The organism is Massilia aquatica, from assembly GCF_011682045.1.
Lineage (GTDB): Bacteria > Pseudomonadota > Gammaproteobacteria > Burkholderiales > Burkholderiaceae_D > Telluria_A > Telluria_A aquatica.
Genome location: NZ_VVIW01000014.1, coordinates 57,172 through 111,986 on the forward strand (window position 1 = coordinate 57,172; position 54,815 = coordinate 111,986).

57 protein-coding genes and 1 tRNA gene (1 of these 58 running past the window's edge) are annotated in these 54,815 nt (G+C 65.1%); 27 read left to right on the plus strand and 31 right to left on the minus strand.

Annotated features, from left to right (window positions below; translation table 11 throughout):
• Positions 1 to 406: 406 nt before the first annotated feature.
• Complete coding sequence (locus F1609_RS21305; protein WP_167078668.1) at positions 407 to 796, minus strand: hypothetical protein; 390 nt, start codon at positions 794 to 796, stop codon at positions 407 to 409.
• 135 nt (positions 797 to 931) lie between these two features.
• On the opposite strand from F1609_RS21305, the gene F1609_RS21310 reads away from it, so the two are divergent.
• Positions 932 to 1,285 (plus strand): hypothetical protein, encoded by a 354-nt coding sequence (locus F1609_RS21310; protein WP_167078669.1) that lies wholly within the window; start codon positions 932 to 934, stop codon positions 1,283 to 1,285.
• Positions 1,286 to 1,309: 24 nt separating this feature from the next.
• Here the strand turns inward: F1609_RS21310 and F1609_RS21315 are convergent, their stop codons facing one another.
• Positions 1,310 to 1,897, minus strand: a complete 588-nt coding sequence (locus F1609_RS21315; protein WP_167078670.1) for a hypothetical protein — start codon at positions 1,895 to 1,897, stop codon at positions 1,310 to 1,312.
• 231 nt (positions 1,898 to 2,128) lie between these two features.
• On the opposite strand from F1609_RS21315, the gene F1609_RS21320 reads away from it, so the two are divergent.
• Together F1609_RS21320 and F1609_RS21325 are read left to right on the plus strand one after the other, a co-directional pair.
• Positions 2,129 to 2,656, plus strand: a complete 528-nt coding sequence (locus F1609_RS21320) for a porin family protein (RefSeq protein ID WP_167078671.1) — start codon at positions 2,129 to 2,131, stop codon at positions 2,654 to 2,656.
• Positions 2,657 to 2,681: 25 nt separating this feature from the next.
• A complete protein-coding gene (locus tag F1609_RS21325; RefSeq protein ID WP_167078672.1) occupies positions 2,682 to 3,053 on the plus strand; it encodes a nuclear transport factor 2 family protein in 372 nt (123 codons plus the stop codon).
• A gap of 13 nt (positions 3,054 to 3,066) precedes the next feature.
• On the opposite strand, the gene F1609_RS21330 is transcribed toward F1609_RS21325, so the two are convergent.
• The 7 genes from F1609_RS21330 to queE all read right to left on the minus strand — a co-directional run bounded on the left by F1609_RS21330 (position 3,067) and on the right by queE (position 9,200).
• Positions 3,067 to 4,248 carry a DUF418 domain-containing protein gene (locus tag F1609_RS21330; RefSeq protein ID WP_167078673.1) on the minus strand — a complete coding sequence of 394 codons (1,182 nt, stop codon included), beginning with the start codon at positions 4,246 to 4,248 and terminating at the stop codon, positions 3,067 to 3,069.
• Positions 4,245 to 5,522 (minus strand): NAD(P)/FAD-dependent oxidoreductase, encoded by a 1,278-nt coding sequence (locus F1609_RS21335; protein ID WP_167078674.1) that lies wholly within the window; start codon positions 5,520 to 5,522, stop codon positions 4,245 to 4,247. Before F1609_RS21335 ends, F1609_RS21330 begins: the two co-directional genes overlap by 4 nt.
• Positions 5,515 to 6,432 carry a muramoyltetrapeptide carboxypeptidase gene (ldcA, locus tag F1609_RS21340; RefSeq protein ID WP_167078675.1) on the minus strand — a complete coding sequence of 306 codons (918 nt, stop codon included), beginning with the start codon at positions 6,430 to 6,432 and terminating at the stop codon, positions 5,515 to 5,517. The genes F1609_RS21335 and ldcA overlap by 8 nt, the downstream gene beginning before the upstream one ends.
• The gene (locus tag F1609_RS21345; RefSeq protein WP_167078676.1) at positions 6,429 to 7,355 is read right to left on the minus strand and encodes an alpha/beta fold hydrolase; all 927 of its coding nucleotides are present in this window, start codon (positions 7,353 to 7,355) and stop codon (positions 6,429 to 6,431) included. Before F1609_RS21345 ends, ldcA begins: the two co-directional genes overlap by 4 nt.
• Positions 7,356 to 7,607: 252 nt before the next feature.
• Positions 7,608 to 8,117 (minus strand): tRNA adenosine(34) deaminase TadA, encoded by a 510-nt coding sequence (gene tadA / locus F1609_RS21350; RefSeq protein WP_167078677.1) that lies wholly within the window; start codon positions 8,115 to 8,117, stop codon positions 7,608 to 7,610.
• Positions 8,110 to 8,556, minus strand: coding sequence for a 6-carboxytetrahydropterin synthase QueD (gene queD / locus F1609_RS21355; protein ID WP_167078678.1), 447 nt, complete (start codon positions 8,554 to 8,556; stop codon positions 8,110 to 8,112). Before queD ends, tadA begins: the two co-directional genes overlap by 8 nt.
• An 8-nt stretch (positions 8,557 to 8,564) precedes the next feature.
• On the minus strand, positions 8,565 to 9,200 hold the full coding sequence (gene queE / locus F1609_RS21360; RefSeq protein ID WP_167078679.1) for a 7-carboxy-7-deazaguanine synthase: 636 nt from the start codon (positions 9,198 to 9,200) through the stop codon (positions 8,565 to 8,567).
• Positions 9,201 to 9,420: 220 nt separating this feature from the next.
• On the opposite strand from queE, the gene F1609_RS21365 reads away from it, so the two are divergent.
• From F1609_RS21365 to F1609_RS21380, 4 genes are all read left to right on the plus strand, one after another.
• A complete protein-coding gene (locus F1609_RS21365; RefSeq protein WP_167078680.1) occupies positions 9,421 to 10,263 on the plus strand; it encodes a sensor histidine kinase in 843 nt (280 codons plus the stop codon).
• 132 nt (positions 10,264 to 10,395) lie between these two features.
• A complete protein-coding gene (locus F1609_RS21370; RefSeq protein WP_229421994.1) occupies positions 10,396 to 11,436 on the plus strand; it encodes a sensor domain-containing diguanylate cyclase in 1,041 nt (346 codons plus the stop codon).
• A 213-nt stretch (positions 11,437 to 11,649) separates the two neighbouring features.
• Entirely contained in the window at positions 11,650 to 14,517 is a 2,868-nt protein-coding gene (locus F1609_RS21375) for a M16 family metallopeptidase (protein WP_167078784.1), read from the plus strand.
• A 467-nt stretch (positions 14,518 to 14,984) separates the two neighbouring features.
• Positions 14,985 to 15,623, plus strand: a complete 639-nt coding sequence (locus F1609_RS21380; protein ID WP_167078681.1) for a PEP-CTERM sorting domain-containing protein — start codon at positions 14,985 to 14,987, stop codon at positions 15,621 to 15,623.
• Positions 15,624 to 15,664: 41 nt separating this feature from the next.
• On the opposite strand, the gene F1609_RS21385 is transcribed toward F1609_RS21380, so the two are convergent.
• The 7 genes from F1609_RS21385 to F1609_RS21415 all read right to left on the minus strand — a co-directional run bounded on the left by F1609_RS21385 (position 15,665) and on the right by F1609_RS21415 (position 20,164).
• On the minus strand, positions 15,665 to 16,759 hold the full coding sequence (locus F1609_RS21385; protein ID WP_167078682.1) for a DUF2382 domain-containing protein: 1,095 nt from the start codon (positions 16,757 to 16,759) through the stop codon (positions 15,665 to 15,667).
• Between the two features lie 29 nt (positions 16,760 to 16,788).
• Positions 16,789 to 17,214, minus strand: coding sequence for a YsnF/AvaK domain-containing protein (locus F1609_RS21390; protein WP_229421988.1), 426 nt, complete (start codon positions 17,212 to 17,214; stop codon positions 16,789 to 16,791).
• 187 nt (positions 17,215 to 17,401) lie between these two features.
• Positions 17,402 to 17,587: a hypothetical protein gene (locus F1609_RS21395; protein ID WP_167078683.1), complete on the minus strand. Its 186-nt coding sequence runs from the start codon at positions 17,585 to 17,587 to the stop codon at positions 17,402 to 17,404.
• 57 nt (positions 17,588 to 17,644) lie between these two features.
• Entirely contained in the window at positions 17,645 to 17,998 is a 354-nt protein-coding gene (locus F1609_RS21400; RefSeq protein ID WP_167078684.1) for a beta propeller repeat protein, read from the minus strand.
• 110 nt (positions 17,999 to 18,108) lie between these two features.
• Positions 18,109 to 18,369 carry a hypothetical protein gene (locus F1609_RS21405; protein WP_167078685.1) on the minus strand — a complete coding sequence of 87 codons (261 nt, stop codon included), beginning with the start codon at positions 18,367 to 18,369 and terminating at the stop codon, positions 18,109 to 18,111.
• Positions 18,370 to 18,386: 17 nt separating this feature from the next.
• A complete protein-coding gene (locus F1609_RS21410; RefSeq protein WP_167078686.1) occupies positions 18,387 to 19,172 on the minus strand; it encodes a DNA/RNA non-specific endonuclease in 786 nt (261 codons plus the stop codon).
• 35 nt (positions 19,173 to 19,207) lie between these two features.
• Entirely contained in the window at positions 19,208 to 20,164 is a 957-nt protein-coding gene (locus tag F1609_RS21415) for a helix-turn-helix transcriptional regulator (protein WP_167078687.1), read from the minus strand.
• 149 nt (positions 20,165 to 20,313) lie between these two features.
• Here F1609_RS21415 and F1609_RS21420 point away from each other — a divergent pair, with 149 nt between their 5' ends.
• From F1609_RS21420 to F1609_RS21455, 8 genes are all read left to right on the plus strand, one after another.
• Complete coding sequence (locus tag F1609_RS21420) at positions 20,314 to 20,952, plus strand: LysE family translocator (RefSeq protein ID WP_167078688.1); 639 nt, start codon at positions 20,314 to 20,316, stop codon at positions 20,950 to 20,952.
• A gap of 137 nt (positions 20,953 to 21,089) precedes the next feature.
• A complete protein-coding gene (locus F1609_RS21425; protein ID WP_167078689.1) occupies positions 21,090 to 21,485 on the plus strand; it encodes a hypothetical protein in 396 nt (131 codons plus the stop codon).
• Positions 21,485 to 21,742, plus strand: coding sequence for a DUF5985 family protein (locus tag F1609_RS21430; RefSeq protein ID WP_167078690.1), 258 nt, complete (start codon positions 21,485 to 21,487; stop codon positions 21,740 to 21,742). The genes F1609_RS21425 and F1609_RS21430 overlap by 1 nt, the downstream gene beginning before the upstream one ends.
• Before the next feature lie 38 nt (positions 21,743 to 21,780).
• Positions 21,781 to 22,050 (plus strand): DUF5985 family protein, encoded by a 270-nt coding sequence (locus tag F1609_RS21435; protein WP_167078691.1) that lies wholly within the window; start codon positions 21,781 to 21,783, stop codon positions 22,048 to 22,050.
• Positions 22,051 to 22,119: 69 nt separating this feature from the next.
• Complete coding sequence (locus tag F1609_RS21440; protein ID WP_167078692.1) at positions 22,120 to 22,434, plus strand: hypothetical protein; 315 nt, start codon at positions 22,120 to 22,122, stop codon at positions 22,432 to 22,434.
• Between the two features lie 288 nt (positions 22,435 to 22,722).
• Positions 22,723 to 25,188, plus strand: coding sequence for an ATP-binding protein (locus F1609_RS21445; RefSeq protein ID WP_187363094.1), 2,466 nt, complete (start codon positions 22,723 to 22,725; stop codon positions 25,186 to 25,188).
• A complete protein-coding gene (locus tag F1609_RS21450) occupies positions 25,185 to 25,334 on the plus strand; it encodes a hypothetical protein (RefSeq protein WP_167078694.1) in 150 nt (49 codons plus the stop codon). Before F1609_RS21445 ends, F1609_RS21450 begins: the two co-directional genes overlap by 4 nt.
• Positions 25,335 to 25,385: 51 nt before the next feature.
• Complete coding sequence (locus F1609_RS21455) at positions 25,386 to 25,787, plus strand: response regulator (protein WP_167078695.1); 402 nt, start codon at positions 25,386 to 25,388, stop codon at positions 25,785 to 25,787.
• Here the strand turns inward: F1609_RS21455 and F1609_RS21460 are convergent.
• The 3 genes from F1609_RS21460 to F1609_RS21470 are packed head-to-tail and all read right to left on the minus strand — an operon-like array spanning position 25,771 to position 29,340.
• Positions 25,771 to 26,208, minus strand: coding sequence for an NUDIX hydrolase (locus F1609_RS21460; RefSeq protein WP_167078696.1), 438 nt, complete (start codon positions 26,206 to 26,208; stop codon positions 25,771 to 25,773). The genes F1609_RS21455 and F1609_RS21460 overlap by 17 nt on opposite strands.
• 4 nt (positions 26,209 to 26,212) lie before the next feature.
• Positions 26,213 to 26,875 carry a hypothetical protein gene (locus tag F1609_RS21465; RefSeq protein ID WP_167078697.1) on the minus strand — a complete coding sequence of 221 codons (663 nt, stop codon included), beginning with the start codon at positions 26,873 to 26,875 and terminating at the stop codon, positions 26,213 to 26,215.
• Positions 26,872 to 29,340, minus strand: coding sequence for a response regulator (locus F1609_RS21470; RefSeq protein ID WP_167078698.1), 2,469 nt, complete (start codon positions 29,338 to 29,340; stop codon positions 26,872 to 26,874). The genes F1609_RS21465 and F1609_RS21470 overlap by 4 nt, the downstream gene beginning before the upstream one ends.
• Positions 29,341 to 29,511: 171 nt before the next feature.
• On the opposite strand from F1609_RS21470, the gene F1609_RS21475 reads away from it, so the two are divergent.
• Both F1609_RS21475 and F1609_RS21480 read left to right on the plus strand, forming a co-directional pair.
• Positions 29,512 to 32,409, plus strand: coding sequence for a bifunctional diguanylate cyclase/phosphodiesterase (locus F1609_RS21475; RefSeq protein ID WP_167078699.1), 2,898 nt, complete (start codon positions 29,512 to 29,514; stop codon positions 32,407 to 32,409).
• A gap of 85 nt (positions 32,410 to 32,494) precedes the next feature.
• Complete coding sequence (locus tag F1609_RS21480) at positions 32,495 to 32,851, plus strand: hypothetical protein (RefSeq protein WP_167078700.1); 357 nt, start codon at positions 32,495 to 32,497, stop codon at positions 32,849 to 32,851.
• Positions 32,852 to 32,853: 2 nt separating this feature from the next.
• On the opposite strand, the gene F1609_RS21485 is transcribed toward F1609_RS21480, so the two are convergent.
• Together F1609_RS21485 and F1609_RS21490 are read right to left on the minus strand one after the other, a co-directional pair.
• Positions 32,854 to 34,050, minus strand: a complete 1,197-nt coding sequence (locus F1609_RS21485) for a hypothetical protein (RefSeq protein ID WP_167078701.1) — start codon at positions 34,048 to 34,050, stop codon at positions 32,854 to 32,856.
• Between the two features lie 57 nt (positions 34,051 to 34,107).
• On the minus strand, positions 34,108 to 36,357 hold the full coding sequence (locus F1609_RS21490) for an ATP-binding protein (protein ID WP_167078702.1): 2,250 nt from the start codon (positions 36,355 to 36,357) through the stop codon (positions 34,108 to 34,110).
• 229 nt (positions 36,358 to 36,586) lie between these two features.
• Here F1609_RS21490 and F1609_RS21495 point away from each other — a divergent pair, with 229 nt between their 5' ends.
• Together F1609_RS21495 and F1609_RS21500 are read left to right on the plus strand one after the other, a co-directional pair.
• Entirely contained in the window at positions 36,587 to 37,054 is a 468-nt protein-coding gene (locus F1609_RS21495; RefSeq protein WP_167078703.1) for a hypothetical protein, read from the plus strand.
• A 101-nt stretch (positions 37,055 to 37,155) separates the two neighbouring features.
• Entirely contained in the window at positions 37,156 to 37,893 is a 738-nt protein-coding gene (locus F1609_RS21500) for a DUF481 domain-containing protein (RefSeq protein WP_167078704.1), read from the plus strand.
• Here the strand turns inward: F1609_RS21500 and F1609_RS21505 are convergent.
• A complete protein-coding gene (locus F1609_RS21505; protein WP_167078705.1) occupies positions 37,881 to 38,285 on the minus strand; it encodes a GFA family protein in 405 nt (134 codons plus the stop codon). The genes F1609_RS21500 and F1609_RS21505 overlap by 13 nt on opposite strands.
• Before the next feature lie 116 nt (positions 38,286 to 38,401).
• Between F1609_RS21505 and F1609_RS21510 the strand changes: the two genes are divergently transcribed.
• Positions 38,402 to 39,589 (plus strand): MFS transporter, encoded by a 1,188-nt coding sequence (locus F1609_RS21510; RefSeq protein WP_167078706.1) that lies wholly within the window; start codon positions 38,402 to 38,404, stop codon positions 39,587 to 39,589.
• A 39-nt stretch (positions 39,590 to 39,628) separates the two neighbouring features.
• Here the strand turns inward: F1609_RS21510 and F1609_RS21515 are convergent, their stop codons facing one another.
• From F1609_RS21515 to F1609_RS21530, 4 genes are all read right to left on the minus strand, one after another.
• Entirely contained in the window at positions 39,629 to 40,150 is a 522-nt protein-coding gene (locus F1609_RS21515; protein ID WP_167078707.1) for a hypothetical protein, read from the minus strand.
• Positions 40,137 to 40,727 carry an acyl carrier protein phosphodiesterase gene (locus F1609_RS21520; protein ID WP_167078708.1) on the minus strand — a complete coding sequence of 197 codons (591 nt, stop codon included), beginning with the start codon at positions 40,725 to 40,727 and terminating at the stop codon, positions 40,137 to 40,139. Before F1609_RS21520 ends, F1609_RS21515 begins: the two co-directional genes overlap by 14 nt.
• Before the next feature lie 107 nt (positions 40,728 to 40,834).
• Positions 40,835 to 43,555, minus strand: a complete 2,721-nt coding sequence (locus F1609_RS21525) for a sensor domain-containing diguanylate cyclase (protein WP_167078709.1) — start codon at positions 43,553 to 43,555, stop codon at positions 40,835 to 40,837.
• Between the two features lie 231 nt (positions 43,556 to 43,786).
• Positions 43,787 to 44,578 carry an alpha/beta fold hydrolase gene (locus tag F1609_RS21530; RefSeq protein WP_167078710.1) on the minus strand — a complete coding sequence of 264 codons (792 nt, stop codon included), beginning with the start codon at positions 44,576 to 44,578 and terminating at the stop codon, positions 43,787 to 43,789.
• Positions 44,579 to 44,750: 172 nt separating this feature from the next.
• Between F1609_RS21530 and F1609_RS21535 the strand changes: the two genes are divergently transcribed.
• Positions 44,751 to 45,863 (plus strand): DNA topoisomerase IB, encoded by a 1,113-nt coding sequence (locus F1609_RS21535; RefSeq protein ID WP_167078711.1) that lies wholly within the window; start codon positions 44,751 to 44,753, stop codon positions 45,861 to 45,863.
• On the opposite strand, the gene F1609_RS21540 is transcribed toward F1609_RS21535, so the two are convergent.
• The 3 genes from F1609_RS21540 to F1609_RS21550 form a co-directional block, all read right to left on the minus strand.
• The gene (locus F1609_RS21540) at positions 45,860 to 46,186 is read right to left on the minus strand and encodes a ribosomal maturation YjgA family protein (protein WP_229421989.1); all 327 of its coding nucleotides are present in this window, start codon (positions 46,184 to 46,186) and stop codon (positions 45,860 to 45,862) included. The two genes, F1609_RS21535 and F1609_RS21540, sit on opposite strands and share 4 nt — an antisense overlap.
• A gap of 93 nt (positions 46,187 to 46,279) precedes the next feature.
• Positions 46,280 to 46,648: a MerC domain-containing protein gene (locus F1609_RS21545; protein ID WP_167078713.1), complete on the minus strand. Its 369-nt coding sequence runs from the start codon at positions 46,646 to 46,648 to the stop codon at positions 46,280 to 46,282.
• Between the two features lie 199 nt (positions 46,649 to 46,847).
• The gene (locus F1609_RS21550) at positions 46,848 to 48,032 is read right to left on the minus strand and encodes a tetratricopeptide repeat protein (RefSeq protein WP_167078714.1); all 1,185 of its coding nucleotides are present in this window, start codon (positions 48,030 to 48,032) and stop codon (positions 46,848 to 46,850) included.
• A gap of 108 nt (positions 48,033 to 48,140) precedes the next feature.
• Here F1609_RS21550 and F1609_RS21555 point away from each other — a divergent pair, with 108 nt between their 5' ends.
• The 6 genes from F1609_RS21555 to F1609_RS21580 all read left to right on the plus strand — a co-directional run bounded on the left by F1609_RS21555 (position 48,141) and on the right by F1609_RS21580 (position 54,142).
• Complete coding sequence (locus F1609_RS21555) at positions 48,141 to 48,359, plus strand: hypothetical protein (RefSeq protein ID WP_167078715.1); 219 nt, start codon at positions 48,141 to 48,143, stop codon at positions 48,357 to 48,359.
• Between the two features lie 232 nt (positions 48,360 to 48,591).
• Positions 48,592 to 50,634 (plus strand): elongation factor G, encoded by a 2,043-nt coding sequence (gene fusA, locus F1609_RS21560; protein WP_167078716.1) that lies wholly within the window; start codon positions 48,592 to 48,594, stop codon positions 50,632 to 50,634.
• Between the two features lie 76 nt (positions 50,635 to 50,710).
• Positions 50,711 to 51,145, plus strand: coding sequence for a hypothetical protein (locus F1609_RS21565; protein WP_167078717.1), 435 nt, complete (start codon positions 50,711 to 50,713; stop codon positions 51,143 to 51,145).
• Positions 51,146 to 51,147: 2 nt separating this feature from the next.
• The gene (locus F1609_RS21570) at positions 51,148 to 51,555 is read left to right on the plus strand and encodes a hypothetical protein (protein WP_167078718.1); all 408 of its coding nucleotides are present in this window, start codon (positions 51,148 to 51,150) and stop codon (positions 51,553 to 51,555) included.
• A 116-nt stretch (positions 51,556 to 51,671) separates the two neighbouring features.
• Positions 51,672 to 51,746, plus strand: a tRNA-Ser gene (locus F1609_RS21575).
• A 23-nt stretch (positions 51,747 to 51,769) separates the two neighbouring features.
• Complete coding sequence (locus F1609_RS21580; RefSeq protein WP_167078719.1) at positions 51,770 to 54,142, plus strand: hypothetical protein; 2,373 nt, start codon at positions 51,770 to 51,772, stop codon at positions 54,140 to 54,142.
• A 3-nt stretch (positions 54,143 to 54,145) separates the two neighbouring features.
• On the opposite strand, the gene F1609_RS21585 is transcribed toward F1609_RS21580, so the two are convergent.
• Positions 54,146 to 54,601 (minus strand): hypothetical protein, encoded by a 456-nt coding sequence (locus F1609_RS21585; protein WP_167078720.1) that lies wholly within the window; start codon positions 54,599 to 54,601, stop codon positions 54,146 to 54,148.
• A protein-coding gene (locus F1609_RS21590; RefSeq protein WP_370661654.1) for an AAA family ATPase crosses the window boundary here: on the minus strand, positions 54,598 to 54,815 show its end. It continues 928 nt past the right edge of the window; only the last 218 of its 1,146 coding nucleotides appear in the window; its start codon lies beyond the right edge, outside the window; it ends in the stop codon at positions 54,598 to 54,600. Before F1609_RS21590 ends, F1609_RS21585 begins: the two co-directional genes overlap by 4 nt.

The window sequence follows — 54,815 nt, forward strand, 5'->3', positions numbered from 1 at the left end:
CGATATGCGAGGCCAAGAATACCAGTTGATCAAAGCACTAAGTTTATGAGAATATTAAGCGAATTTTATAGATAATTCGAGATCCCTTACAGCCTCTAAGGTCCATTTGCATAGCCTGCTATGCTGTGGATAACATGCGTTTTGGGCCTTTTGCGAATGGAAACAGGCGCTGGGCGCGAATCGGCCATTATACAAAATGCGACGCTTGCCATAGGAAGCTTGGGCGAAAAACGGGGGACGGATGGCACAGTCTGTATGGACCAGGCTGGTAGCGCAGGATGGCGCGCTGCGGCCTTTCGCAGTGCAGGATTGCTCATCCGTGCCGTGCGGCGGCCAGCGGCAGCTCAGCCGATGGCGCCCTGTCTGAACCAGGCCGCGATGACGGTAGGTTATCCCCTGTGTCGATCTAGTATTGATGGATATCGATCTCAATAAGCTTGCCCGTCCCATCATAATAGAGATCGAGATAATCCACATCCGCTCCAAGACCGCTGCAATAACCGAGCGGGTATTGCTCTTTGTTCCCGTGACCCTCAGGCGCCTTGCCGAGAAGCTCAACCACGCGTTCGCGCCGCATGTCCACGTTGATGACGTGATTGACGATGTCGTCCGCCATCCCGCCGCGCAGGCAATTCTCCAGTTCGTAACTGGTCATCGGCGCTTTCCATCGGGCCGGATCGAACTTGTCTCCATTAAACGGCGACAATATCGCGCCCAGCACTTTGAAAATTCCGATGAGCAGAATCATCCATAACGCTGGAATGATGATTTTTCTTGCCCTACTTGAAATGACCATTCATTGACCGATCTGGTGTTGTCTAAAACATGGGATTCTGGCGTTTGCGGCGGCCGCTGCCCACGAACTTGGGCGTGAAATGACGGTCAAAAACACATCCGACGAATTAACAGGCAACGCAGAGGAGAATGAGTCATGCCGTCATTACTTGTGTTCTTGCTGTCATCCCTTGCCATCGCCATGTCGTTGCCGGCGATGGCTTCCGGCACTGTCAATCTTGACGAACCTGGCGCAATGGCGCAGCTTGAACGGGACAATCCTGCGCACGCTCGTTCCATTGGGCGGATTTTGCAGGCAGCGCCAAAGTTTACCCCGGGCCACCTCGCGCAATGGAGGAGAACCAGCTTCAATGCAGACATCCAATCGACGCAGCTGCTCAAGACCAGCGACCCGCCCCAAGCCAGGCTGTGGTTCAAGCTCGGCGATACGCATTACAAGGCGACCGTGACGCTCAATGCGGTGGGCGCCCTGCGCGTCCCGGCGGGCTGAGACGCCCCTGGCTGGTTCACAACGTCAAGCCGGCGCCCGCTTGATGCCGAAGTCGCTCGCCTTGATTTTTGCCATACGCCCATCCGGATGGTGCCAGACGATGCCTTCGATAACATGCGCGCTCAGGTACTCGCGCAGAGCCGCGAAGCTGCGCGGGCAGTCCGGCAACTCGTCCTTGCCGTGCGGAACGAGGATATGCTCCGTCAGGCGTTCCGGATTGGCGCCGTGGCGGGTGCCGATTTTCGGGCCGCAGACTTCATACGTGCCGTCCGGCACCGCCCCGCCGCCGAACAGTTCGCGCATGCCCCATGCAATGCCCTCGTCGATGCGCGCCGAATCCGGCCCCACCGCAGGCACCCAGCCCGGCCAATGCCCGGTGGCCTCGTCCGCCGCCGGCTGCGCCGGCATGAAGTCGGCCGGTGGCGTGCGCCCGGCCTTGGCGTCGTAGCGCTTGTAGACAAGTCCAGCGGACACCATGACCGCCATGCCATCCCATTTGCGCGTCGCCATGCCTTCGCCGGCGGCGACCCATGCGGCGGCCGGGACGATCTCGTCGCGCACCTGGCGGTCGCCATCGTAGTTACGTTGGAACAGAGAGACGATTTTCTTCATATGGTCCTTTTATGGCGCGATCATCGGCTCGCGCCTGCCCTGGTTATGGATCGGGTAGCCGTATTCATACATATACAGACCCGAAGTATGCGCAAGAAACGCATTAAATTTACCGTATTATGTTGTATGGATAGCAGGATTGCCACATTTATCATTCGCCCGGCTATAATTTCGCGCAGCAATAGCCAATTACTCGTCAGGCTATCGCACAAAACCTAATCAGGATAGTTTATGCGAATGATATTGAGCAGCGCGCTTGTCGCACTGGCCGCCGGCGTGTCCATGCCAGCTGTTGCGGTGCAAAACGGACCCGGCGTGTACGTCGGTTTTCAGGCCGGCCAGGCGTCGTCGTCGAATGACCGGATCGAACGCGATGACTTGTCGTTCAGCCCGCGCGCCGGCTACCAGTTCAACAAGCAGCTCGGCGTCGAAATATTTAGCACGTCGCTCAGCTTTATCGAAGTTGGATATAGTTTCAACCGCAACGAACCGGCCCACCCGGAAGAACACTACGGGATCGCGGTCACGGGCGCCATTCCCTTGGGCGAGCGTTTCAACCTGACCGGCCGCGCCGGTATCGGCCGCACCAAAATGCATGCTGTCGGGTTCGGCAAGGACGATTATAAGGAAACCGATCCGAGCATCGGCGGGGGCATGCGTTACGATTTTAACCAGCACTGGGCGATCACGGCCGAAGCGATGCGTTTTACCAAAACCAAGGTCACGGTCATCTCGACCGGCTTTCGCTATCAGTTCTGACCCGGTCAATCCAAAGGAGCGCACGATGAACGCAGCACAGGAAGAGATGATCGCTTTGGAAGAACAACTGCGGGTCGCCATGCTCGGCGCCGACGTCGATGCGCTCGACCGCCTGATTGCCCCGGACTTGCTGTTTACCACGCACATGGGCCAGGTCATCGGCAAGCAGCAAGACCTCGACATGCACCGCTCCGGACTGCTGAAATTCCGCGCGATCGAGGCGGGCGAACGCCTGGTGGCGGCGCACGGGCCGGTGGGCGTCGTCTCGGCCCGCATGAAGCTGGTCGGCAGTTTCGGCGAGTCGCCGTTCAACCTGGACCTGCGTTGCACGCGCACCTGGCGCCAGGGCGATGACGGCCGCTGGCAAATCCTGGCCGGCCACATGAGCATCGCCTGATCGGCGAGGCACCTCAGGCGTCCGCGGCAAAGCGGCGCCACACCGCCTCCATCGGGCCTTGCGTGTGGCGCCGCATCCACCAGCGGCTGAACCCTGCCTGCACCACCATCAGCAGCAGGCACACGCCTACCAGTCCGGCGTGCGACAGCCGCGCGCCGAGGCCCAGACCCGTCCCTTGCAGCAGGAATCCGAACAGCACCGACTGCGCCAGGTAATTGGTCAGCGCCATGCGCCCGACCGGCGCCAGCGACCGCGCCAGGGCCGCCATCAGCCATTGCGGCGCGCGCATGACCAGGGCCACGTAGCCGGCTGCCATCAGGGGTCCGGCGACTTCGACAAAAAACGAGACGAATGCCGCCATCGGCCCGCCCGCGTGCGGATCGAGCGCGTCGCGCAGCGCGGCCCAGCCCCACCACAGGTTGAGCGGCAGCCCCACCCACAGGGCGGCCAGCAGCACCCTGCCCCACAAGGCGCGATGGCGCTCGGGCCGCGTGAGCCAGCCCATGCGCACGCTGAGTACGCCCATCAGGAACAGCAGCGCCACCTTGGGCAGGAAGAACAGCGAATTGGCCAGGTTGCCCCAATAGTCGGACAGCCGCTCGCGCGCGATTTCGCCCAGCGTCCCCTCGCTGTAGAGCGCGTGCGTGCGCGCGATTTCGTCCACGCCCCAGGCGACCGCTTCGGGCGGCATGGTCATCAGCTGGTAGGTCAGGTAGGCCATGAACACCAGCACCGCCACATTGAGCGCGGCCACGCGGTGCAGCGCAGCGACGATGCCCGAGAGCCTGCGGCCCGCATGCGTCAGCAGCCAGAAGCCGCAGATCGCGTACACGGTCAGGATATCGCCGAACCACAGCAGGGAGCCATGCAGCACGCCGCATCCGAGCAGCCAGGTGACGCGGCGCCGATAGGTGGTCTTGATGCGATCGAGCCGCGGGCCCGGAAAATGCCGCCCTCCCGTTTGCAGCGCGAAGCCGGCGCCGAACAGGAATGCAAAAACCGGATAGAACTTCTGCTCCGCGAACGCGGCCACCATGAACACCACCAGCTGGTCGAGCAGCGGCGCCTGGGCGCCGATGACGCCGTAGCGCGAGAAGTTGTTCCCGATCGCGAAGCCCCACACGTTCACCAGCATGATGCCGAAGACGGCGATCCCGCGCAGCGTATCGATGCGCAGCGAGCGCGTGGCCTTCATTGACGCATCCAGTCGCGCAGTTCGTAGTACCAGTAGGTCATCTGGGCGGCAGCCAGGCCCGCAGGTCCGCCCGCCGATGGCAGGCCCCACGCGGCAAAGCGCGCCAGCGGGGCGCCGTCACCGGCAATGGCGGCGGCCAGCACGTCGCCGGCCAGAGTGGTCGGCGCCACGCCGTGGCCGCCGAAGCCCATGCCGTACCACAGGCCATCGGGCAGGCGTCCGATCTGCGGCATCTGGTGGCGCGCGTAGCTCATCATGCCGCTCCACGCATGCGCCACGCGCACGCCGGCCAGTTGCGGGTAGACCTTGAGCATGTCCCGGTGCAGCAGGCGCGCCACATCTGCGCCGCTGCGCTCGCGCACCGCGATGCGGCCGCCCCACAGCAGGCGCGTATCCGGCAGCGGGCGGTAGTAGTCGAACGCGAAACGGGTGTCGTAGACGGCTGCGCCGGTGCGGATCGCCGTGTGCAGGCGCTCACCCAAGGGTTCGGTCACCATCACGTAGGTGGCGATCGGCAGCGCCGCGCGCGACAGCGCCGGCACCAGTTGCTCGATGTAGCCGCCGCAGCACACCACCACGTCGCGCGCGCGCACCTTGCCGGCGGCGGTGGTCACGATCCAGCCCTCGCCGTCGGCGGCGATGCTGGTGGCCGCGCTGTGTTCATGCACGCGCACGCCGCCCTGCGCCAGCACGCGGGCCAGCCCCTGGGCATACTTAAGGGGATGAAAATGAAAGGCGGCCGGCTCGAACAGGCCGCCGAAATAGCGTTTCGACGCGAGTTTGCCGGCCAGCTGCGCGCTTGAGACGCGCTGCCATTCGACGCCCATGGCGTCCATCATGAAGCGCTGCTGGTCGTCGAGCAGGCGCGCATCGTCGAACCAGTTGGCAAGATACACCCCTTCGTGGCGGGCGTCGCAGTCGATGCCGTATTGGTCGATGCGGCGGCGGATGCGTTCGACCGCATCGAGCGTCATGCGGTACAGGCTGCGCGCGGCATCGACGCCGATGGCAGCCGCCATGCTGCGCTCACCGCGCGAAAAGCCGCCGAAAACAAAACCGCCGTTGCGTCCCGAGGCCCCGTGGCCGACGCGCCGGGCGTCGAGCAGGACGATGTCGCGCACGCCGCGCTCCATCAGGCCAAGCGCCGTGGCCAGGCCGGCAAAGCCGGCGCCGACGATGCAAACGGCCGCGTCGAGCGGTCCGGCCAGCGGCGCATACGTGTCGCCCGGCGAGGTGGCCCGATAGTAGTCGTGCGCCGCCCGGGCCTCAGGCATGCGCGATGGTCGGATAGCCGCTCATGGTCAGCGTGAAGCCGGCGCAGTCGGAGACCAGCTGCGCCTGCGCGCCGAAGGGAATCGTCACGCGCTGCGCCATGTGCCCGAACTGCAGGCCCGTAAGCACGGGAATCGGCAGATTGGCGCGCAGGTAGGCCAGCATGGCGGCAAAATCGTAGCCATTGTCGGCCGGCGTGAGGCGGTAGCCCGAAAAGTCGCCCAGGACCAGGGCCTTCTGGCGCGCCAGCACGCCCGACTGCAGCAGTTGCAGCAGCATGCGTTCGACCCGGTAGGGGTGCTCGTTGATGTCTTCCACAAAAACGATGCCGTCGTCGATGTGCGCGAACCACTCGGTGCCCATGAGCGAAATGAGCATGGCCAGGTTGCCGCCCCAGATCGTGCCATCGACCTCCAGATCGGGATTATCGGGCGCGCAGGCGCGGATGACATGGCGCGGGCCTTGCAGGCAGCGCCAGAAATCGTGCTGCGTGAAGGCCACCGGTTCGGCGGCGCCGAAGTCGCTGTAGAGCATCGGCCCGGCATAGCTTTGCGCGCCGGTCTGCGCCATCAGGCCCATATGGAAGGCGGTAAAGTCGCTGTAGCCGACAAAGATCTTGCCGCTGTCAGCCATGCGCGCGAAATCGATGCGCGGCAGCAGGCGCGTGAGGCCGTACTGGCCGCGCAGCGCCATCACCACCTGTATCTGCGGGTCGCTGGCGGCGGCGTTGAGCTGGGCCAGGCGCGCGTCGTCGGTGCCGCCGAAGCGCTGGAACACCTTGTCGGCCTCGAAGTAGTTGTGCACCGTGTGGCCCTGCGCGACGAGGGAGCCGATGCCGCGTTCGATGGCGGCGTTGTCGCTGCCAAAGCCGCTTGGCGCAACGATGGCGATGCCGATGGGGGGTATGTTCACTGTTTTTCGAAAAGCCGCGCTGTGGAGTCGGGGCTTATCTTACCGTGCGCGTGCTCATCGATCAAGGCGAGCAGGCGCTCGATCAGCTGCGGCGGCAGGTCGTGGCCCATGCCTTCGATGACTTCGAGGCGCGCGCCGGGCACCAGGCGCGCCGTGTCTTCGCCGCAGGCCGGCGGCACCAGCGGATCGGCCGCGCCGTGAATGACCAGCGTGCGCGCGCGGATCGATTTGAGCAGTTCGCTGCGGTCGCCCGTGGCCACGATGGCGATCAGCTGGCGCGCCAGCCCGCCCGGCGACAGGTTGCGCTTGATCGAGCGCGCGATGCGTTCGCGCAGCAGGCGTTCGGGAGTGGGATAGGCGGGGCTGCCGATGACGCGCATGGTGTGCACCATGTGGTTGATCAGGCTCTCCAGATCGCGCAGCTTGCGCGGTGGGCGCATCAGCAGCGCGCGCGCTTCCTTGCTCGGGCCGCTCTGGCCGCGCCGTCCGCTGTCGGACATGATGGAGGTCAGGCTCCGGACGCGGTCGGGATGCCGCGCCGCCAGGATCTGCGCGATCATGCCGCCCATGGAGGCGCCCACTACATGGGCGCGCGCGATGCCGAGGGTATTGAGCAGGCCGAGCGCGTCGGCGGCCATGTCGGACAAGGTGTAGCTGCTGCGCTGCGGCCAGCGCAGCAGGCGCTTGAGCCAGGCCAGCGGCAGGCTGGGCGTACCGGCGTGGTCGAATTTGGTGGACAGGCCGCTGTCGCGGTTGTCAAAGCGGATGACGTAGAAACCGAGGTCGACCAGGCCTTCGACGAAGTCGTCGGGCCAGGCGGTCAGTTGCATGCCCAGGCCCATGATCAGCAGCAGCGGCGTGTCCTTGGGGTCGCCTGCTGTTTCGTAGGCGATCCGGATCCCGTTGGCGGTCAGAATAGGCATGCTCAGGCTGGAGACGAGTAATTGGTTAAGTCGCGCGATACGCGCCATGCATGCGCAACAACAAGACCGCATGCACTGACCCGATTGAGCATACCATTTTTGCGGGACGACAGGCATACCGTGCGTGCGGGCATGCCGGGGGCCGTCGTTCGCGCCCAGGGCTGACTGCCGCACATTGAACCTGGGTTCCCGCCTGCGCGGGAAAGATGGCTTTCCGGCCATTCGTGCTGCCTGCTACCGGTTGGCGAGGCGCTATTGCGGCGCTGTGTCCTGGGCGCTGGCCGCCTGCGCCGCCAGCCGCGCCGCTTGCGCCGCCCGGCGCCGCTCGGCAAAAAATGCACGCAGCATGCTGCTCGCTTCATCGGCCATGACGCCGCCGACCAGTTCCGTGTGATGATTCAACTGTTCCTGCTCGAACAGATTGAGCACCGAGCCGCAGGCGCCGGTCTTGGGATCGGGCGCGCCGAACACCACGCGCGCCAGGCGCGCATGCATCATGGCGCCGGAACACATCACGCACGGCTCCAGGGTCACATACAGCTCGCATCCGGGTAGCCGATAGTTGCCCAGCTTGTCGGCGGCGGCGCGCAAGGCCACGATTTCGGCGTGCGCGGTCGGATCGTGGCGACCGATCGGCTGGTTAAAGCCGGTGGCGATCACCTCGCCATCCTTGACCACCACGGCGCCCACCGGCACTTCACCCAGGCTCCATGCATGTTGCGCCTGTTCCAGCGCCAGTTGCATGAAGGCTGGATCAGGCATCGGTAATCTCTGCCCAGCAATTCGGGGTTTCGTGCAGCACCAGCTTGTGCAGGTGCAAACCGGTGCCGAAGTGGTCGGTATAGGCCGCCTTGAGGATGTCGAAGGCGATCTGCGCCAGGTTTTCGACGGTTGGAATGCGGTCGATCACCACTGTCTTGTGGCCCGGCAGCGACGCCAGGAACTCGCGCACCTTGTCGTCTTTTTCGTAGACCAGGAAGGCGTGGTCCCAGACATCGACCAGATGTTCCTTGGCCAGCGCCTTGATATCGGAAAAATCCATGATCATGCCATTGTCGGAGTTGCCCTCGGCCTGGATGACCTTGCCCGTGAGCGTGATTTCGAGCGTGTAGCGGTGTCCGTGCAGGTTGCGGCACTGGCTTTTGTGGTCGGGAATGCGGTGCCCTGCATCAAATTCGAGCTTGCGTGTAATGGTGAGCATGAAGTGCTTTAAGGTATCTGTAAAAGTTTATGGGTTTGCAAGCTCAGCTTCCACTTGGGATTGCGCTTGCAGGTCTCGATGGCGAGACGGGTGTTGTGTTCGCCCAGCGGGCCGTCCATCGGCTGCACGAAGAAATTCTCGAAATCGAGCTTTTCATAGGCGCCCAGGTCCTGGTGGGTCTGGGGAATGACCACTTTGAGCTCATTGCCCTTTTCCACCACCAGCTTGGACCCCATCTTGGGGCTGACGCAGATCCAGTCGACCCCGGGCGGCACCGCCAAGGTGCCGTTGGTTTCGATGGCGATCTCGAAGCCGACGCCATGCATCGCGTCGATCAGCGCGGCGTCGAGCTGCAACAGCGGCTCGCCGCCGGTGAAGACCACGTACTTGCTTTGCGGGTAGGAAGCCGGCCACAGGCTGTCGATCAGCGCGGCCAGGGCCGCGCCATTGGCAAACTTGCCACCACGTTCGCCATCGGTGCCGACAAAATCGGTGTCGCAGAAGGTGCAGGTGGCGCTGGCGCGGTCGCTTTCGCGTCCGGTCCACAGGTTGCAACCCGAGAAACGGCAAAACACGGCGGGACGGCCCGCATGCGCGCCCTCTCCCTGCAGGGTGTAGAAAATCTCTTTAATGCTGTAAGTCACTTGATTGTCCTAATCGTCAACCCTCCATTATAGCAAGGTCGCGTGGGGCACCTGGAAATCACTAAAAATGATGCCGATACTACAGATAAATTCCCGAATGAAATAGAGTTGATCCGTGACAATATCGTTAGTGATGACGGGGAGTAACTTGATCAAGGTCAGCTTGCACTTGCCAGCTTGTCTTATCGGCTTGTCTTATCAGTTTACTCGGAAGGACCTCATGCAAATTACGCCCACCGCCCTCCTCGCCCTGTTCTGGATGCTGTTCATCGGCTGGGGATTTTATGCCTTGCTGCAACGCCATCTGCGCCTGGACGACCAGCTGGTCGACACCGAAGCGCAGCTGGCCGTCGAACGCCACGCGCGCGCCGTGGCCGAACTGGCGCTTGCCAACACCCATTTGTCGCTGTGCCAGGCCACCAAGCAGCAGGAAACCGTGCGCGAAAGCGAACGCCAGCGCATCGCGCGCGACATTCACGACGACCTTGGGCAGAATCTGCTGGCGCTCAAGATCGACCTGCAGTTGATGCACGTGAGCACCACCGGCGCCCATCCGCTGATCACGAAAAAAATCGACGGCATGATCGGCAATCTCGACAACACCATCAAATCCTTGCGCGCCATTATTTACGATCTGCGCCCGATCGTGCTGGAAGCGGGCTTCCAGAGCGCGATGGAGTGGCAACTGAGCGAATTTACCCGCATGCACGGCATCCGCCATGCCTTCACCGCCGACCCCGACGCGCTGCATGCGCCCGAGGACGCCGAACGCGACGCAATGCTGTACCGCATCGCGCAGGAAGCGCTGTCGAACGTGGCGCGCCATGCCCATGCCACCGAGGTCGACATCAAGCTGCAACGCTTCGGCAACATGCTGACCCTGCGCGTGCAGGACAACGGGGTCGGCATGGTGGAAATTGGCAACGGGCGCGGCTGCGGCCTGCCCGGCATGCGCGAGCGGGTGCGCGCCATCGGCGGCTGCTTCGCCATCGACAGCCTGCCCGGCAGCGGCGTGGTGCTGTCGGTGTCCATCCCCTTGACGGTTGCGTTTGCCGCACACTGAAGACCGATCACGCTCACCCTTGTGCTTTATCAATAGAAGCGCCGTGCCCCACGGGCAAAATTAAGTCTTGTCGGCAGTCAATATTTTGCCTTCAAGATATTGTCAGGAACTATTTCACAGGGGCGGCACATGATGAGCACGATGACAGTCCAGGGCGCAAGCGCGCAGGCCGCACCGGAACAGGGCCACGCGTTTGCCTACAAGCTCATGGAGATGCTGGCCGTTCCCGCATTTGTGCTGGATAAGGAGCGGCGGGTGATCATCTGGAACCGGGCCTGCGAGCGCCTGACCGGCGTGGCGGCGGAGGAAGTGCTGGGTACGCGCGACCACTGGCAGAGTTTTTACCAGGAAGCGCGGCCGACCCTGGCCGACCTGGTGGTGCAGGATCGCGGCGACGAGCTCGATTCGCTGTATCCGCAGGTGGCCAAGAGCTGCCATGTGGCCGGCCAGCTCGGGGCGGAAAGCTGGTGCGACATGCCGCGTTTCGGGCAGCGGCGCTACCTGGCCGTCGATGCCATCCCCATCCTTGGCGAGCACGGCAGGCTGGAAGCGGTGGTGCAGACCCTGCGCGACATCACCGACGAAAAGGCGGCCCAGGTCGCGCTGGAACAACTGGCCACGCTCGACGGCCTGACCGGGCTGGCCAACCGGCGCTGTTTCGACAACACCCTGGGCGCCGAGTGGTCGCGCGCGCTGCGCCAGCAGCAGCCGCTGTCCTTGCTGATGGTCGATGTCGACAATTTCAAGGCGTACAACGATGCCAACGGGCATCTGGGCGGTGACGAATGCCTGAAGCGCATCGCCATTGCCGTATCGAGCGAAATGCGGGCCAACGACCTGGTGGCGCGCTATGGCGGCGAGGAATTCGCGGTGATCTTGCCGAACCAGTCGCTCAAGGGCGCGGCCATCGTGGCCGAGCGCATCCGGTGCCGGGTCGAGCGGCTCAAGGTGCCGAACGGACGCGGCGACAATGAGCATGTCACGGTGAGCATCGGCGCGGCCACTGCGATTGCCTCGTCCGACACCAGCGCCTGCCAGCTGGTGGCGACGGCGGACGCGGCCCTGTACCGCGCCAAGCACATGGGCCGCAACCGCATCAGCCTGCCGGCGACCGAGGCCGACATCATCGCCAGCGCGCGTCCGGACAGCCATTCCGCCATCAACGCCGGCTGAGTTCGTGTCCACTGCGGTGCCTACCGCCGTGCCTACCGCCGTGCCTACCGCCGTGCCTGTCACCGCAGTGGACATGTCAAAGCAGGTGTATGCACAAATTTCCGCTGTTCTTTCTGGTCCGATTCTTTTATCCTGCGGCTACTATTTTTAGCCTCAGGAGACAATGTGTCGAAACTCATCCCGATCAGCCTGCTTGCCCTGCCCGCGTTCGCCATGAACGCGCTGGCGGCCGCACCAGCGGCGCCAGCCGGCAAAGCCGATGTGCTTCCGTTTAAAGCCACCGAAAAAACCCTGGCCAACGGCCTGAAAATCATCGTCGTCCCGACCGGTTTTCCGAACCTGGTGTCCGTGCAGATTCCCGTGCAGACCGGTTCGCGCAACGAGATCGAACCCGGCAAATCGGGCTTTGCGCACTTTTTCGAGCACATGATGTTTCGCGGCACCAAAGCCTATCCGCCTGAAAAATACCAGGACGTGATCACCAAGTCGGGCGCGCGCCAGAATGCCTACACCAGCGACGACCTGACCAATTACCACACCACCTTCGCCAAGGAAGACCTGGAAACCATCCTCAAGGTCGAGGCCGACCGTTTCCAGAGCCTGTCGTATGGCGAAGATGCGTTCAAGACCGAATCGCGCGCCGTGCTGGGCGAGTACAACAAGAACAGCGCCAATCCGATGTCCAAGCTGTTCGAAGTGCAGCGCGACGCCGCCTATACCACGCATACGTACAAGCACACCACCATGGGTTTCATCAAGGACATCGAGGACATGCCAAACCAGTATGCCTACTCGAAAGTGTTTTTCGACCGCTGGTATCGCCCGGAACGCACCACCTTGATCATCGCCGGCGACGTCGAGCCGCAAAAAGCCATCGCCCTGGTCGAGAAATACTGGAGCAAATGGCAGAAAGGCAGTTACAAGAGCGAGGTACCGGTGGAGCCGGCCGCGCGCGGGGCGCTCTACAAGCACGTACCATGGCCGACCCAGACGCTGCCGTTCGTCACCGTGGGTTTTCGCGCACCGGCGTTTTCCGCCACCGCCAAGGATCACGCCGCCCTGTCGATGCTGCTCTCGCTCTCGTTCGGCCGCACCTCGCCGCTCTACAAGCGGCTGGTGCAGGATGAACAGAGGGTCGACCAGTTCAGCGACTACACCCCTGGCCGGGTCGACCCGAGCCTGGCGACCATCATCGCGCGCGTGAAAAAGATGGAAGACACCGTCTATGTGCGCGACCAGATCATGCAAACCATCGCGCATCTGCGCACCGTGCAGGTGACCGAGCAGGCACTGGCGGACGCCAAGTCGGCCCAGAAATACGGCCTGATCCGCTCGCTCGACAATACCGAGCAGATCGCCGGCACCCTGGCGTCGTATGTGCACTACAACCGTTCCTACGGCACGCTCAACCAGTTCTACCGCGTCATGGACAGCCTGACCCCGGCCGACCTGCTGGCGGCTGCCCGTCAATACCTGGTCGATGACGGCATGATCGTCACCACCCTGTCGAACCAGCCCCTGCCGGAAACGATGGCCAGCTTGCCCAAGCTGACCACCCTGGCCGCGAACACCACCGTGATGCCGGCAGTGAACGCTGCGCCGCAAGCGACGCCAGCCCGGACCACGCCGGCGCCAGCGACCGGCGCCGAAGCCAAGGTCGAGGTACTGGTGCAAAAATCGGCCTTGCCGCAAATCCGCTTCAAGCTGTTGTTCGCGGCCGGTTCCGCGCACGATCCAAAAGGCAAGGAAGGCCTGGCGGCGCTGACCGCCATGATGGTGGCCTCGGCCGGATCGAGCGAGCGCAAGATCGACGAAGTGACCAAGGCCCTGTTCCCGCTGGCCGGCTCGTTCAGCGAGCAGACCGACAAGGAAATGACCACCTTCACCGGTTCGATCCACAAGGATAACTGGAGCAAGTACATGGCTGTGGCCATGCCGCAGCTGGTCGCGCCGGGCTTTCGCGAGGAAGATTTCCGCCGCCTCAAGGATTCCCTCAAAAACGCCCTGCTGGTGGACTTGAAGGACAATAACGAGGAAGAACTGGGCAAGGAACGCCTGCAAACCAATGTGTTTGCCGGCACGGCCTACGACCATCCTGTGCTCGGCACCGCCAGGGGCATCGACGCGATCACCCTGGACGACGTGAAGGATTTCTACAAGAAAGCCTACACCCAGGGCTCGGTGCGGGTTGGCATCTCGGGCGATGTATCGGATGAGATGACGGCCGCGCTCAAGCAGGCGCTGGCGAAGCTGCCGGCCGGCCCGGGCTTGCCCGTCACCACCGCGCCGCTGGCAAAGATGCCGAACGGCCTGGAAGTGGAGATCATCGAGAAAAACACGCGCGCAACCGCCCTCTCGTTCGGCTTGCCGATCGAGGTGCGCCGTGGCCATCCGGACTTCCCGGCACTGTGGCTGGCCAAGACCTTCCTCGGCGAACACCGCGCCTCGAATGCCTACCTGTACCAGCGCATCCGCGAACTGCGCGGCATGAACTATGGCGATTACACCTATATCGAAGCTTTCCCGCGCGGCATGTTCCAGTTCTTCCCGAACCCGAACGTCGGCCGCAAGGGCCAGTTGTTCGAAGTGTGGATTCGCCCGGTCGCGCCGGACAATGCCCATATGGCGCTGCGTATCGCGCTCACCGAGCTCGACAAGGTAATCCAGCAGGGACTGACCCAGGAACAGTTCGAGATCACGCGCGGCTACCTGATGAAAAACGTGTTCGTGATGACCGCCACGCAGGACCAGTACCTTGGTTACGCGCTCGACTCGCAGTGGTACGGCACGCCCGAGTTCACCAGGATGATGCGTGACGGCCTGGGCAAGCTGACCCTGGCCGACCTGAACGCCGCTATCAAAAAGCACCTGTCGACCAAGAACCTGTCGCTCGTGTTCATTACCAAGGATGCCGCCGGGCTGAAAGAAAAACTGGTGAGCGATGCAGTGTCGACGATCAAGTATGACGGCAACAAGCCGCAGAGCTTGCTCGATGAAGACAAGGTCATCGGCAGCATGAAGCTCAACATCAAGCCGGAGGCGGTCAGGATTACGCCAGCCAGCGCGGTGTTTGCCGAATAAAAGCAGTCACAGGGCGTATGCTGGCGCGGATCGTTAAGGAAGCACTGATCCATGCGTGTTTTCGGCGGTTTCGCCAGCTATTGCCGACATGACCATCGCGCAAAGTTGATCGCCTTTTTTCAGGCTGACAGCGGCCGATTTTCAAGAAGATTTACTGGGTCCCTGGCGCCTTGCGGCGCTCAGGGCACGCTTCGGGTTCGGTTGTCAGCGCCCGCATTTCATATCCACCGCCACTAGCGGCGATTCATTTCAACCTCGCTTGTCCGCTGCTGTCATGCTGCCAGATGCTGACCTGCCGCCACGCACCTGGCCGGCCTATCGCGCAGGTTTCATGTCGGGAAACCTTACACAAGACGCAACATCAATGATCGCAATCCCGGTTAAGGCGTTGATCTATATCGTTTGTTTTGAAGCGGCATGGAAATTGCTCAAGTGGTAAGCATTCCAACCACTTTCCGATACCCGCCATGATCAAGAAACTGTTCGTCCTCGCCGCCACGGTACTGTGCTCGTTCAACGCTTGGGCCGGTTACACGCAATATAACTTCGAAGCAACAAGCTGGGGGAACATCTTCGGGTACATCATTCAACACGATGACGGGTCGATCGCCATGTTTGATTTCAGGCTGGAAGATGACGACCCTGCCATAGCAACCCAGTTTTACCCCTTCACCAGCATGGGCTGTGTCTGCCTAACAAGTGCAAGCACCAATTTCACCAATACCAGCGTCGATCTTGGGCCGAGTAACTTCTCTATCCGCGATGACTACGACGGACACCGCAGGGCAGAGTTCAACATCAGCTTTATCGAGCACCCCTCCGGCATGTTCATCTACACCGCAACGAACTCGTTCACCCGTAGCGAGGATCCTGATGCGATCATTTATTCGGATACGTACACCGGAATCCTCGAGGGAACCAGCATCGATCCCGAACTGGCGGCCTATTTGGATGCCAACAATGGCTACCATCCCGGCGTTCCCCGCATCGTCCCGAACTATGTCGGACGCGCTAACAATGTACCCGAGCCAGCAAGCCTGGCCCTGTTTGCCATCGGCGCGCTCGGCCTGGCGGGTATGACTCGCCGCCGCAAAGCGGCGCCGTAACGCGCTATCGGCGTCAGCGATCACGCGGCGGCGCGCCTTTCCTACGTAGTCATGCGCTCCCAGCCATGCCTGATCGCGGCCTTCATCTTGTCCCAGGTCGAACCGGGATTGCGCGCCTCCCAATCGGTGCGCAGCCCGGGTTCGATTTGTTCCCACGGACGTCCCCGATACAGCTCGCTGCTGGCCAGGCTGCTGCCGTAGCGGTAGGCCGGCGCATAATCGTCGTAGCTGCCGCCCTCGCGCGAGAAATTGCTGGTCCAGTGGCCCCGGAAGTAGGCGTCGTCGTCCGGTGCAAGCTGCTCGATGTCGACTTCGGTATGGCGCAGCGTGTCGTTGATCTGCTCCTGGCGCTGCGTTACTTCCTTGCCGACAATGACCTCTTCGACCATCCGCGCGGATTTTTCGACGACCGCTTCTTCCGCCGTTTCGCGCAGCTCGATCGTGGTTTCCTGGAAGGCGGCAATGTCGGCCGGGTCAACCAGCCTGTCCACCACGCGCCGCTGCACATTGACACGCTCTTCGCGCAGGCCGATGCTTTCGCTCACCGGCGTTTCCACGATGCGCTGGTAAATCCGCACGCCGCCGCGCTGCACCTCGCGCTTGCCGACCTTGAGTTCTTCCTGGATCACGGGAATGGTGGTGTCGGCGGCGCGCTGCTGCGAATCGCCCATGGCCGATCCCTGCGCGCTGCCACCCATGCCGCCCTGCGCCGAGCCCAGGGTCGACTGCCGCGACACCGCCTGCGCGCGCATGGCGTCGCCGCCCTGCATGGCGCCCTGCCACTGGCCGGCATGCTCGTCGATATCCACCGGTCCATGCCGCTCGACGATGTCGGCGGCGCGCTCGACCTCGTGCTCGCTCGTGGTGGTTACGCTCAACACGTAGTGCCCGCGCTCCATCGCTTCGGAATACATGCGCGCATGCTCGCTGCGCTCACCGCCGAACAGGTCGGTGAAAAAATGCTTGATGCTCGATCCGAGCGATTCGTCGCCGCCTTCGACCGGGTTGCCGGATGCGTCCGGATCGCCATCGCTCAAACGCACGTCCTGGCGTGCGTAACCCGACCCGATCAGGTCGTCAAGCGCCTGCACGGCATCGCCGCGATTGTCAAATACCGCTACCAGCGTGTGTTCCATGATGAGTAACTCCATGTTATTGAACGTGCTTACTTGTGAGGGCCTTCGTCGAACCGTTCGACGACAACGTCTTCCTCGCGCAGCATGACAGTCCCGGTCTGGGTGCGGGTCCGCCGGGTGCGCGTGATGTGGACTTCTTCCTTGATGCGCAGGCGCCGTTCGGTCACCAGCACTTCTTCGACCACCGGCACGATCAGCGTGTCGCCTTCCTGGCGCGTCGCCGGCGCCGCGGACAGGGGCACGATTTTGTCGACGATGACATGCCTGACGTCGAGCTCGTCGTACAGCAGGGTTTCGTCGATGTGCCGGGGATGTTCGCTGACCGTCTTGTGAATCCGCACGCCGCGCCCGGTATCGACGACGCGCGTTTCCACCCGCAGCTCTTCGCGGTGCAGCGGCACGGTGAGCGTGTCGCCGCCGGATTCGGCATAGGATTCAGCAATGTCTGTTGCCATGAAGTTCGCTCCCCGAAAGACGCCGCAGCAGGAGCCGTTGAGAGTACCGCAAAGCGCGCCGACCCTGCGCACCATTGACCTTTCTCAAGTTTCGAGCGTCGGCGCGCTGCGGCAGGCCTTCCTGCTCCATCACCCAAAGCAGCACTACCAGCGGTTTCAACGACGCTGCGTTTTTCCAGAGTGCGCCCTACATTGCGCAAAACCAGTCATGCTTCTCAAGCTCAAGGATGAGACTGTCAAACGCCTTACCAGGTACCGTACAGCGCACCCGGTAGCCCCCCTTCGGGTGCATACCGTCGATCGCTGCCGTCACGCCGCCAAAGCGGCTGAGCAGTGCCAACAGGGCGTTTTGCTCGCTGTCGGTGTAGACCATCCCGGCCTGGCGCCGCATTAATCGCAAGTATCCCATTGCCGTCCCTGTTCCGATGGTTCACCTCGTATATTGGAGCTCAAAACCCACTGTAGTCGATGATCCGCTGCCATTGTTGCCCGTCATGCCGCGCCGCGCCGCGCGCCCCTTGAAAACCGTACCCGACCCGGCACCGATGTACACCACGCCGTCGGGCGCGCAACAAACGCTCGATAGGTTCATCTCGCTCGGGAACGGCAACTGCGTCCACTGCTGCCCGTCGACATGCCACACATCGCCTTTTCCGCCGACGGCGTAGATGTCCTCCGGCGAGAAGCCGTCGATGTCCTGAAAACCGGACGCGTCCAGATCATCTGTCTTTTTCGGCAAGCTCAGATGATAGTTCCACACGTCTTTGCCGACCCGGTCGATCACAGTCCTGTTGCTACCGCAGGCGTAGAGGCGTCCGCCGATCGTCCGCAGATGTATGACCGAACCGCGCAGCAGGTAGGCACTGTCAGACCTGACACCGGGTTGGCACCGGCTTAGTTGAAGGGATTGTCCACTTCGCCCACCGCCGGCGGCGGCAACTCGGCCGGCAAGCTCATCCCTTCCAGCGTGGCGACGATCCCGCCAAGCAGCGCCTGCAGCTTGCGCGCGTGCGCCAGGCCGGCCTTGTCGGCGGTCAGGTCGACATCGCCGCTGATGGTGATCCGGTCGAGCCGGTTTTCGATCATCAGCTTGCCGACCGCGACCACGTCGGCCTCGTTCGCGTACGGTACAAAACCCTGTTTCTTGTCGCTCATTGCGTCTCCTTTGATGGTTAAAACGGCCAGCGGCGCGATTTCTTCTGCTTCGGCTGCGGCAGGTCCAGCATCGCGGACTTTTGCCGCGCGCTCAGCGAGGGCATGAGGTTGATGCCGATCTTTTCTTCCAGCTCGGCGATCGTCATCACGTCCAGCTGGTCCGCCGAACGGTTTTCCACGATCCACGCCGCGCCCGCCTTCTGGCTCGGACTATACACGGCCTTGTACAAATGACTCGGCACCAGTACGTTGCCGACCTTTTGCAAACGCCCGCCAATGAACGCCGGCCCGGTGATCACATATAAGGTACCTTCCTTGCGGACCATGTCGCGCACGCGGCCTTCCAGCCCCGCCCACAAATGGCGGTTGTTGTCGGCATCCTGCGGCACCATGTTCGCCAGCGTAAAACTCTCGTGCTGGGTCTGGCGGTCCGGCATGTTGCCGTTGGGCGCCATGTGGCCGCGGTCGAAGCCGCTGCGGGCATAATCGGACAGCTCGGCGCGCTGCGACGGCGACAGGCGTTCTTCGGCGTGGAAGGAGTCGTCGCGCGAGAGTTTCTTGGCCAGTTTCAGGTTGGCCGGCAGCAGGCGTTCGGCCGACCACAGCGGCGTGCGGGTGACCCCGGAGTGCATCACGCCGAACACGCCGTAGCACAATTCGGTGGTCGCTTTGGCGAGTTTGGGGTTGCGGATTTCGGGCAGGCGCCCATCCATATAGTGTGCGGGACAGCCGCCGGCAAAGGCGCTGCCGGCCGCCAGCAAGGTCCATCCGAGGACGATGCCGGCCAGGGTTTTCTGAATCATGTTTTCCAAAACAAAAAATAGTTGAGCGACGCATTCTAGCGGAGCGTGCGCGTCATGCGAAGCAGTCGTTCAGCTAATTTTGCAAGACTGGTGCGCAGCTGCTCCGGCGCGCGCACGGCGAAGTCGAACGGCAGGCCCGCGAGGTAGCCGGCGAACCAGTCGATGTCGTCGGCGGTGCAGCGCAGCAGCACGCCATCGGCCACCTGTTCGAACACCCCGAGCGCCCCATGGAAGTGCGCGCTGGCTGTTTTCAGGTCGGTGTGCAGCAGCACTTCCACCGCGTGCTCGCGTGCCATCAGGGCCAGCGACTGGTTCAGGTAACCGAGCGCGTCAAACCCGGCCGGACGCGCAAACGAGACCGGGCGCGGTTCGGCCCTGACGATGCGGTCGATCCTGAACGAACGCATCCCGGCGCGCAGATGGCACATGCCGATCACGTACCAGCAGCCGCCGCGAAACGCCAGGCCATAGGCGTCGAAATCGCGCTCGGTCTCGCCGCCGTCGGGCGCGCGGTAACGCAGGCACACCCGCTGCTGCGCCAGCGCCGCCGAACTGAGCGTGACGAGCGCGTCGTTGTCCTGCGGCGCCACCGCGCGGATCATGTCGAGCCGCACCGTTTCGTCGATGGCGCGCACACGCCGCTTGAGGTTGGCCGGCATGATGCGTTCAAGCTTGGCCTGGGCACTGGCCACCGCCGGCGCGGCTTCGGCAAAGCCGAGGCTGCGCGCGGCAAGCAGGCCGATCGCCAGGGCCAGCGCTTCATCGTTGGTAAACATCATCGGCGGCAGCTTGAAGCCGGCCATCAGCGCATAGCCGCCATGGCGCCCGCGCTCGGTGGTGATGGGAATGCCCATCTCGTCGAGCGTGACGATGTAGCGGCGCAAGGTGCGCGTATCGACGGCGAGCCGTGCCGCCATCTCGGCGCCGCTCAGGCGGCCATGGGTTTGCAGCAGTTCGAGCACTGCCAGCACGCGGGTGGTTGGATGGTACATGGCGCAACCATAGCAGACAATCAGGGCGCAATCTGCCCTGATGCACCTTTAATCTGCACCCTTTCGATGCACCACCACCAAGCGAAAGCGAGCCCTGCCATGCCATTTCCCACCCCGAAGCATGCCTTTCACCTGCCGCCGGTACCGGCATGAGCGCGCACGCCAACCTGTGGCTGTATTTTGTGGTCGTGTTCGGCATCATCGCCCTGCCCGGCCTCGACATGGCCTTCGTCATGGGCAGCGCCGTGCTGGGCGGCCGGCGCGCCGGCCTGGCGGCGGTGGCCGGCATCGTCTGCGGCGGCTTCTGCCACCTGGCGATGAGTGCGCTGGGGGTGGCCACGCTACTGCGGCTGTGGCCGTTTCTATTCCATGCGATGCTGGCCGCCGGCGCCGTGTACACCGCGTGGATCGGCTGGAGTTGCCTGCGCAGCAGCAGCACGTTTGCGCAGCGCCTGCCGTCCGGCGCGTGCAGCACCGGCGCCACCTTGCGCCGCGCGCTGGTCACCAGCCTGCTCAATCCCAAAGCCTACCTGTTCATGCTGGCGATCTTTCCGCAGTTCCTCAGGCCCGGCCCCGAGCCGCTGTGGGCCCAGGCCGCTTTGCTGGGCGCCATCACCGCGCTGACCCAGGCCGGCATCTACGGCGCGCTGGCCTGGCTGGGCGGCGGCGCCGGGAGCTGGGTGGAACAGCGTCCGGGCGCGGCCACCCTGCTCGCGCGCGCCATGGGAGTACTGCTGATTCTGGTGGCGGCGCTGAGCGCGGCGCAAGGGGTGCGCAGCCTGTTGTAAGCCGTCGCGGCGCTCCAGGTATTGACGGATTAACACGTAAACACACAACAATGATGCATGGTTGATAAGCAAAATCGACTAGAATACGGCTTTTGGACCGCGTTGGCTTAGCTTGGCGCAATGGATTCTCGTACATCATGGTGCCCCAACCGATTCCCGAAGACCTGCGCCGTTTCCTGCTGACCAGCATTGCCTCCGTTCCCCACCTGGAGGCGCTACTGCTTTTGCGCAACAGCGTGCATCAGGACTGGACTGTGCAGAAAGTAGCCGAACGTCTCTACATTGGCGACAAGCTGGCCGCGACTGTGCTGGCGGACCTGTCGCGCGCGGGCATGACGGTGACCCTGCGCCACGAAGGCAGTGAGCCGGTGTTCCGCTACCAGCCGGCCACGGCGGCGCTGGGCCAGGTGATCGACGCGCTGGCCGACCTGTATGCGCGGCGCCTGGTCGATGTGACCCATCTGATTCACTCGAAACTCGAGCGCAAGGCGCAACAGTTTGCCGACGCGTTCACCTGGCGAAAGGAACCGTAATGGCGGCAGCGATTTATGGCCTTTGCATGCTCACCTCGTTTGCCTGCGCCTGGCTGCTGCTGGCCAGCTACGCGCGCACCCGGCACCGCCTGCTGTTCTGGAGCGGCCTGTGTTTTTGCGGCATGACCCTGAACAATCTGCTGCTGGTCCTCGACAAGCTGGTGTTCCCGCAGGTCGACCTGCTGACCCTGCGCCTGGCGACGGCGCTGATCTCGGTTGCCCTGCTGCTGTACGGGCTGGTCTACGAGAAGGAGTGACAGGTGAACAAAACCGGGAGCAACAGAGGGAGCAATGTATGGATCTGATGCTGGCCGGCGCCGGCGCCATGGGCTCGATGGTCATCGGCCTGTTTTTCCTGCGCTTCTGGCGCAACTCGGGCGACCGTTTCTTCCTGTATTTCGCGCTCTCTTTCCTGATCGAAGGCGGGCATCGCGTGTATGCCAGCCTGAGCCCCGGCATGAGCGAGGATTCGCCCTTCCACTTCCTGCTGCGCTTGCTGTCCTACTGCCTGATCTTGTGGGCGATTGCTTGCAAGAACTGGCCACGCAAAAAGGCGCCCGAATAAGACGGGATGGGCTGAACTTTCGGTAGCGCGAGGTCTCCAACTGACATCAAGCCAACCGAAGGAGCCATCATGCCAGCGACCGCCAATGACAGCGACAGCGACAAGCCGGGCGCGGCGGCGCACCCGCCACCGGGGGCCGCTCCCGGCGCGGCGCAGGTCCGCTCCGAATCCTTGCTGCCGGCCGGGGAAGACGAGGCAGACGGCCGCTATGCGGTCGCCGAAGAAGTCAGCCTCGACCAGCAATCGGACCAGGCGCGCCGGGTCGGGGCCTTGCCGCCCGATCCCCCACTCCAGGCAGACCTGGCCGGTGCGGTGGCCGGTACGCTCGCGCCAGACGAGACCGCACAGCCCCCGCCGGCCGATCCGAAGCACGCCACGCCCTGAACCCGCAGCGCCGCAGCGAGGCCATGTCTTGACGGCGCAAATGCGGTATCCGTACCGCCCGCGTACAGACAAGCGGCAGCCGCAAGCGGGTCGATTGCCTGCGCCGCCTTACCCACGGCCGGCCGCCTGCCTGCGGGTTTGCTGTCGCCCCGCCACATCAAGCTGTGTTCGATTGACTTTCGGAGGGTGACCCGCCACCATTAACAAACTGTCTTCCACCACCGAAAAGCACGCAATGCCGATACTCTCCGCTCCCGACACCACCATCGCCACGGGGCGGATTGCACGATGAGGGCAAGCAATGCTGCGAGCATCTTGCTGGTTGAACAGCAAGATGCCGCCAGTGAAGTGCTGGCGCAACTTTTAAGCGAGCTGGGCCACACGCCTTTGCGGCTCGACGCGCAAACCGCGATCGCCCATGCCGCCAGTCCCGAACTGGCCCTGATCGTCGTTGATGCCAGCATGACTGCTGCCGGTTCTCGTGCCGATGCCGGTTCTCGTGCCGATGCCGGGCCCGGTTCTGGTGCCGGTTCCGGTTCTGGCACTGGTGGCGGCGCGGGTTCTGGCGCCGCCAGTGCGCATGGTACCGATGTCATCGCCCTCATTGCCCGCCTGCGCGCCGCGCCCGGCCTTTCCGGCCTGGCCCTGATCGTCATCGCGCCCGAAGGCGCCCCGTCCTTCCCGCTCGCGCAAGCCTACGCGGCCGGCGCCATCGACGTGCTGCCCAGCCCGGTGCTGGCCGTGGCGCTCAAGGCCAAGCTGGCCTTCCTGATCGACGCGCACCAGACCGCCACGCGCCAGCGCCGCAGCGACAGCGACCTGCGCGACACCCGCGCCCGCCTCGAAATCACCCTGGCCGCGGCCGAGCTGGCCACCTGGACCTGGGATGTCGCGGCCAACCGCGTCATCGCCGACGCCGCCATGGCGCGCCTGTTCAACGTCCCGCCCGAGATTGCCGCCGGCGGTCCGGTGCAGCATTACCTGAACGCGATCCACCCGGATGACCTGCCCCATACCACGGCCCTGATCGACAGCGCGCTCGCCAGCGGCCAGCCGTACGATGTCGAATACCGCGTGCGCGGCAGCGACAAGCTGTACCACAACGTGATCGCGCGCGGCCAGGTGGTGGGCGACGCCGCCGCGCCGGGCCAGCAGCTGCGCGGCGTGGTGATCGACATCACGCGCCAGAAACAGGCCGAGGCCCGGCTCGGCGCCAGCGAAGAGCGCTACCGCACCCTGTTCGAGTCGGTCGACACCGGCGTATGCATCATCGAAGTGCTGTTCGAGGGCGACACCGCCTTCGACTACCGCTTCATCGAGCTCAACCCGGCGTTCGTCAAGCACACCGGGCTGGTCGACGCGGTCGGCAAGACCGTGCTCGAGATGGTTCCCGGCCACGACAGCCACTGGTTTTCGACCTATGGCCGGGTCGTCACCAGCGGCGTGCCGGTGCGCCTGGTCGAGGAAGCGCGCGCCATGGGGCGCTGGTTCGATGTGTACGCCACCCGCGTGGGCGGTCCCGGCAGCCGGCTGGTGGCGGTGTTGTTCACCGACATCAGCGAGCGCGTCGCGGCCGACGCCGAACTGCGCCGCCTGGCGGCCGACCTGTCCGAAGCCGACCGCCGCAAGACCGAATTCCTGGCTACCCTGGCGCACGAACTGCGCAATCCGCTCGCGCCGATCCGCAGCGGCCTGCAAGTGCTGCGCCTGAACGCCGGCAACGCCGCCGTGTCCGCGCGCGTGCAAGACATCATGGACCGCCAGCTCGACCACCTGGTGGCGCTGGTGGACGACCTGCTCGACGTGGCGCGCATCACGCGCGGCCAGATCGCGCTCAAGCCGGAGTGGACCAGCGTGCAGCAGGTCGTCACCGACGCGGTCGACACCAGCCGCCCGCTGATCGATGGCGCCGGGCACCAGTTGCGCGTCGACCTGCCGGCGCAGCCGCTGGCGCTGTATGCCGATCCGACCCGGATCCGCCAGGTCATCAACAACCTGCTCAACAACGCCGCCAGGTACACCCCGCAGGGCGGGCGCATCACCCTGTCGGCGCGCCAGGACGGCGCCGACGTGCTGATCTCGGTCACTGACAACGGGATCGGCATCGCCGCCGACAAGCTCGCGGCCGTGTTCGACATGTTTACCCAGGTCGGGCGCAGCGCGCATCAGGCGGGCGGGCTGGGCATCGGCCTGTCGCTGGTGCGCAGCCTGGCCGAACAGCACGGCGGCCAGGTCGGCGCCGCCAGCGCCGGACTGGGCCACGGCAGCGTGTTCAGCGTGCGCCTGCCGCTCGCTCCCCCCGGCGCGCCGCCCGCCATCCCGGCGCCAGGCAAGAGCGACGCCGCCGCGCCCGCCGCCAGCGCCCTGCGCGTGATCGTTGTCGATGACAATGTGGACGCCGCCGCCACCCTGGCCGAACTGCTGACCCTGATCGGCCACGCGGCCGAGGTTGCCAACGACGGCCCGGCGGCGCTGGCCATGGCGGCCCGGCTGCGCCCGCAAGTGATGTTCCTCGACATCGGCATGCCCGGCATGGATGGCTACGCGCTGGCGCGCGCGCTGCGCCAGGATGGCCGCCACGCCGGGGTGCTGCTGGTGGCGCTGACCGGCTGGGGCAGCGGCGAGGACCGCGAGCGCACCCGCGCCGCCGGCTTCGATGTGCACCTGACCAAGCCGGTCGACCTTTCCGCCCTGGCCGATTTGCTGGCCGAACACGCCCGGCGGGCAGGCGCCACGGCGCTTGCGGCATCATGAACCATCACGAGCCACAGCGCCGCGAACAAGAACGCAGCCAGCGCATCCTGGCCTGCCTTCCCCAGGGTTTTCTGTATATGCATGCCGATTTCCGGGTGCTCCAGATCAATGACGAGGGACTGCGCATCGACGGCCGGCGCGCGTGAAAGCCATGTTCGGCATTGCGCCCGAGTGCCCGGTCACCCTGGACGATTTTTATGACGGCGTTCATCCCGACGACCGCGCGCGGGCGCGGCCTGCGCATCATGCTGGTGGACGACAACGTCGATGCGGCCGACATGCTGTCCATGCTGCCCGGACAATCGGGCCATCAGGTGTGGGTGGAACACACGGCACAGGCGGCGCTGGAACGCACGCGGCACGACCGCCCGCATGTCTGCCTGCTCGACCTCGGCCTGCCGGACGCCAGCGGCTACGAGCTGGCGCAACAGCTGCGCGCGATGGACGCCAGCGCCGGCGCGCGACTGGTGGCGGTAACCGGTTACGGCCAAGAAAAAGACCGGGCGCAATCGCTGGCGGCGGGATTCGACTATCATCTGGTCAAGCCGGTCGATATCGCCGCGCTGGGGTCGATCCTGGCAGCTACCAGTCCAGCGTGACCAGCAACTTGCCCATCCTCGGCCAGCACAGGCGCCTCAGTTCGCTGCGCGCAGCCCAGCGAAAGCCATCGGTTTCCGGGGTCGGCTGGCCGGTCACGGGGTGGGGAAAGAAGCTGGTGCAGACCAGGTGCGCCAGGCTGCTCAATTCGTCGCCGGCGCGCACCCGGTACAGGTGCAGGCGCTTGTCGCTGCGGTAGGCAAATCCGCCCAGGTCCTCGAAGCGCCCGGGCGCAAACGCAATGCCGGCTTCCTCGCGCAGCTCGCGCATGGCCGACTCGAGCGTGCTCTCGCCCGGGTCCTGCATGCCTTTGGGGATGTCCCAACTCGGCGTGTTGGTCACGTGGCACAGCAGCAACTGGCCGGCCGGATTGACCACCAAGGTGCCGCACGAGACGGTCTGTATTTTTTTCGGCGTGCTCATCGGCTCAGCGCAGCAGGGACAGGCCATCGTTGACCGCATCCAGGATGCGGTCGTCGATGGGATCGCCGTCGGCGTCAAGGAAACGCGGCGCCAGGATCTGCCCAAGCGCGTCGCCGCTGAAGTGGGCCGGAATATTCAGGTGGCCAAGCGCGCTGATCACGTGCGGGCACGCCACCTCGCCATGGAAGGTCATCTCGAAATCATTGCTGAGGATAGTGTCGGCGCGGGTGTCGCCACCGACCTCGAGCGAGCCGTGGTTGTATTTGCCGTAAATCGTGGACTGGACCGCCAGGTCGCCCACCACCTGGGTCGCGCCGCCGCCCAGGCACAGGCTGTGCACGGCCAGCTTGCCGCCCACAATCAGGGACGGCGCCCAGTCGGTGTCGCGATCGACCAGGATCGCGGCGGGCGCGTCCAGGTTGCCAGTGACCACGACCGCGCAGACGATCTTGTCGGCAGGCACTTGCGCCAGCAGGCCGGCGAACAGGTCTTCCATGTGCATCGGCCCGGCCCCGGCGCAGGACCAGTCGCCCGCGACAAACAGGGCCAGCATTTCCTCCTCCTTCATGGCGTGCGCGCCGAGCGCCCCGTTGAGGTCATCGAGGGGACCGAACACGGCGGTCACCGCCACGCGCGCGGGGACGATCACGGGAATACTGCTGTTCATGACTGCTCCTTGGCAAGGGATGGATCGGAAAACAAGGCGGAGGCGGCGGCCGCCGCCAGCACGCTGGTGAGGGCGTTCATGTCGACCGGCTTGGTCAGGTGGCGGTCGAACCCGGCCTGCTGCGACATGAGCACGTCGGCGCGCGCGCCCCAGCCGGTCAGGGCCACCAGCAACACGCCATCGAGCTCGCCGCTGGCGCGGATCGCGCGCGCCAGCTGGTGGCCACTCATGCCGGGCAGGCCGATGTCGAGAAAGGCCAGGTGCGGGCGGAACGCGCAGGCCAGCAGCAGGCCCTGCTCGCCGTCGGGCGCCACCCGGGTGCTGTGGCCGAGCGCCTCGAGCAGGGTCGAGAGGGTCGCGCCGGCGTCGACGTTATCGTCCACCACCAGCACCCGCAGCGCGCCGGCCGCGCTGGCGCCGGACGGCGGCGGCGCCAGCGCCGCAGGATTGCCGAGGTGCAGCGGCAGGCGCACGGTGAAGGTGCTGCCCTGGTCGCGTCCGGCGCTGGCGGCGCTGACGCTGCCCCCATGCAGCTCGACCAGGCGGCGCACCAGCGACAGCCCGATTCCCAGCCCGCCCTGCGAGCGCTCCAGGCTGCGCCCGACCTGGGTAAACATGTCGAACAGGGTGCCCATGTCTTCTTGCGAAATGCCAACCCCGTTGTCCAGCACCGACAGTACCGCCTCATCGCCCTCGCGCAGCGCGCGCAGCACGATGCGCCCGCCCGCCGGGGTGTACTTGGCGGCGTTGTTGAGCAGGTTGCTGAGCACCTGCACGATGCGGGTCACGTCGACGTCGAGCGGCAAGGTGTCGGCCGCCATTTCGACGGTGAACGCATGGCGGCCGGCGTTCAGCGCCGCCGTGCTCGTTTCGATGGCCATCGCGGCCAGGGTGGCGACATCGCTCGCTTCCCGCTTGAGTTCGATCTTGCCGCGCGTGATGCGCGCCACATCCAGCAAATCGTTGACCAGGTGAATCAAATGGCCGAGCTGGCGGTCCATCATCTCGTGCACCTTGGCCAGCTTGGGGGCGCCGGACGCCGCCATGCGGATCAGGTCGAGCCCGGTGCGGATCGGCGCCAGCGGGTTGCGCAGCTCGTGCGCCAGGGTGGCCAGGAACTCGGACTTGCGCCGGTCGGCCTCGGCCAGGTCGGCCGCCACCCGGCGCAGCTCGTTTTCGGCCTGCTTTTGCGCGGTAATGTCGCGCATGATCGAGGCCAGGCCGATATTCTGTCCTTCGTCGTCGAACACGGCAAAACCCTTGTAATAGATGGGCAGGATGGCGCCGCTTTCAAAGTTGCGCATGCGCAGTTCGCCTTCCCAGCGCGCCTGCGGGCCGCGCACGGCCGGCAATACCACCGCCTCGACAAAGGCCTGGCACTCGGGCGCAAAAAAGTCGCCCAGGCGGTAGTTGCCCAAGGCGTCGCCCAAGGCCGCATCCGGGGCCAGCCCCGCCAGGCGGCGCCCGGCCGGGTTGACGTAGCTGGTGCGCGCCTCCGAACTGGCGATGCCGATGAAGTCGGACGATTGCGCCGCCACCGCGGCCAGGCGCCGCATGCCTTCCTCGGCGCGCTGGGAACGCTGGCGCGATTCGCCCAGTTGCAGCTCGGACATTTCGAGCTGCTCGGCGGCCAGGCGCTCGGCCGTGGCGTCGCGAAAAATCTTGGCGTAGCCGCGCAGCTTGCCGGTGTCGTCCCACAGCGGCACCATCACACCATCGGCGAAAAAGCGGGCGCCGTCGCGCCGCAGGTGCCAGCGCTTGTCGTCGGCGCGCCCGGTCTCGCGCGCCATGCGCATTTCGCGCTGCGGTACGCCGGCGGCGCGGTCTTCCGGCGTGAAAATGATGGCGTTCGGCTCGCCGCAGGCCTTGGCCGCGAACCAGCCCGTGATGGTTTCGGCGCCGCCTTCCCATTCGGTGACGATGCCGTCGGTATCGGTGCCGATGAAGGCGTAATCGCGGGTGTTGTCGAGAATCAGGCGAATCCGCTCGTCCCGTGTGCGCAGCGCCGCCAGGTGGCTGGCCTGCGCATGCAGGGCGATCTCGGCGGTTTTGCGGTACAGGTCGATGAACACGGCCACCTTGGCGCGCAGGATCACCGGACTGATCGGCTTGGTCAGGTAATCGACCGCGCCCAGCGCGTACGCCTGCTCCACGTGGGCGCGGTCGTCGCCGGCGGCGGTCAGGAAGATGATCGGCACGGTGCGCGAACGCGGGTGGCTGCGGATCAGCGCGGCCGCTTCGAAGCCGCTCATGGTCGGCATGTGCACGTCCATCAGCACCACCGCGAATTCGCGCACCAGCAACTCGCGCAGCGCCTGCTCGCCGGAGGTCACACTGACCAGCACTTCGTCGAGCTCGGCCAGCACCGCCTGGAGCACCTGCAGGTTGGCGTCCTGGTCGTCCACCAGCAGGATATTGATTCTGCCGTTGATCTGGGCCTGGGGCGTGCTGTTCTCGTTGAGCATGGGGTATCCGATGTGCCTCGTGGCGATCGCCCAGGTCAAGAGCGCAATGTAGGCCGAAGATGAAAAAAAGTCAATTGTGCAAGAATCAAAGAATATTTTTAAAGTTTGGGAACTTACAGCAGTCACGCCCTCTCCAAAGCTGTTTGCACCTTTGCAAGGTGGGGGTATCGCATGCCTGAACGATTCCTGGCGTCCGCATTGCCGCAACATGAAGCCGCCGAACTGTACCGGCTGATGGTGGTCGGCATCCGCGAGGTGGCCGTGTTCCTGATGGACCCCGGCGGTTATATTACCGTCTGGAGCCGCGGCACCCAGGACATGAAAGGCTATACGGCGGACGAAGCGATCGGCAGCCATCTCGCGCGCCTGTACACCGACGAGGATCGCGAACGCGGCTGGCCGCAGCACAACCTCGCCAAGGCCGCGGAGACCGGCTTTTACAGCGAGGAAACGTGGCGCAAGCGCAAGGACGGCAGCCTGTTCTGGGCGCGCATCGCCCTCACCGCCCTGCGCGGGGACGATGGCCAACTGCTGGGTTTTTCCAAGATCACCATGGACCTGACCCACCACAAGCTGCTCGAAGCATGCACGAAAGAAAAACAGGAAATCGACCTGATCCTTCGCGCGGCCCAGGCCGGCACCTGGAAGTGGCATGTCGACAGCGGCCAGATCGACCTGTCGCGCCACCTGCGTGAACTGCTCGGCTACGATGGCGAGCCGGAACAGCTCGACTTTGACGCCTGGCTGGCGCTGGTGCACGAAGACGAGCGCGCGCGCTTTCGCACCTTGCTCGAAGACACCTGCCGCGATCCCCTGACGGCGCCCATCGAAACCGAACTGCGTTTTCTGCGCAGCGACGGCCGCAGCCAGTGGTTTTTCCTGCGCGCCAACTGGCACCGCAGCATCGAGGACGGGCCGATGCAGTTCCTCGGCGTGTGCGTCGGCATCGACAGCCTCAAGACAGCCGAGCAAGACAAGGAACGCCTGCTGTCGCAGCTGCGCCAGGAACGCTCGCGCTTTTCCGATATTCTCGAGCAGATGCCCTCGGGCGTGGTGCTGGCCGACGTGCCCTCCGGCCGCCTGACCTACCAGAACCGGGCCGCCGCCAGCATGATGGGGCGCGATTTTTCCGGGGTCGACAGCTATCACGATTACCGCGACTATGTGTTCGTCGACGCCCAGGGCGCGCGCATCGCCCTGGAAGACTTGCCGCTCGCGCGCACCGTGCGCGGCCATGACGTGGCGCGCACCGAAGGGCTGATCTACGAACGCGCCGATGGCGAACGCCTGCATATCGATGTCACCACCGCCGCGATCGTCGACAGCGATGGCGTGGCGCGGGTCGCCATTGCTGTGCTGCACGATGTCAGCCAGCTGAAACACACGGAAATGGCCGCCGCCGCCGAAAAGGAGCGCGCCCTGGTGACCCTGGCGGCGCTCACCGACGGTGTGGTCACGGCCGACCGCGACGGCGCCATCATGACCGTCAATCCGGCCGCCGAGCGCATGATTGGCGTGCTTGAGCAGGCTGCGCGCGGGCTGCGCTTTCGCGACCTGCTGCACATCGATGAGCCGGCCGCCGCCGAGGCCACCTTCGGCGCCATCGAGCGCTGCCTGGGCCAGCACCAGACCACCGACGCTCTGCCGCACGCCACCCTGGTATCCCAGGACGGCACCCGTTTCGCGGTCGAGAACGCCGTGGCCCCGGTGATCCTCGATAGCGGCGAGCTGATCGGCGCGGTGCTGATCATGCACGACGTCACCGAATCGAAGCGCCTGCTGCGCCGCCTCGGCTTCGAGGCCAGCCACGACGCCCTCACCGGCCTGGTCAACCGGCGCGAGTTCGAACTGCGCCTGCAGCGCGCCATCGAGCGGGCCCAGCATCCGGGCGGGGCCTGCGCAGCCTTGCTGTACATGGACCTGGACCAGTTCAAGGTGGTCAACGATACCTGCGGACACCAGGCTGGCGATGAGCTGCTCAAGCGCCTGGCCACTACCTACAGCGAGCACGTGCGCGAGCGCGATACCCTGGCGCGCATCGGCGGCGACGAGTTTGCGCTCATCATCGAACACTGCGGCGTCGACGAAGCGATGGCGGTGGCGCAAAAGATCCTCGACGCCACCCGCTCGTTTCGCTACGTGTGCAAGGGGCGCGTGTTCCAGCTCGGCGTCTCGATCGGGCTGACCCCGATCGACGCCGGCACCATCAGCGTCGAAGAAGCCATGCGGCGCGCCGACCACGCCTGCTACATCGCCAAGGACCGCGGGCGCAACCGCATATACGTGCACTACAAGGGCGACCTCGACTTTGCCCAGCGGCGCAGCGACATGCACTGGGTCACGCGCCTGACGCACGCCTTCCAGAACGAGCAGTTGCAGCTGTACTACCAGCCGATCCTGCCGCTCGACGATGACGACGGGCCGCGCCACTACGAAATCCTGCTGCGCATGCGCAACGGCCGCAACGGGCCGATCGCGCCGGGCGTGTTCCTGCCGGCCGCCGAGCGCTACGATGTGATCGTCAAGATCGACCGCTGGGTGCTGACGCGCACTTTGGAGTGGCTTGCGAGCAACCCGGAGCATATGGATGCGCTCGAAATGTGCAGCATCAACCTGTCGCGCCGTTCGCTGGGCGACCCCAGCTTTCACAAATTCGCGGCCGATCTGATCGATGCCTCCGAGGTAGCGGCCGACAAGCTGTGTTTCGAGATCACCGAAAACGGTGCGATTGCCGATATGCAAAAGACGATTTCCTTCATCGAAGCGCTGTCGGCGCGCGGCTGCCGCTTTTCGCTGGACGATTTCGGCACCGGGATGACCTCCTTTGCGTATCTGAAGCAATTACCGGTCAATTACATCAAGATCGATGGCTCGTTCATCCAGATGATGTCGTCCAGCCAGGTCGATTTCGAGATGGTGCGTTTCACCAACGACATCAGCCACATGATGGGGCGCAAGACGATTGCCGAATACGTGACCGACTCGGCCATCCTGGCGAGCCTGAAAGCGATCGGGGTCGACTTTGCGCAAGGCTACTGGGTCGGCAAGCCGCGCCCGCTGACGCCCTGAGCTGGCGCGCACCGGAGCGGAAAGGATGGGTATATAGTCGGGGAACCCCGGTCCGCCGCGTCGACCGTCCAGTAAAGGCCCCACCATGGCAACTACGCCCACCTCCGAGCATGGCGCCGACGGCGAACTGCCCTTCCTGACGCTGTGGTATCGATTCCTGTTCTTCGACTGGCTGTTCGCCGACCTGGGCGCGGCGCGCAATGTCTACGAGCGCCACGCGGCGCTGCAGCACAACCGCGCCATGTGCCGCTATTTCCCGACCTACCTGCGGCGCTGGTCGGTGCTGACCCTGTTCGGTTTCGGCATGGGGTCCCTGTTCGAACGCTTGATGCAGGCCAGCCTGTGGCCGGCCTGGTTTTTCACCTGCGCCTGCCTTACCATGAGCGGCATGGTGGTGATGCTGGTCGCCTGGGCGTTCCTGGCGAACGCCCGGATGCAATAAGCTTACGCTTCCCAGGGTTTCGCGTCCATCGCCTGGCCGTCTTCGCCGAAGCGCAGCGCGACCGAGGTCAAGCTGATCCCGAGCGAGGCCAGCGCATCGCACACATCGTCCACCTCGCCGCGCAGGTCGGCGGCCACATCCAGCGGCTTTTCGAGCGACGCCAGCAAGACGCCGGCAGGATCGCTCAGGTTCACGCGCATCACCATCTCGTCTTCCACCGCGGCCGGGCCGACCACGGCGCGCACCTCGGCGGCCGCCACGCCGCCCTCTTCCAGCGCGGCATTGACGTCGCTGATCATTTGCAGCATCGCCAGTTCGGCCACGCCCTGCTCCTTGGCGCCGTAGAACAGGTCCTGGTACAGGAAGTGCAGCTCGACCGAGGACGGATCTTGCGCCAGGCAGCGCTTGACCAGCGGCCCGGCCGCCACGGTCCAGGCCCGATAGCGCTCCATGCGCGCCTCGAACCAGGCGTCGGCCGCCGCTTCGCCGTCGGGCGCGGCATAAAACGGGTCGTCGGCGCGCTTCATCGCAAAGCCGAGCAAAAAGCGCAGTTCGACCGCCGTGTCGGCCGGGCCGAAATGGGTTTCAGCCCAGCCGGTCATGCTGCGTTCGAGCGCCGGGCGCGCCACCAGTTTTTTCTCGGTCATCGAGCCGGCCGCGTCGCGCACCATGTCGTTCAGGTGGCTGTAGGTGATGGCGTCGACTTCGTCCAGGTCGTAGGCGTGGCTGATCATGACCACCGTGGCCTGGGGGCTTTCGAGCCCGCCCTGCTTGATGCTCTCGACCAGTTGTTCGAAGGCATCGCCGTCGTTGAAGCCTTCCGCCTCTTTCAGCCCGCCCGTGCTGTGCACGAAGACCGGCAGCGCAAACGCGTTGATTTCCATCTCCGGACCGTTTTCGCGCCGCGAACTGACCGTGCCGGCCGCTTCTTCGACCCGCTCGCGCAGCAACTGATAGGCGACCGGGTCGGTGTAGCGCGCGCGCTCGATGGCGCCGTACAGGACGTCGTCGTTCTTCTTGCGCAAGGAGTTGCGGATCAGGCGGCCGAATTCGAGGTCGCGCAGGGCGATCGCGGCGGCGTCGCCCTCTTCATTGGCAATGGCCAGCGCGGCGTCGGCCAGTTGCTGGGCCAGCACATCGTCATCCTCCTGCGGCGGGACGGCGGATTTGCGGGGGACGGGGCGCTTGTTTTTGGGCATGGGGAGACGGATCGGTGGCTGATGAGGCCACATGGTAACAAATTGGGCGCGTCGATGCTAAGCCCTTTTGCCGGCGGCGCGGCGCGTGCCTCCCTTGCGCGGCAGGCGCAGCAGTTCCAGCACGTATTGCGGATCGGCCGGCTTGGCCAGGTGATGGTCGAATCCGGCCTCGCGCGCCAGTTGCTGGTCGTGCGGCTGGCCGTAGCCGGTCAGGGCGATGAACAGGCAGGTGCGGAACTGCGCCATCGCGCGCAGGCGCCGCGCCAGTTCGTAGCCGGTGATATCGGGCAGGCCGATGTCGAGGATGAAGGCGTCCGGCGCTTCCGATTCGGCCCAGGCCAGCGCGGCGCCGGCATCGTAATAGGTGCACACATTGTGGCCGCCGGCCGCTTCCAGGAACAGCGACAGGCTGATGGCGCCGTCGACATTGTCGTCGACGATCATCACGCGCAGCGCCGGGCCGCGCGCGTCGCCGCGGCGGCGCCTGGGAACCACGGGGGCGAGCGCATTCGGCTCGCACGGCAAAGTGACGGTGAAGCTGCTGCCCTGCCCCGGCCCCGGGCTGGCCGCCGTCACCGTGCCGCCGTGCAGCTCGACCAGGCTGCGCACCAGCGCCAGCCCCAGGCCGAGCCCGCCCTGGGCCCGGTCCGGCTTGCGCTCGCCCTGCGAAAACAGGTCGAACACGCGCGGCGCCAGGTCCGGCGCCAGCCCTTCGCCGGTGTCGCTGACCACCACCACCACGTGCTCGCCCTCGAGGCGCGCCTCGATCCCGATGCGCCCGTTCGGCGGGGTGTATTTGGCGGCGTTGCCCAGCAGGTTGGCAAAGATCTGCACCAGCCGCGTCTTGTCGCCGCGCATCCGGATCGGGGCCGGCGGCAAGTTGACCTCGACCCGGTGCTGCGCCGACTCGACCAGGCTGTGGGTCTGTTCCAGGGCGCGCTCGATGACGGCGTCGAGCTCGATGTCGTCCAGGTCCAGGGTGACCAGGCCGCGCGTGACGCGCGAGACGTCGAGCATGTCGCCCAGCAGGCTGTTCATGTGCTCGACCTGGCGCGAAATCACATCGCTGGCATAGCGCACCCGGCGTGCGTCGCCCGGTTGCAGGCGCAGCAGCTGGGCGGCGGTGCTGATGGGCGCCAGCGGATTGCGCAGCTCGTGGCCGAGCATGGCCAGGAACTGGTCCTTGGCGCTGTTTTGCTGCTCGGCCATCTGGCGCGCCTTCTTTTCGCCTTCGAGCAAGGCCTGGCGGTCTGCCTCCGCATGGCGCCGGTAGGCCTGCGCCTGCAGCATCTGCTCGCCGGCCGCGTGCAGAGCCGTATGCAATTCGTTCATTTCCACCACCCGCGAACGGACCGGCTGCGGCGACAGGCCGGCACCCAGGTCGGTGGCGGCCTTGACCGCGCGCGCGATCGAGCGCACGTGCTGGCGCCCGAAATACAGGGCCAGCGACGCCGCGCACAGCATGGCCGCCAGCAATCCCATGGCGGCCACAAACGAGGCCTGGCGCGCCGAGCGCTCGATCAGCTCGACCGGCGCGGCCACCGCCAGGGTCCAGCCGGACAGGCCGGAATGGGTAAAGACGTCGTAGGCTTCGATGCCTTCGAGCGTGTTGTGGCGAATTTGCCCGCTGTGCGCGCGCGCCGCCGCCGCGACCAGCTCGGGGCGGGCGGTCTTGCCGATCATGGCGCCCGGGTTGAGGTTGCGCGCGATAAAGCGGCCCTCGCTGTCGATAATCGCCACCAGCCAGCCCGGCGGCACGTCCACGCTCGCGATCAGGCGCGTGAAATGGTCGGTCGAAAAGGCCACCGTCAGCACGTAGCGCTGGCCGTCGTCGAGCGGCACCGGCACTGTCACCGTGGTCACCAGCCCCTTGGCCACCGGGCCGGGAATCACATCCGACACATACGTCTTCTGGGTGGCGATCACTTGCCGCACCAGTTCGGCGGCGTGCGGCTTGGGCAGCGCGCTGCCGTACGGAAGATAGGCATTGATCAGTTGCTGGCCCTGCGCATCGAGCAGGACGGTCCAGCCGGTGCTGCCGCGGTTGGCGCGCCGCGCCTGGGCATAGAAAGCTTCCAGGTCGCCCCCGGCCAGCGAGGGCGAGCCGCCCAGCACGCGCAAGCCCGCTTCCGCGCTGTAGAGCTCACGGTCGACCAGCAGGGCGATGCTGTTCGTGGTTTCCTTGAGGCCGCGCAGGGCCGCGTCGCGCTCGGCGTTCTGCAACATGGAGAGGGCCAGCCCGGCGAACACGATCACCGGCACCAGGATGCCGGCGGCCATCAGGAACAGGTAAGCGCGAATGTGCATTGCGAATTGCCGCCTGTAATTGGAAGTGGTTGCTGAGTCCGCTTATATAAACCATTTTACTTTCCTTATCCGGCGCATTGTCGCTCAGCCCAAGCGTGCGCCACATTTCGCGCCGGAATAATAATTTCATCCGTGAAAGTTCAATGCAAAAACAACAGCGTGTGGTAACGAACAGATAGGGAACGACGAAATGCGCAAAATGGATTCATTCGCAAACAGGAGCACTACCATGATTCACCGAGCCCTCACCCGCAGCATGTTCTTCGCCGGACTGATGTTGTCATCGACCGTGTTTGCCGACGCCGAGATCGTCAAATGCATCGGCAGCGACGGCGCAGTAACGCTGACCGACGCGCGCTGCCCGGCCTCGACGCAGGCGGTGGCGGTGGTTGCCGCCAGTGCGCAGCCGTCCACGGCCGACGATACAGCGGGCGCTGGAGCGGAGGAAGACTACGCGCTGGCGCTCGGCGGCGACGCTGCGAAGCCGCAGGCAGCGGTTGCGGTGAGCGCGCCCACGGTCGAGCGCTACAACAGCGCGGCGGTGTGGACCAAGCGCGACTTGCCGGGTGTGCGCAAGTATGCGAGCGGCACGCTGGCGCGCGACGTGACCACGCTCAAGGCGGCCCGCCACAGCCTGATGCTGCAAGACAGCGCCGCCCAGGCAGCCCGTTCGCAGCGCCTCGCCGGCTTGCAATAACCCAAGAATTTTCGTGGCGCCGGGCCCGGAACGGTGGCCTGGCGGGCGGACAAAAGCGGGCTCGGTTACAATGCGGGCAATCTTTCACCCGCATCAAGCTCATGAAACTCTTACCGCTCATCGCACTGGCCCTGGCCTGCGCCCCTGCCCTTGCCAGCGACCGCATCGACGACAGCTGGCACACCTCCGCCGAACTGGGCGCCATCAGTACCTCCGGCAACACCGCTGGCACCTCCGTCTCCGGCAAGATCGACGCGCGCCAGGAACTCGACGACTGGAGCAATCAGTACATCGTGGCCGGCCACTTCAAGGAAGACGAAGTCAGCGACAGCGAGGGCAACCGCAGCTCGGCCCGTTCGGCCGAACGCTATTCGCTGTCGGCCAAGGCGGCCTACAAACTGGTCAAGGACAACGAAAAACTGTTCGTACTGGCGGCCCACGTGGGCGACAAATTCGGCGCCTACACCACCTACACCACCATGGCGGTCGGGCGCAGCACGCGCTGGTACCAGTCGCCGGCGGCCAGCGTGGATGTCGAAATCGGCCCGGGCTACTTCAGCGGCGAACGCGCCACGGGCGAACCGGAAAGCGGCTTTACGGTGCGCGGCGCGGCCGCCATGCGCTGGCAGGTCAGCCCGAGCGCCCAGTTTTCGCAAGTGGTCAGCGTCGAGCGCGGCACCTCGAATATCCACTCGATCGCCGAGGCGGCCCTGAGCACCAAGATCAACGGCACCATGCAGATGAAGGCCGCCTTCAGCGCCCGCAACGATACCAACGTGCCAGCCGACAAGAAAAACACCGATACCCAGACCTCGCTGACCCTGGTCTATTCGTTCTGATCGCGCAGGCGCGGGTAGTGCGGCGTGCCATCGTCGCCACGGTCCCAGCGTAGCCGATACACGCTGAAGGTGTGGTCGCGCGGCGCTACCAGTTCGGGATCGTCCAGGCTGCACGTGGTGACGTCGATCTGGTCCGGACTGTCGCTGCGCTGGTAGGTCAGCTGGGTGCCGCAGGCACCGCAAAAGCTGCGCGTCACGCCCGCACTGGACGCGAATTGGCCCGGCGTGCCGGCCGTGACGCGAAAATCGGCGCGCGCCACGCTGAACCAGGCCACGCGCGGCGCCCCGCTGGCGCGGCGGCAGGTCGGACAATGGCAAACGGTTTGATGGAATACCTTTTCCGACGTTGCGTAGCGCACCGCGCCGCAGCAGCATCCTCCCTGCAAGCTCATCTTCTCCTCCACCGGTCCGGTCCTCGTGCGTAGCAGTCTAGCGCCACGCCGCAGTGCGATGCAAGCACGTCCGATTGGGTGGATAATTGCACATTTGAAATAGAAGCTGCTGGCCGATGCCCCAACCCTCTCCGATTCCCGCCAGCGCCGTGCCGCTGCTGTCGCTGGCCGCCTTCGGCAGCGGTATCTCGATGCGCGCCGCCGACCCGCTGCTGCCCTTGCTGTCGAGCGAGTTCGGGGTGCCGCTGGGCGACGCGTCACTGGTCATCACCGTGTTCTCGATTGCCTATGGATTTGCGCAACTGGGCTTCGGCCCGCTGGGCGACCGCTACGGTAAATACCTGGTGATCGCGCTGGCTGCGCTGGCCAGTTGCGGCACCGCCCTGCTGTGCGCGGCCGCCACCAGCCTGCCGCTGCTGCTGGCGGTGCGCCTGCTGGCCGGCGCCACCGCCGCCGCCATCATTCCGCTGTCGATGGCGTGGATCGGCGACGTGATCGACTACGAACACCGCCAGCCGGTGCTGGCGCGCTTTTTGATCGGCCAGATCCTGGGCGTCTCGGCCGGCGTGCTGGTGGGCGGCTTTGCGGCCGACGCCTATCAGTGGCGCCTGCCGTTCCTGCTGGTGGCGGCGATTTTCCTGCTGGTGGGCGCCGGTTTGCTGGCGCTGAACCGGCGCCTGCCGCCGCACGCCAAAAGCGTGCGCCCGATCGCCGGCAGCGCCGTGCGCCACATGCTGGCCGAGTTCCGCCACATCGCCGCCCTGCCCTGGGCCCGGCTGGTGCTGCTGACGGCCTTCCTGGAAGGCGGCTTGCTGTACGGGCCGTTTGCCTTCATCGCCAGCCACCTGCACCACCGGCACGGCATCTCGCTGGCCCTCGCCGGCGCGGTGATCATGCTGTTCGGATTTGGCGGCTTTGCCTTTGCCATGGGCTCGAAAGCGCTGCTGGCGCGCCTCGGCGAAGGCGGCCTGTCGCGCTGGGGCGGCGTGCTGCTGGCCGTCTCGCTGGCCGCGGTCGGCCTGGCGCCGCTGTGGTGGCTGGCCATGCCGGCCAGCTTTTGCGCCGGCCTCGGCTTTTACATGCTGCACAACACCTTGCAGACCAATGCGACCCAGATGGCGCCGGAACGGCGTGGCGCGGCGGTATCGGCTTTTGCCTCGTGCTTTTTCATGGGCCAGGCCATGGGTGTGGGCGTGGCCGGACTGCTGCTGGCGCACGTGGGAACGGCGGCGCTGCTGCTCGGCGGCGCGCTCGGGCTGCTGGCCGTGGCGCTGAATTTTTCACGCCGCGTGCGCATGCGATGAGCGGCAATCCGGTGTCAGGTCTGACACCGGCGCGACACCCTATGCAGCGGACGAGACGCGCTCGCATAATTGCGCGTAGCGCTCGTCCGACACGCCGAGCCGGCGCAGCCAGTTGCCGAAATACAGCGCCAGGACATCGCTGCGCGCATGCGTGCCGCGATGAAACCGCTCGAAATCCTTGCGGTTCTGGATCTTATCGGCGATCAGCATCTGGTTGACCTCGTCCACGCAGCTCAGCGCGATCGCATCATTCTCGCCTTCGCAGTGGTGCGACAGGTAATCGTTGGCCACGCGCCGGTATTCCATTGCCAGCAACACCACCAGCGGGTCGGGCCGGGACGCGGCGAACATCGAGTCCGGCGCCAGCGCGCTCATTAACGCAGCGTCGTCCTGAAGCAGCGGATGCAGGCAAAACGCTTCCTTGGCCCGTTGCGGCGCGCCGATGGCGTCGAGCAGCGCCAGGCCTTCGTCGATATGCGCGATCAGCGGCACGCCCGAGCGCTCGGCGCGTTTATCGCCATAAAACCGGCAAATCGCCGCGTAGTGTTTATTGTCTTTCATGGCGCTGGCTTTCTACAAAAGTGATTAATTCGGGGAAGAACGCGTCGAAGCCGCCGGCAATCGCCGCCGCATGCCGCTCCAGGTCGTCCAGCGCGGCGCGCATCACGTCGCCGTTTTTCGACAGCCGGGTCGAAATGCGCCGCACCGCCCGGTCCACGCCGGCATAGCTTTGATAGGAGCCGAGCCAGTCCTGTTCGATCATATAAGGCGCCAGCTCGGCCAGCTTGGGCGGCAGCACCGCCGCATGCCGCCCCAGGGTGGCGTAAAAGCCGGCGATAAACTCGGCCAGCGGCACCTCGGAATAGCGCGCCCATCGCCGCGCCAGTACATGGTCGTAAAACACGTCGAGCAAAATGCCGGAATAGCGCCGCCCCGGTCCATCGAACAGGCTTTTGGCGGCCAACACCACAGGGTGACTGTCGGTAAAGGTATCGACCTTGCGGTGAATCAAGATTTCGGCTTGCGTGACGGCGCTGAACTGGCCGTCCGCGCCCGGTTTGACAAAGTCGCCCAGCAAGGCGCCGAGCATGGCCTCGTCGCTGTAGCGGGCCAGGTAAATATGGGCGAGGTAATTCATGGGGAGCCTGCTAACCGGTGATCGGATTGGCAGCATGCCTGAATATCGAATTTCTTGCAGAAAACATCAGAAATCATTCCGGCTGGATAATCGCTCAATCGCTGCATTTACTTTACCGAGGTCATCGCATAGCGGTTGCGGCCGGAATCCTTGGCGCGGTACAGGGCGTCGTCGGCATGCTTGAGCAGGGTGTCGACCCCGGCCAGGCCGTTTTCGGCGGTGGCCACGCCGATGCTGGTGCTGACGATGCGCGCCACGCCGTCGATCTCGAACGGTTTTTCCATGACCTTGATGATCTTGCGCGCCACCACCGCGCATTCGGCCGCGTTCTGCAAGCCTTCGAGCAGGATCACGAATTCGTCGCCGGCCAAGCGGCCCACCGTGTCGCTCTGGCGCACGCAGGCGGAGAGGCGGCGGCCGAATTCGATCAGCACCGTGTCGCCGCCGCTGTGGCCGAAGCTGTCGTTGATCGACTTGAACTTGTCGAGGTCGAGATACATGACCGCCATCACGCTGCCATTGCGGGCGCTGCGGGTCTGGGCGCGCGCGATGCGCTCGGTCAGGTGGGTGCGGTTCGGCAAACCGGTGAGCGCGTCGAAGCGGGCCAGCGTGCTCAGTTGCTCTTCGAGCAGCTTGGCGTCGGTGACGTCGTTGACCAGGCCGGTGACGCCGACCGCGTGGCCGGCGCAATCGACCTGCGGGATGTAGGTGGCGTGGTAGTGGCGCTTGTCGCCCCCCTGCACGCGCGCGAAATCGAACTTGACCGTCTGCCCGGTCATGGCCTGGTCGAAGGCGCGCTGATGGACCTCGGCTTCCGCTTCGGTAAACAGGCTGCTCACCAGGCTGCCGTGGATGCGCGCCAGCGGCACCCCGAACCAGCTTTCGTGATGGCGGTTCACGAAGCCGAAGCGACCGTCCCGGTCCATGAAGTTGACCAGCGCCGGCAGGTTGTCGGTCACCGTGTGCAACAGGCGCTGCTGCGCGGCCAGGGCCAGCTCGGCCGCCTTGCGTTCGGTGATGTCCATCACCATGGTGTAGAAGCCGGCCACCTTGCCGTCGAGCCCGATGTCGGGGATGTACTCGGTCTGCAGGTAGCGGTTGCCCTTGAGCTCGGCGGCGGGCCGCTCGAACGAGACGCGCCGCCCGGCCAGCGCCGCCGCCATCTGCGCCGCCACCGCCGCGAACACCTTGGGCCCGAACACCTCGCTGACAGTGCGCCCGACGATCTGCTCCGGCGCGATATCGGTGATGGTGCCGTAGGCGCGGTTGCAGAAGGCGTAGCGGTATTCGGTGTCGACATAGCCGATCAGCGCCGGCATGTTGTCGGCGATGGTGCGGATGCGCTTTTCGCTCAACGCCAGCACCTGCTGGGTCGCTTTGAGCTCGGTAATGTCGTCGACCAGCACGAAGTAGCCCTGCACCACGCCGTGCGCGTCGGTGTCGGGATTGTAGGCGACCCGGTCCCACTGGGTCACGCCGTGGCGCTGCACCTGGCGCTCGAAGCGCACCGCGCGTCCGCTCAGGGCCGCGTCCAGGTAGGGCTTGCTGACATTGTAGACCGCCGCGCCGAGCACGTCGCGCACATGCTTGCCGGGAAGCTGGGCGGCGGAGATGCCGAAAAAGGCGCTGTAGCGCTCGTTGCCGAAGACGAAGCATTCGTGCTTGTCGACATAGCCGACCAGGGCCGGCACGTTGTCTGCCACCATGCGCAGGTTGCGTTCGCTGTCGGCGACGGCGCGCTCGGCCTGGTCGCGCTCGGTCATCAGGGTATCGAAGGCACGCCGCAGTTCGCCGATTTCATCGTCGGCGTAGGGCGCGCCCGGCGCCACCGCGCCGCGCCCGGCCGCCATTTGCTGGCCCAGGCGCTTGAGCGGGCGCAACTGGCGATCGATCAGCAACCAGGCCACCGGCCCGATCACCAGCAGCAGCAAGGCGGCGATGATGGCCGCATTCCAGCGCATCTTGTTGGCAAAGGCGAACGCTTCGGCGGTCGGATACACGGCGCACAGCAGCCAGCCGGTGCTGGCCAGGCGCTTGTACGAGACCAGCGCATCGGCGCCGTTCTCGGCCGTCGTGCGCAGGGTGCCTTCGAAGCCGGCCATGGCCTGGTCGACCGAGGGCGCGCGCTGGCCGCTCTCGCCGATGTGTTGCAGGATGCGCCGCTCGTCGGGGTGCGCGACGAACTCGCCTTCGCGGCTGAGGATATAGAAGTAACCGGTGTTGCCGACCTGCCCGATCGACAATTCCTTGATGAAGCTGTCCTTGGCCAGGTCGATGGTGCCGAGCAGGATGTGGCTGATCTGGCCATCCCTGCCGTGGATGGGCGCGGTCATGATCACCACCGGCCGGCCGCTGATCTGGCTGCGCAGCGGCCGCGAAATGATGGGGCCGTCGCTGCGGATGGTATCGAGAAAATAGTCGCGCGTGGAAAAGTTGACCTGGCCGCGCGTGTCCGGAAAGTCCATGTTGGCCACGTGCTCGCCCTGGGCGTCGAGCACCGACAGGTTGCTGAAAAAGCCATCCATGCTGTGGTGCTCCTCCAGCTTGTCCTGGAAGGCGGACGATGGCAGCGGGCGCCGTTCGAGATCGCGCGCGAGGCGAACCAGGGCTTGCTGGCGGATCATGAATTTGTTGTCGAGGCCGCGCGCGACCTGGCTGATCAGCGATGCTTCGCGCTCGCCGACCACTGTTTCGATGCCGCGCTGCACGATCAGTACCGCGGCGACGGTCAGCACGGTCGCGGTCAGGACGATCAGCATGCCCACCGCCAGCGAAAAACGCGCTTTCAGCGAGACGGGACCAGAAATCCAGCGGCGACGTTTCAACATGGGCTTGGCGATTGTCGGACGGGTTGGCAGGGACGACGAATCGGCGGGGCTGGGCCGGGGAACCGGGTAGCCGCCACGCGTGCGCGCGCCCCGGGGCACTGCCGGCGCAAAGGTGTGGCGCCGGAATACTGATGCTCTGGAGTGTACATTATTTCCCATCGAAAATATCACCATGGGACACAACAACAACAGTTTCCGCAATGGAGATTGCCTTATCGCAATCTCGAGCGATCAGCGCGTGGCGGATACGGTCTCGACGAACCGGCGCAGGTGGGCGGGAATGCGCAGCACGTCATGATAATCGTGCGCAATGAACAAGCTTGACCTGGGAAGCAGCCGGTGCAGTTCCTGGGCCGAGGCCAACGGGTGGGATGCGTCGCCGGCCCACCCGACGATCAGGGCCGGGATGGCCGACAAGGCTGCCAAGGCTGCGCGCGGCGGCAGGTCGGAGTTAGCCGCCCCCTGAAACAGCGCCAGCATGGCGTCCGGGTCCTGGCCGCTCGCGCCGCCTGCGGCCAGGTGCGGCGCGGCGTCGAGCAGCCACGGCGGCAGCCCGGCTGCCTGGCGCGCGACCAGCCTGGCGAAGCGCGCCGCGCCCGCCGAGTGCGCCAGGGCAATGGCGCGCCGGTACAGGGCGGCCTGGGCCACGCGCGCCTCCCACAGACTTGGCGGCAGGACCAGCACCAGGCCGGCGACGCGCGCCGGTTGTTGCAGCGCCGCGTACAGCGCGCCGGCGGCGCCCATCGACCAGCCGCCGGCGATGAAGTGCTGCTCGCCCATGGCGTCGGCCAGCGCCAGCATGTCGTGCCCGTGATCGCGCCAGGTGGCCGGCGCGCTTGCCGGGCTGGCGCCGTGGCCGCGCGCGTCGTAGCGCACCAGCTTGGACGAGGCGGGAAACTCGCGCCAGCGCAGCAGATCGTGCGCGTCTTCCGCCGCCATGGACGAGAGCATGCCGTGCGCCCACAGGAAGGGCGCACCGCTGCCCACCGGGCGGACGTTCAGGTCAAGGTCGCCTACGCGCATGCGCACACTTCACAAAAAGAGGGGGAAGCAATGTAGCACAGCGGGGAGAACGGCGCCGCGACGGCGGGCCGCGCACGGCTGCCAAGCGAAGCGCTTGTCCAAGGCAGCGGCGTGTAGTATTTGGCATGCTGCCACAGCGCTTTTGCATGTTCCAACCACAACCGAGTCAACCATGAAAAGAGACGAACCCAGCGCCGCGAGTCCGGCGCCATCCGGCGATGTGCTCGCCGCCGCCAAATCCGCCGGCTTGCGCTATGTCAGCGACAGCGCGCCCGGCCTCACGCGCACGGCGCGCGGCAAGAGCGTTGTCTATCTCGATGCCGCCGGCGAGCCGGTGACGGACGAAGACACCTTGGCGCGCATCCGTTCGCTCGCCATTCCGCCGGCCTGGACCGATGTGTGGATCTGCAAATCGGCCAACGGCCACCTGCAGGCGACCGGGCGCGACGCCAAGAACCGCAAGCAATACCGCTACCATGCCAAGTGGCGCAACCTGCGCGACGAAGTCAAATACGAACGCATGATCAGTTTCGGCAAGGCCCTGCCCGCCATCCGGCGCACGGTTGACGCCGACCTCAAGCGGACCGGCCTGCCGCGCGAAAAGGTGCTCGCCACCATCGTGTATCTGCTGGAAGCGACCATGATGCGGATCGGTAACGAGGAATATGCGCGCACCAACAAATCCTTCGGCCTGACCACCTTGCGCGACCGCCATGTGCGCATCGACGGCAAGGCGGTCGAGTTCCGCTTCCGGGGCAAGAGTGGCGTGTTCCATAACGTCAAGGTGGAAGACAAGCGCCTGGCGCGCATCATCAGCCGCATCCGCGACCTGCCGGGGCAGGAACTGTTTCATTACGAAGATGACGACGGCAATGCGCACACGGTCGATTCATCCGACGTGAACGATTACCTGCGCGAGATCACCGGCGAGGACTACACCGCCAAGGATTTCCGCACCTGGTCGGGCACGGTGCTGGCCGCGCTCGCGTTGCAGGAATTCGAAAAATTCGACTCCGAGGCGCAGGCCAAGAAGAATATCGTGCGCGCCATCGAATCGGTGGCCGAAAAGCTGGGCAACACGCCGTCGATCTGCCGCAAGTGCTATGTGCATCCGGCCATTCTGGAAGCGTATCTGGATGGCACCGTGTTAGAGGCGATGCGCGAGAGCACCCGGCGCGAGCTGGTGGAAGAGTTGCACGAGTTGCAGCCGGAAGAAGCGGCCGTGGTGGCGTTCTTGCAGCAGCGTTTGCAGGAGCCGCCGGCCAAGGCCAAGGCGACGCGCTAACGCAGCATGCCGCGCACCCGGTCCAGCAAGCCGCCGATGCCCACGCCCACCGTGTAGGCGACCAGGTCGCGCCAGTCGAAGCCGCTGCCCAGGACCAGGTAGCCCGCCCTGGTGGCGCGCAGCTGCCTGATCCACGGCGCCTGATACAGCTGCAAGAACTCGACCGCGAAAGCGGTGCCCAGCGCCAGCATGAGCAGGGTGCCGGTTTTGGCGCGCGGCAGGCAGAACGCCCACAGCAAAAACACCAGCAAGGCCCACAGCGCATCGCCCGGATAGTTGCCGAAGTAATGCGACAACACCGACGGATATGTACGCGTCGCCATGCCGCACGCAATCACGATCACACATCCCGCGGCGATCCAGGGTCTGTCACGCACCATTCGAGGCTTCCTCTTCCTGTCAGATTGTTCGGTCGGTCAGCAGCAGCCTGGCTGTTTGGACAGCGTGCAGCCGGCGCAGAACGAACGGTTTTTCAGATGGGCGGCAAAGATGAACAAGCCGCCGATGCTGGTCAGGACGGCCTCGGCGCCATGGCCGTAGAGCGGACCGGCTACCAGCACCGCCGCGCAGCAACAGGCGAATCCGCAGGCGCCCAGGGCCAGGACCAGCGAGCGCCGGTGCTGGCGAAAGCCGGCTACCAGCGCCACCAGCGCCGGCAGCGCAACGAGGATCAGCAGCCACGCGTGCAGGCCATCGTCATGCGGGAACCAGTTAACCAGGGGAAAAGCGGCCAGCAACAGCGGCGGACCGAGGCAGTGCAGCAGGCACAATGCGGCTGCCGTCATTCCGGCGTAGTCCGCCACTCCAATTACGCGTTTTATCATCGACCTGACCAGCCTTGCGCTGCCGCTTGGTGCAACTGTGTTGCAAAACAGGATGATAGCCCAAGCCGGACTCAAATGCAACCGGATTGCATATACCACCACGGTGTCAGACCTGACACCGGGTGTATCGGCGTGGCGCCGGCCGGGCCGGGCCGTCAGCTCAATTGCGGCCCTTGACCCGCCGGTTGAGCAGGTACTCGCCCAGCGGCGCGTCGCTGTCGCACGGGGCGTTTGCGTTGTTCGCCGCTTCCTGCAGGCGGTTGGCCTGGGCCGGATTACGCGTCACGCCGTCGCCGTGGCGCAGCGCCTGCGCATAGCGGCAGCGTCCCGCCGGATGACCGGCATCGGCCGCAGCCTTGTACAGCTCCGCCGCCCCGGTCTTGTTGGCACGCACGCCCCAGCCTTTGAAGGTCATGTCGGCCAGGTTGACCGTGGCCTGCATGTTGCCCGCGTCATGCGCCTGCTTGAACATGTCATGCGCCTTTTTCTGGTCTTTCGGAACGCCTTCGCCGAAGCGATACGCGGCGCCGAGGTTGTTCAGGGCCATCGGCTCGCCTTGCCGGGCGGCGCGCTGGTACAGCCCCAGCGCCTTGCGTTTGTCGGCCTTGACGCCATACCCGTTGCTGTAGATCAGGGCCAGGTTGTACTGGGCCTGGGCATCGTTACCGGCAGCGGCCTGCTCGAGCCACTGGCGCGCCTTGACGAAGTCGCGTTCCTTGTTGTCTTGCAGGTACATCTTGCCCAGTTCGGACTGCGCGGACACGAGCGCGCCCGCACCGCTGCCTGCCTCGGCAAACAAAATCCGCGCCGCCGCTTCATCCTGCGCCACGCCCAGGCCGCCCGCCAGCGCCACGCCGGCGTTGAACGCGCAGCGTTTTTCGCCCAGCGCCGCGCATTTGCGCCAGTACAGCAAGGCCTTGGGGACATCCTTGGCCACGCCATCGCCCTTGTTGTAGCGCTGCGCCAGCTGGAACTGGGCTTCGGGATAGTTGCCGTCGGCTGCCTTGTGCAGCCACACCAGCGCTCTGGCCACGTTCGGCGTGCCGGTGTCGCCATCGCTGTCCATCACACTGATGTTAAATTGCGACTCGCTATAGCCTTGCTCGGCAAGCCCCAGCCACTCGGAGTACGCCAGCGCCTTGTTCCCCGCCTGATAAGCCTTGAACGCGCGCTCGCGGCGCGCCTCGCCTTCCGTGGTCAGTTTGCCGTTGGCGACCAGGCTGCCGGGTGCGGCGCCGCTGGCGCCCGCCGCCGCGTCGGCAGTGCCGGTTTCCTGCGTGGCGCAGGCGGAAAGCAGTACCAGGGCGATCAGGCCGCTCGCGCAGCGGCTGGTAAGGGTGTTCATAGTCAAATTCCTGCTCTTTTGTTCTGTGTAATCGGAAACCCGCGCGCCCGCTGCGCGCCAGTCGACATAGTGATTGTGCAACAAGGCGGTATTTTTACATCAGTGCCCATGAAAATGTTGGCTAAATTCAATGTTTTACGCAAAATACATGCGGCGGTGCGCCAGAAGCCGGCCCCCAACCTGATGTTCGTGTTAAACCAGCAACAAAATAAACGCTTGACATTTCTCAAACACCGCCCTAAGCTTGCGGCCATGAACTCAATGGACATCCTCTTTTTTACCTTCGCCCTTCCCGGCACGTTGCCACAACGTCCCGGGCCGCGATAGTGCGCCCTTGATTCGCTCGTAACGAGCACCCATCACAAAGGCCCACTCCGGGCCTTTTTTGTTTTTGCAATTCCGCTTTTCCCACTTAATAGTTGCTTAGGAGCATATATATCATGAAGTTTGCCGACGAAGAACGCGCGCGGGATCACTGAACAAGGGTGGTCGCATGGCTCCCGCGGCGCTTGTCTCAAAGACAATTAACGACCGCCCGCTATGTTTAGAAAGCACCATCATGACTGCGACAGTCCTTCGCGCCAACTCGCGCAACTTCGGTATCATTGCCCACATCGACGCTGGCAAAACCACCCTGTCCGAACGCATCCTCCTGAAAACCGGCGAAATCCACCGCTCCGGCGAAGTCCATGAGGGCACCGCCACCATGGACAGCATGGACCTGGAAAAAGAACGCGGCATCACCATTGGCGCGGCCGCCACCCGCGTCTCGTGGAACGAGCACGCCTTCACCCTGATCGACACCCCCGGCCACATCGACTTCGCCATCGAAGTCGAACGTTCGCTGCGCGTGCTCGATGGCGCCGTGACGGTGCTGTGCGGCGTGGCCGGCATCCAGCCCCAGACCGAAACCGTCTGGCGCCAGGCGCAAAAGCACGGCGTGCCGACCATCGTGTTCGTCAACAAGATGGACCGCGCCGGCGCCGATTTTACCCGCGTGGTGGGTCAGATCGCCTCGCGCCTGAACGCCCTGGCCGTGCCTTTGACCATTCCGGTCGGCGCCGGCGACGCCTTCGAGGGCGTCATCGACGTGCTCGGCCAGCGTTTCCTGGCGTGGAATCCGGCCGGGCTGATGAGCGCGGCCGCCCTGCCCGCGCAGCTGCAAGCACAGGCGGGGGCCGCCTACGCCCACGCCGCCGCGGTGGCGGCCGATGCCAGCGACGCGCTCACGCTCGCCTTCTTGGCCGACGACACGCTGTCGCCGGCGGATGTGCGTGCCGGGCTGCGCGCCATGACCCTGGCGCGCCGCGCGGTGCCGGTGCTGGCCGGTTCGGCCTACCGCAACGCCGGCATCGAGCCGCTGCTCGACGCTGTCGTCGACTGGCTGCCTTCGCCGGACGAGCGCGCCCCTCCCATGGCGCGCCTGGACGACGCCAAGGTGACGGTCGGCACCGGCGACGCCGACCCGCTGGCGGCGCTGGTGTTCAAGGTGGTGCATGACGAGCACGGCTCGCTGTCGTATGTGCGGCTGTACGGCGGCACCCTGCGCGAAGGCGACCTGGTGTGGAATGCGTCGCTCGGCGCCAGCGTGCGCGTCGGTCGCCTGTATGTGATCCATGCGGACCGCCGCACCGGCGTGGCCGAGGCCCGGGCGGGCAGCATCATTGCCATCGCCGGCCTGAAAGAGGCGCTCACCGGGCATACCCTCTCGACCAGGGCGGTGCCGCTGGTGCTCGAAACCATCCACGCCGGCGAACCGGTGGTGGCGCTGGCGATCGAGCCAGGCAAAGGTGGCGAGCGTGGCAAGATGCTGGCCGCGTTGGATCGCTTCCGGCGCGAGGATCCGTCCCTGCGCCTGGAAAGCGATCCGCTCAGCGGCGAAACGGTGCTGTGGGGCATGGGCGAGCTGCATCTGGAAGTGGTGCTGGAACGTGTGCGCCGTGAAACCGGCGTGGAAGTGACGGTCGGTGCGCCCCAGGTTGCCTACCGCGAAACCATTGCCGGACCGGCGGTGGAACTGGAAGGCAAAGTGTCGAAGCAAAACGGCGGCAGCGGGCAGTATGCAAGAGTCGTGTTGCGGGTGGAGCCGTTCGAGGGCGTGTTTGCGTTCGAGAATGCGATCAAGGGCGGCGTGGTGCCTGCGAATTTCATTCCGGCCATTGAAAAAGGCGTGCGGCATGCGCTGGCGCAAGGTCCTCTGGGCTACCCGGTCACGGGCGTCAAGGTGACCCTGCTCGATGGCGACTACCACACGGTCGACAGCAACGACATGGCGTTCATGGTCGCGGCCAAGGAAGGTACGCTGGCCGGGCTCAAGCGAGCGCATCCGCTGATGCTGGAACCCGTCATGACGGTGAGCGTCGACGCGCCGGCCGTGAATGCGGGCGACGTCATCGGCGACCTGCAGCGCCGTGGCGGCAAGGTGCTCGGCATCGAAGAGCAGACTGGCCGCGTGGAAGTCGTGGCCGACGTGCCGCTGGCCAGACTGTTCGGCCACACCACCAGTTTGCGCTCGCTCTCGCAAGGGCGCGCGTTCGCCAGCGCGGTGTATGCAAGGCACGCGCCGTGCATGCAGCAGCGCACCGAGGCGATGGCGGCGTAACGCTGTAGTCAGGTAGGTCGGGGCCGGAAAGCGATTTCCGGCCTTTTTTTCAGGTGTTTCATGCCCGGAGATGAAAATGGACATAGCCTTGGTAGCCAGCGGCGGACGTGGCGTCGGGCTGCACACCGGCGTCAGCGGGCGCGGCGTCTTCATTCGCCAGTCCGGCAGCCCCGGCAGGTATGGCGTCATTACGCTGGTACTTGAACCGGCGCCATCCCAGCATGGTTGCTCGCTCAGTTGGGAAGTGGCGGAAGACAAAATTCCAGTCATCTTTCTCGATGCGGTTATCGACGCCATCACCCGCGTCCTTGCAGAGCAGGCCTTCGATGGCGACTATCTGAGCGGCTGCCGGATTCGCGTGGTCGACGGCGCATATAACCACGTCGATTCAGATGAGAATTCCTACCGGATGGCAAGCGCCCTCGCCATGCGCGAGGCCCTGAGTGCCGCAGGACTGTACCCGTGCGGCGCGTGCGGCACACCCCCGCTGACATACGATTCAAGGAGTTAATGATGGAAATTGCATTGGTAACAAGCGGTGGACGTGGCGTGGAGCTGCACGCGACGTGCACCGCCATGGGGGAGTACGTGCGCCAGAACGGACCGCCTGGCCGCTGCGGCGTGATCGAACTGATTCTCGAACCTGCCGAATCGGACTACGCGGCATGCACGCTGAGCTGGGAAGTGACGGAAGCACAAATTCCCGTCCGCTTCCTCGACGCCGTCATCAGCAGCATCAAGCACGTGCTGGCGGAAGAGGCGTTCGACGGCGACTACCTGAGCGGCTGCCGCATTCGCGTGGTCGGCGGTGAGTATCATCAGACCGACTCCAAAGTCACCTGCTACCAGGTGGCCACCGTGTTGGCCATGCGCGATGCACTACGGTCCGCCGGACTGTATCGGCCGCAAGCGCCCGAGTAAGCGTCACCCGCCCCGCCAAAAATAGATTGAGCAATGTTACCAATACTGCTAAGGTAATCGCCTGAGCATTGATCTTCATCAATGCTGCTGGGCGCCGCGTCCATGCAAAGAACAATTCCGGAATAGCTCAATGGCAGAGCACTTGGCTTGAGACTAAGTAGGTGCTGGTTCGATTCCAGCTTCTGGACCCAACATCTCATTTCATTGGATACACGTGGATAACGACGATACCGGCTGCAGCCGGATCCGCATTGCGCCCGGCTATGCGACCTTGCAACTGTCTGCCGCCTTGCGCACCGCGAGCGACCATCCCGACCCGCAAACACGCGCACGCGCCGCGCTCAAGGTCCAGCAATGGGAACAGATCATGGTGGGCATGTTCACGGGGGCGATCGCGGTCGGCTCGCGTACGCCGCTCGATGGCGCCCCGGCCTGGGTCACGCCCGAGGTCGCCAAGGGCGGTTTTGCGACCGGCGACTTGAAGGCCGGCGGCCCCCTGCAAGACCATGAACTGGCCACGCTCGCCGCAGCCGGCATGGCGCCCGCGCCCGACGCGCGCCGCTGGCTCAACGCGCGCCTGCTGACAGACGACGGACTGGCCAGCCTGTACACGCTGCTCGATTCGGGCTGCTATGAGATCAACGCGCCGGAAGAAGGCGCCTTGCTTGTCGTCGCCTGGCTTACCCGGCACCGCAAGCCTGAGCATGCGCGCGAACTGCTCGATGCGATCGTTCCATGGTTCGCGCACCTGCGCTTCTACCCGCTGCCCGCCGCGCAGCCGCGCCGCTTCGGCGAACGTGTGTTCCTCACGCCCGTGCGCGCGGTGGTGGACGCCATGCAAGAACGCCAGCGCAAGGTCAACCTGCGCATCCTGGCGCAGCGCGAGGCCGTGCGCGTGCGCCTGCCGCTGTACGACCGCGTCGTACAACTGTTCCTCGACAGCGTAGACGGCGCGCCACCGTCCATCAATATCGGCGCCGACGGCGCATGGCGCGACCCGGCAACCGGAAAATTCCGCATTGCCGGCGGCTGGCCGTGCCGCCGTTACCCTGCCCGATGGCGCGAACGCGGAGAGGCGCTGCTGCACGAATGGCAGCCACACGCCGCCACCGCGCGCAATGACGACAGCATGAAGGAACTGTTCGGCTACCTGCACCTGTGCGTTACGGAACCGGCCGCGCTGAACGGGCGCGATGTCGGCCGGATTCGCCTGATCCTGGGCCGCTACGTCAGCAAGCGTGGCTTGCCCGGATCGACGCGGCTGGCTGCGCTACGCAGCGAACAGGCCAGGCAGGTTGCGGCCATGCCGTATCACTTGCTGGCCGGTGTGCTGGCTGAACGCTTGCGCGCCTTCCCGCAGAACGGCGGCCTGGAAGACACGGCGCCGCTCGGCGTAGCGGTCAGCGCCGCCGAGGCGGACAGCCTGGGCGAAGCCTCCGGCGCGCAGATCCCCGCAGTCTTGCTGGCCAAGCTTGATCGGTGCAGCATCGAGACCGTGACCGTGCTGGTCGAGCGCGGCGTTATTGCGTCAGCCGAAGTCCTGGCGGCGGTGCTGCCGCAGCTAAGCGCAGCCATCAACGCTGCGGCGATTACGGAAGCATCGCTCAAGCAGCTTTACGGCGCCCTGTACCAGGCATTCCGGCGGCGCCGTTCGCTGCTGCTGCAAAACCTGCAAAGCCAGGTGCGCCTGGGCGAATTGCCGTGGGTTGCCGCCATCAACGCGCAGCGCGAGCAAGGCCTGGCCCCACGTACGGTGGCGCGCAGCACGCTCGACGAATTGACCTTGCTGACACTGACCTCGTTCCCGCAGACGGCCATTCCCAACCCGCTGATTCAAGAACTGAACACCCTGGCCGGCAACGCGGGACTGGACCTGCCGCTGGTGGAGGAACTGGCGGCCGACATTTTCATGGGCATGTTCGCGCACAAGTTCACCAAGGTCGCGGCGCACGCCACCGCCATGCTCGACGGCAGTCTGTACAGCCGCTACTACGGCATTGGCGAACATGTGCGTGACCAGTTGCGCCAACTGGCGCAACAAGGCGAGGCAAAGATCCGAACCCCGGAGATCGAAAGCGGTCTGGCCGGCCTGTGCGAAACCCGCGCGGGTGTGCGCTGCGGCCTCGGTACCGTCATCAACAACGCCATGATTATCGAACAGCAGCAGATCCTCACCACGCACAATCTGGCTGCCCTGGTTGCCAGGCTCGATCTGGACGGCCAATTGCAGCCCCACTACGAGCGCATGGCGCAGCAGTGCTTCGAATGGATTTGCCGCAACCAGCAGAACGCGCTCAACGCATGGCCGGGCGACCTGCGCGCCATCAGGAACGCGGCCTACGCGTGGCGCCAGATGGTATTTTTCCTGTCGATGGCCGACATGTCGTCGCACGACCGCTTCATCGCCTGGACCCGTGGGCACCTGGCGCAGGAGTCGCCACGGTTGCGGCAACGCCTTGCCCCTGCGCTGGCTGGACTGGAACTGGCCGCCGCCGGCCATGCGCTGGACGATGCCGCCAGCCGAGCCAGCGGCGCACGCAGGCTACTGGCGTACACCAGCGAGCAGCACTGGATGGCAGTGGCGTAATATTCAAGGCTGCCTGATTCGGGCCTTGACCACATCGATGCGTTCGAAAGCGTCGGGCGGCCAGTGCGGCTCGGTGTACCCGCGCGACTGGAAATTGCGCACGAAACGCCAGAACGGCAGCAGCACCTGCGCGCGGCTGCCGCTCGTTTCGGCCACCGTGCGTACCCGCGCAGAGGTGCTGTCGCTGTCGGGGGCGAAGTCGATCCTGAAGTGCACCTGGTCGCCATCCGGCGTAAAGTACATGAAATACCCGTCCGGCTCCATGTGCCACCACACCCGCGACGGCGTGCCGTAGGTGGCCAGGTCGAGCGCGTCGAGCAGGTCGGCGACCGGGTTGTTGGGCACGTCCGAGGTGTCGATCTCCACCACCTGCGCGCCGACCGTCAGGGTCACGCCCATCCAGCCATGCCGGGGCGCCTCGCAAGTCATCCTGATGGCAAGCGTCGGTATGGCCGTCATAAGTAACTCACCGCGTGCGCCTCGGTCGGCAGCGGCACCTCCCACTTGAACAGCATGCGCTCGATCGCCTTGTTGGGCAGGCTGGTGTCGCGCTGGTTGTTGCGCTTGAAGATGACCTGCGGCGGCTGTTCCAGGTACACCAGTTCGACCTCGGCATCGTAGGCATACAGCAGGTCGAGCGTCTTCTTGCGCATCTGCGCGCTCAGGTGCGTGG

What these genes read in the sequence shown, in the direction of transcription:
- F1609_RS21305 (WP_167078668.1), bottom strand. Translation starts at nt 796, where the DNA reads ATGGTCATTTCAAGTAGGGCAAGAAAAATCATCATTCCAGCGTTATGG.
- F1609_RS21310 (WP_167078669.1), top strand. Translation starts at nt 932, where the DNA reads ATGCCGTCATTACTTGTGTTCTTGCTGTCATCCCTTGCCATCGCCATG.
- F1609_RS21315 (WP_167078670.1), bottom strand. Translation starts at nt 1,897, where the DNA reads ATGAAGAAAATCGTCTCTCTGTTCCAACGTAACTACGATGGCGACCGC.
- F1609_RS21320 (WP_167078671.1), top strand. Translation starts at nt 2,129, where the DNA reads ATGCGAATGATATTGAGCAGCGCGCTTGTCGCACTGGCCGCCGGCGTG.
- F1609_RS21325 (WP_167078672.1), top strand. Translation starts at nt 2,682, where the DNA reads ATGAACGCAGCACAGGAAGAGATGATCGCTTTGGAAGAACAACTGCGG.
- F1609_RS21330 (WP_167078673.1), bottom strand. Translation starts at nt 4,248, where the DNA reads ATGAAGGCCACGCGCTCGCTGCGCATCGATACGCTGCGCGGGATCGCC.
- F1609_RS21335 (WP_167078674.1), bottom strand. Translation starts at nt 5,522, where the DNA reads ATGCCTGAGGCCCGGGCGGCGCACGACTACTATCGGGCCACCTCGCCG.
- F1609_RS21345 (WP_167078676.1), bottom strand. Translation starts at nt 7,355, where the DNA reads ATGCCTATTCTGACCGCCAACGGGATCCGGATCGCCTACGAAACAGCA.
- tadA (WP_167078677.1), bottom strand. Translation starts at nt 8,117, where the DNA reads ATGCCTGATCCAGCCTTCATGCAACTGGCGCTGGAACAGGCGCAACAT.
- queD (WP_167078678.1), bottom strand. Translation starts at nt 8,556, where the DNA reads ATGCTCACCATTACACGCAAGCTCGAATTTGATGCAGGGCACCGCATT.
- F1609_RS21365 (WP_167078680.1), top strand. Translation starts at nt 9,421, where the DNA reads ATGCAAATTACGCCCACCGCCCTCCTCGCCCTGTTCTGGATGCTGTTC.
- F1609_RS21370 (WP_229421994.1), top strand. Translation starts at nt 10,396, where the DNA reads ATGAGCACGATGACAGTCCAGGGCGCAAGCGCGCAGGCCGCACCGGAA.
- F1609_RS21375 (WP_167078784.1), top strand. Translation starts at nt 11,650, where the DNA reads ATGAACGCGCTGGCGGCCGCACCAGCGGCGCCAGCCGGCAAAGCCGAT.
- F1609_RS21380 (WP_167078681.1), top strand. Translation starts at nt 14,985, where the DNA reads ATGATCAAGAAACTGTTCGTCCTCGCCGCCACGGTACTGTGCTCGTTC.
- F1609_RS21385 (WP_167078682.1), bottom strand. Translation starts at nt 16,759, where the DNA reads ATGGAACACACGCTGGTAGCGGTATTTGACAATCGCGGCGATGCCGTG.
- F1609_RS21390 (WP_229421988.1), bottom strand. Translation starts at nt 17,214, where the DNA reads ATGGCAACAGACATTGCTGAATCCTATGCCGAATCCGGCGGCGACACG.
- F1609_RS21395 (WP_167078683.1), bottom strand. Translation starts at nt 17,587, where the DNA reads ATGGTCTACACCGACAGCGAGCAAAACGCCCTGTTGGCACTGCTCAGC.
- F1609_RS21405 (WP_167078685.1), bottom strand. Translation starts at nt 18,369, where the DNA reads ATGAGCGACAAGAAACAGGGTTTTGTACCGTACGCGAACGAGGCCGAC.
- F1609_RS21410 (WP_167078686.1), bottom strand. Translation starts at nt 19,172, where the DNA reads ATGATTCAGAAAACCCTGGCCGGCATCGTCCTCGGATGGACCTTGCTG.
- F1609_RS21415 (WP_167078687.1), bottom strand. Translation starts at nt 20,164, where the DNA reads ATGTACCATCCAACCACCCGCGTGCTGGCAGTGCTCGAACTGCTGCAA.
- F1609_RS21420 (WP_167078688.1), top strand. Translation starts at nt 20,314, where the DNA reads ATGAGCGCGCACGCCAACCTGTGGCTGTATTTTGTGGTCGTGTTCGGC.
- F1609_RS21425 (WP_167078689.1), top strand. Translation starts at nt 21,090, where the DNA reads ATGGTGCCCCAACCGATTCCCGAAGACCTGCGCCGTTTCCTGCTGACC.
- F1609_RS21430 (WP_167078690.1), top strand. Translation starts at nt 21,485, where the DNA reads ATGGCGGCAGCGATTTATGGCCTTTGCATGCTCACCTCGTTTGCCTGC.
- F1609_RS21435 (WP_167078691.1), top strand. Translation starts at nt 21,781, where the DNA reads ATGGATCTGATGCTGGCCGGCGCCGGCGCCATGGGCTCGATGGTCATC.
- F1609_RS21440 (WP_167078692.1), top strand. Translation starts at nt 22,120, where the DNA reads ATGCCAGCGACCGCCAATGACAGCGACAGCGACAAGCCGGGCGCGGCG.
- F1609_RS21445 (WP_187363094.1), top strand. Translation starts at nt 22,723, where the DNA reads ATGAGGGCAAGCAATGCTGCGAGCATCTTGCTGGTTGAACAGCAAGAT.
- F1609_RS21450 (WP_167078694.1), top strand. Translation starts at nt 25,185, where the DNA reads ATGAACCATCACGAGCCACAGCGCCGCGAACAAGAACGCAGCCAGCGC.
- F1609_RS21455 (WP_167078695.1), top strand. Translation starts at nt 25,386, where the DNA reads ATGACGGCGTTCATCCCGACGACCGCGCGCGGGCGCGGCCTGCGCATC.
- F1609_RS21460 (WP_167078696.1), bottom strand. Translation starts at nt 26,208, where the DNA reads ATGAGCACGCCGAAAAAAATACAGACCGTCTCGTGCGGCACCTTGGTG.
- F1609_RS21465 (WP_167078697.1), bottom strand. Translation starts at nt 26,875, where the DNA reads ATGAACAGCAGTATTCCCGTGATCGTCCCCGCGCGCGTGGCGGTGACC.
- F1609_RS21470 (WP_167078698.1), bottom strand. Translation starts at nt 29,340, where the DNA reads ATGCTCAACGAGAACAGCACGCCCCAGGCCCAGATCAACGGCAGAATC.
- F1609_RS21475 (WP_167078699.1), top strand. Translation starts at nt 29,512, where the DNA reads ATGCCTGAACGATTCCTGGCGTCCGCATTGCCGCAACATGAAGCCGCC.
- F1609_RS21480 (WP_167078700.1), top strand. Translation starts at nt 32,495, where the DNA reads ATGGCAACTACGCCCACCTCCGAGCATGGCGCCGACGGCGAACTGCCC.
- F1609_RS21485 (WP_167078701.1), bottom strand. Translation starts at nt 34,050, where the DNA reads ATGCCCAAAAACAAGCGCCCCGTCCCCCGCAAATCCGCCGTCCCGCCG.
- F1609_RS21490 (WP_167078702.1), bottom strand. Translation starts at nt 36,357, where the DNA reads ATGCACATTCGCGCTTACCTGTTCCTGATGGCCGCCGGCATCCTGGTG.
- F1609_RS21495 (WP_167078703.1), top strand. Translation starts at nt 36,587, where the DNA reads ATGATTCACCGAGCCCTCACCCGCAGCATGTTCTTCGCCGGACTGATG.
- F1609_RS21500 (WP_167078704.1), top strand. Translation starts at nt 37,156, where the DNA reads ATGAAACTCTTACCGCTCATCGCACTGGCCCTGGCCTGCGCCCCTGCC.
- F1609_RS21505 (WP_167078705.1), bottom strand. Translation starts at nt 38,285, where the DNA reads ATGAGCTTGCAGGGAGGATGCTGCTGCGGCGCGGTGCGCTACGCAACG.
- F1609_RS21510 (WP_167078706.1), top strand. Translation starts at nt 38,402, where the DNA reads ATGCCCCAACCCTCTCCGATTCCCGCCAGCGCCGTGCCGCTGCTGTCG.
- F1609_RS21515 (WP_167078707.1), bottom strand. Translation starts at nt 40,150, where the DNA reads ATGAAAGACAATAAACACTACGCGGCGATTTGCCGGTTTTATGGCGAT.
- F1609_RS21520 (WP_167078708.1), bottom strand. Translation starts at nt 40,727, where the DNA reads ATGAATTACCTCGCCCATATTTACCTGGCCCGCTACAGCGACGAGGCC.
- F1609_RS21525 (WP_167078709.1), bottom strand. Translation starts at nt 43,555, where the DNA reads ATGTTGAAACGTCGCCGCTGGATTTCTGGTCCCGTCTCGCTGAAAGCG.
- F1609_RS21530 (WP_167078710.1), bottom strand. Translation starts at nt 44,578, where the DNA reads ATGCGCGTAGGCGACCTTGACCTGAACGTCCGCCCGGTGGGCAGCGGT.
- F1609_RS21535 (WP_167078711.1), top strand. Translation starts at nt 44,751, where the DNA reads ATGAAAAGAGACGAACCCAGCGCCGCGAGTCCGGCGCCATCCGGCGAT.
- F1609_RS21540 (WP_229421989.1), bottom strand. Translation starts at nt 46,186, where the DNA reads ATGGCGACGCGTACATATCCGTCGGTGTTGTCGCATTACTTCGGCAAC.
- F1609_RS21545 (WP_167078713.1), bottom strand. Translation starts at nt 46,648, where the DNA reads ATGACGGCAGCCGCATTGTGCCTGCTGCACTGCCTCGGTCCGCCGCTG.
- F1609_RS21550 (WP_167078714.1), bottom strand. Translation starts at nt 48,032, where the DNA reads ATGAACACCCTTACCAGCCGCTGCGCGAGCGGCCTGATCGCCCTGGTA.
- F1609_RS21555 (WP_167078715.1), top strand. Translation starts at nt 48,141, where the DNA reads ATGAAAATGTTGGCTAAATTCAATGTTTTACGCAAAATACATGCGGCG.
- fusA (WP_167078716.1), top strand. Translation starts at nt 48,592, where the DNA reads ATGACTGCGACAGTCCTTCGCGCCAACTCGCGCAACTTCGGTATCATT.
- F1609_RS21565 (WP_167078717.1), top strand. Translation starts at nt 50,711, where the DNA reads ATGGACATAGCCTTGGTAGCCAGCGGCGGACGTGGCGTCGGGCTGCAC.
- F1609_RS21570 (WP_167078718.1), top strand. Translation starts at nt 51,148, where the DNA reads ATGGAAATTGCATTGGTAACAAGCGGTGGACGTGGCGTGGAGCTGCAC.
- F1609_RS21585 (WP_167078720.1), bottom strand. Translation starts at nt 54,601, where the DNA reads ATGACGGCCATACCGACGCTTGCCATCAGGATGACTTGCGAGGCGCCC.